Here is a 55,322-nt window from a genome sequence, read left to right as displayed (position 1 = left end):
CTTCGCCGCCGTCGCCGAACCCTGCATTTCGGCGCGCGGCCCTGAAGCTCGGCATGACTCAGCCGCCGCTCAGCCAGTCGATCCAGGCCCTGGAGCACGAACTCGGCGCGCCTCTGTTCCTCCGCAGCAAGCGCAGCGTGGCGCTCACCCCCTTCGGCGAGCAGTGGCTGGTCCCGGTCCGCGCCGTCCTGGCCGACCTCGCCGACCTGCCCGGCGTCGCGCGGCGACTGCGCGACGGGGACGCCGGCCGGCTGGAGCTGTCCTTCGTCTCCACCGCCGACTATTCCGTCCTGCCCGCCCTGGTCCGCCGCTTCGCCGGCCTCTATCCGGCGGTCGAGCTGGCCCTGACCGAGGCCACCAGCGACGTGCAGATCACTGACCTCGTGGAGGGCCGGGGCCATGCGGGCATCATCATCCCGCCGCCGGGCGGCGTCCTGCCCCAGGCCCTCAGCTACCGGCCCCTGGTGACCGAGCCCCTGGTCGCCGCCGTGCCGGAGCTCTGGATCGAGGCCGGACGCCTGCCGTCCGCCGACGCCCTGCCGCCGGCCGCCGTGATCGACGCGCCCCTGATCATCTTCCCCCGCCGCTCGGCCCCGGCCTTCTACGACCTGGTGACCGGCTATTTCACCGCCCATGGCGGCCAGGCCCGGGTCACCCAGGAGGCGGTGCAGATGCAGACCATCATCAGCCTGGTCTCGGCCGGCATGGGCCTGGCCCTTGTGCCCGCCTCCCTGCGCCACCTCGCCCGCACCGGCGTCCGCTATCTCCCGCTCGCCGGCGAAGCGCCGACCCTGGAGACCGGCCTCGCCTGGCGTCGCGACGACGCCACGCCCACCCTGGAGCGGTTCCTCAAGGTCGCCTGGGAAGTCGCTGCGGCGTGAAGCGCCGCCCTCACGCCCCCGGGATCGGCAGCCGCTCCATCACCTCCACCCGGTCGCCGGGGAAGATGGTGAAATGCGGGTGGTCCTTGAACAGGGCGGCGGCCTCGTCATGGCTCTCGGCGGTCAGCACCACATAGCCGCCCACCTGGTTGCGGATGTCCTCGACGCCTCGCTTCGAGACGCTCTTGGTCGAGCCCACCGGCCCGCCCGCCTCGACGAGCCGCCCGGCATTGGCCGCCATCCACGCGCCCCAGGCGGCCATGCCGCGGGCCATGTCGGCCTCGCTCATGTCGGCGGGGGTACGGGCTGAGTCGGCCGAGCCCATGAACAGCGCCAGAAAGGTCTTCATCCCGGTGTCCTCCATTCGCCGGCGCTCTGCCGGTCGCCCATAGGACGCGCATCCGCGGGCCCAACCGACAAGCCCGCGCCGCCCCGACCATGGAAAAATTGACGAAGCCGGTCGCGCCTGATCCAACCCGGCCGCCGCCCTTCGCCCTTTCGGACGCCTTCCCATGACCGACGCCCGCCGCATCGTGCTCTCCAGCGACCACGCCGCCATTCCGCTGAGGCTGGCGATCGCCGCCCATCTGGCGGCCCAGGGCTGGGAGGCGGTGGATATCGGTCCGACGGAGGCGCAGAGCACGCCCTATCCTGAGCGGGGCGCGGAGGCCGCGCGGCGGGTGGCCTCCGGCGACTGTCAGCTGGGGATCATCCTGTGCGGCACGGGCCAGGGGATCATGATGGCCGCCAACAAGATCCCGGGAATCCGCTGCGGCGTCTGCTCTGACACCTTCTCCGCCCGCATGATCCGCCAGCACAACGACGCCAACATGATCGCGATCGGCGCCCGCGTGGTCGGCGAGGGCCTGGCGCTGGACATCGTCGACGCCTTCCTGGCCGCCGCGTTCGAGGGCGGCCGTCATGCGCCACGGGTCGAGATGATCAAGGCGCTGGAGAAGGGTTAGGGCCCGACCGGCGCGGTCTGGGCGAAGGTGATCACCAGGGCGTCGCGATAGGCGGGCCGGGTCGGATCCACCGCCTGGATCGGCGTCACCCCGTGGCGCACGCGGCGGTCGTCGAGGAACACCGCGTCCATCGGTTCAGCCAGGACGAAGCGATCGAGATCGTCGTCGCCGCCGGCGCCGGCGATCCGCGTCACGCCCTCCGCGACGTTCTCGCGGGCGATCAGCATGACGAACACCCAGTCCACGCCGTCGCGGTGCAGGCCCTCAGGGGTCGGGCTGGCGGTTTGGCCAGGCTCGGGCTCGATGCGGAACTGGTGCAGCTCCACATGCCAGTCCCGCGCCCCGGCCTCGCCCGTGACCATCCGGTCGCAGGCGGCGAGCACGGCCTGCATCGCCGGATTGGCCAGGGTCGCGTCCGTCACCGGCTCGAACCATCGCTGCACCCCGCCATTCAGTGGGTTGTAGTCGCGGCTCTGATAGTGCGGCTGGTGCGGCTTGCGCACGAACGCGCCCTTTGACGCCGACAGGGCGGCGTGCCGGCGGCGGCGATAGCGTCCGCCATCGGCCATGAACCGGTCCTCGCCCAGATCATTCCAGCTCTCCGCCAGGACGGGCCACGCGGCGGCCGCCTCCGGCCCCAGGACCGCCGCCATCTGGCGCGCAGGGATGAAGTCGAACCCGTCGCGGCGCACCAGGGTATGGAGGTCAGGCTGTGTCATGGGGGCAGATATGGGCGTGCATGGCTGAAGCACAAACGGAAGCGACCACACGCGCATTCCCTCGCCCCCTTGGGGGAGAGGGTAGGGTGAGGGGCGCGTAGCGAGAGCGAAGCGTCTTTCGGCGAGCAGGTTACCGGCGGCGGGTCAGCAAGAACCCCTCACCCAACCCTCTCCCCGCGAAGCGGGGCGAGGGCTCGAAGCGCGCGTCCGGCGCAACCCCCAAATGGAAACGGCCGCTTCCGGTGGGAAGCGGCCGTTATGGTGGAGCTAAGCGGAGTCGAACCGCTGACCTCTTGAATGCCATTCAAGCGCTCTACCAACTGAGCTATAGCCCCGAAGTTTCGGGTTCTTCGGGTGGTGGGCGAAAGCCCCGTCCCCGAAGAGGCGCGGAACCTAGTCCGACAGTTTGCTGCGATCAACCCCGCCCGAAGGAATTTTTCGGGCGGGATCGTCGCAGGCGTTTTACGGCCGGAATCTAGCGATCGTCGTCGTCGCCTTCGCCGGGGAGGCCGTCGATCTCGGTGTCGTCGAAATCGTCTTCCTCGTCCTCGAGGAACGGCACGTCGGCGTCGTCCTCTTCCAGGTCCTCGTCGTCTTCCTGGAAGCCGGCCAGTTCGTCTTCCGGCGCGGCGATCGGCTCGCCGTCCTCGTCGTCGTCGACGGCCAGGATCGGCTCATCGACGGCTTCGTCGATGGCCGGGGTGACGATCTCGTCTTCTTCCTCGTCCTCCGCGTCGGGCTTGGCGCGGACTTGATCTTCGCGCTCGTCGTCGAGCTCGTGATCGGTCGGGGCGACGCGGGCGCGCACGCGGCGGCTGCGGACGGCCTCGTCAGGGTCGAATTCGTTGGCGCATTTCGGGCAGACCGCGGGGCGACGACCGAGGTCGTAGAATTTCGCCTGGCAGTTCGGGCAGATTTGCTTTGCGCCCAGTTCAGGGTTGGCCAAGTGGAGGGCCTCTAAGCAGGGGTTCAAATTGAAGCCGGCTCACTTGCCACGCGAAGGCGCCGCTGTCAAAAGCAAACCCCCTCGTGAAAACAACAGGCTTGGTATTCCCATGACGTCGGCTGGACTGACCGCGCGACGCGGCGGCCCGCTGCGGGGTCGCGTGCGCGCCCCTGGCGACAAATCCATTTCTCATCGGGCCCTGATCTTCGGCGCCCTGGCGAACGGCGTGACCGAGGTCGAGGGCCTCCTGGAAGGCGAGGACGTGAAGCGTTCGGCGCAGGCCATGGCCGCCTTCGGCGCCGAGGTCGAGCGGCTGGGCGAGGGCCATTGGCGAGTGGTGGGCAAGGGCGGCTTCGCCGAGCCGTCCGACGTCATCGACTGCGGCAACGCCGGCACCGGGGTGCGGCTGATCATGGGCGCCGCGGCGGGGTTCGACCTGGCCGCCACCTTCACCGGCGACGCCTCCCTGCGCGGCCGGCCGATGAACCGGGTGCTGAATCCTCTGCGCGAGATGGGGGCGGTTTTCCTCGGGCGGTCCGGCGGGCGGCTGCCGCTCACCCTGCAGGGCGGCGGTCTGAAGCGCATCGCCTATCGCCTGCCCATGGCCTCGGCCCAGGTGAAGTCGGCCGTGCTGCTGGCCGGGCTGCACGCCGAGGGCGGGGCCCTGGTCATCGAACCGGAGGCCACCCGCGATCACACCGAGCGGATGCTGCGCGGCTTTGGGGCGACGGTGAATGTCGAGATCATCGACGGCGTCGGACACATCGACCTGCCGGGCGGCCAGGTCCTGACCGGGACCCATGTGCGGGTGCCGGGCGATCCGTCCTCGGCCGCCTTCCCCCTGGTCGCGGCCCTGATCACCCCCGGCTCGGAGGTGACGGTGGAGGGCGTGCTGCTGAATCCCCTGCGCACCGGCCTGTTCACGACCCTGAAGGAGATGGGCGCGGACCTCGAGATCACGAACATCCGCGTCGAGAGCGGCGAGGAGGTCGGCGACATCACGGCCCGCTATTCCGACCTGGCCGGGGTCGAGGTCCCGCCGGAGCGGGCGCCTTCGATGATCGACGAATATCCGATCCTGGCGGTGGCCGCGGCCCACGCCCGCGGGGCGACCCACATGCGCGGCATCGGCGAGATGCGGGTCAAGGAGAGCGACCGGATCGCGCTGATGGCCGCCGGCCTGGCCGCCTGCGGCATTGGGGTCGAGGAAGAGCCCGAGGGCCTGATCGTGGTCGGCGCGGCCAAGGCCAATCATCCGGCCCGCGGCGGCGCGCGTGTGGTGACCAAGGGCGATCACCGGATCGCCATGTCGCACTTGGTCATGGGGCTGGCTTCAGACCAGCCGGTCAGCGTTGACGAACCCGGCATGATCGCCACCTCGTTCCCGGGCTTCGTTCAGATGATGGTCGGGCTGGGCGCCGACCTCGGAGAGACCGCGTGAGCGGCTTCGTGATCTGCGTCGACGGGCCGGCCGCTTCCGGCAAGGGCACCATCGCCAACCGCCTGGGCGCGCTTTATGGCCTGCCGGTGCTGGATTCCGGCCTGCTCTATCGCGCCGTGGGCGTGATGCTGCAAAGGGCCGGCGGGAACCTGGACGACGCGGGCGAGGCCGGCGCCATGGCCCGGACGCTGAAGGCGCAGATGCTGGCCGATCCGGAGTTCCGCACTCGGGCCGCCGGCGAGGCCGCCAGCCGCGTCGCGGTTCATACCCCCGTGCGCATGGCGCTTCGGGATCTCCAGCTCGACTTCGCGCGCCAGCCCGGCGGCGCCGTGCTGGACGGCCGCGACATGGGCACGGTCATCTGCCCGGAGGCCCCGGCCAAGCTCTATGTCACGGCCGACCCGGAAGTTCGCGCCGAGCGCCGCTGGAAGCAGCTGACCGGCCAGGGCGAGGCGGTCGAGCTGGCCGATATCGTCGACGACATCAAGAAGCGCGACGCCCGCGATTCCGGCCGCGCCGACTCGCCCATGGTGGCCGCCCCGGACGCCGTCTTGCTGGACACCAGTAAAATGACTATAGAGCACGCCACCGATGCGGCCCGCCGCATTGTCGAGGCGGCGCGCGCCCGCTGGGAGTCCTCCCGGTAAGCAAATCCACCCGCGCCTTTCCCTCGTCGCCGCGGGCAAACACACCGGCGCGGAAACCCGCGCTATCGGTTGCAACCCTTAACCCGACACGGGGACTCCGTCTGGACGCCAAGCGGCTGCCGGGCCCCATGTCATTTGAAGACGAAAGATCAATATGGCTGACGATATGGGCCTCAACCCCTCGCGCGACGATTTCGCCGCGCTGCTCGACCAATCCATGGGCGGGCGCGATTTCATGGAAGGCTCTGTGGTTCAGGGCCAGGTCGTGGGCATCGAGAAGGACTTCGCGATCATCGACGTCGGTCTGAAGACCGAAGGTCGGATCTCGCTGAAGGAATTCGGCCTCGGTGAGGACGGCAAGACCCCGCTCAAGGTCGGCGACACCGTCGAAGTGTTCCTGGAACGCGTCGAAAACGCCATGGGCGAAGCGGTCATCAGCCGCGACAAGGCCCGCCGCGAGGAAGCCTGGACCCGTCTTGAAGGCGTCTATGAGCGCAACGAGCCGGTCATGGGTTCGATCGTCGGCCGCGTGAAGGGCGGCTTCACCGTCGACCTCGGCGGCGCCTCGGCCTTCCTGCCGGGCAGCCAGGTCGACATCCGCCCGGTCCGCGACGTCGGCCCGCTGATGGGCCGCGAGCAGCCGTTCGCGATCCTGAAGATGGACCGCCCGCGCGGCAACATCGTGGTCTCGCGCCGCGCGATCCTGGAAGAAGCCCGCGCCGAACAGCGCACCGAGCTGGTCTCCCAGCTGCAGGAAGGCGAAATCCGCGAAGGCGTCGTCAAGAACATCACCGACTACGGCGCGTTCGTGGACCTGGGCGGCATCGACGGCCTGCTGCACGTCACCGACATGAGCTGGAAGCGCGTCAACCACCCGAGCCAGGTGCTCGCGGTCGGCGACACGGTGAAGGTCCAGATCGTCAAGATCAACCCGGACACGCAACGCATCAGCCTCGGCATGAAGCAGCTGCAGTCCGACCCGTGGGACGGCGTGGAAGCCAAGTATCCGGTGGGCGCGAAGTTCACCGGCCGGATCACCAACATCACCGACTACGGCGCCTTCGTGGAGCTGGAACCCGGTGTCGAAGGCCTGGTCCACGTCTCGGAAATGTCCTGGACCAAGAAGAACGTCCACCCCGGCAAGATCGTCTCGACCTCGCAGGAAGTCGACGTGGTCGTGCTGGACGTCGATCCGTCCAAGCGTCGCGTGTCGCTCGGCCTGAAGCAGGCCATGGACAACCCCTGGGACGCGTTCGTCGCCGCTCACCCGATCGGCTCGACCGTCGAGGGCGAAGTCAAGAACGCCACCGAGTTCGGCCTGTTCATCGGTCTGGAGAACGACATCGACGGCATGGTCCACCTGTCCGATCTGGACTGGGCGGTCGCCGGTGAAGAAGCCATCGCCCGCTACCACAAGGGCGAGATCGTCAAGGCGCGCGTCCTCGACGTCGACATCGAGAAGGAACGCATCAGCCTCGGCATCAAGCAGCTGGCTGGCGATCCCCTGGCTGGCGACGGCTTCCGCAAGGGCCAGACCGTCACCGTCACCGTCACCGAGGTCACCTCGGGCGGCATCGAAGTGAAGTTCGGCGAAGACGACGCCCCGATGACCGCCTTCGTGCGCAAGTCGGACCTGTCGCGCGACCGCGCCGACCAGCGCCCCGAGCGCTTCGCCGTGGGTGACCGCGTCGACGCTCAGGTCACCAATGTCGACAAGGCCGCCCGTCGCGTCTCCGTCTCCATCAAGGCCCTGGAAATGGCCGAGGAGAAGGAAGCCATCGAGCAGTTCGGGTCCTCGGACTCCGGCGCCTCGCTGGGCGACATCCTGGGCGCGGCTCTCCGCGAGAAGGCCCAAAAGGAGTAGGCTTCCGCCTGCACCAATAGGTTGGTGGAGCCCCGTCCGGCATGTCCGGGCGGGGCTTCGTCGTTTTCAGGCGCCGGGTTTGGCGGCGCCGCGACCCGGATCGATAGAGTGAAATGCGGGTCAACCCTTTTCCCGCCTTGAACATCCCAAAGGACTCGACCATGTTCCGACCGCCGCAAGACCGGAACAGGGTATGATCAAGTCGGAACTCATCGCCAAACTCGCCGAAGAGAATCCGCATCTCACGCAGCGCGACATTGAGCGCGTGGTGGGGGTGATCCTGGAGCGCATGATCCTGGCCCTGGAAGAAGGCGGCCGGGTCGAGCTGCGCGGCTTCGGGGCCCTGTCGGTCCGCTCGCGCGACGCGCGCGCCGGTCGCAACCCGCGCACCGGCGAGGCGGTCGACGTCCGCGCCAAGCACGTGCCGTTCTTCAAGAGCGGCAAGGAGCTGCGCGAGCGGCTCAACGCCGACGAATAGGCCCTGCCGCCCGTTCTGGGGCGGTCAGGATTGACCTTTCGCCCCGGATCGCGGGAACCTGAGCCTTGAACCTCAGGAGGCCGCCATGGGCATCTTCAGCGAATTTCGGGAATTCATCGCCCGCGGCAGCGTCATTGACCTGGCCGTCGGTGTGATCGTCGGCGCGGCCTTCAACAACATCACCAAGAGTCTGGTCGAACAGGTGATCATGCCGCCGATTGGCCTGATCACCGGCGGCGTCGACTTCTCGGACATGAAGCTCGTCCTGCGGCCCGACAATCCCGCGACCAAGATCGATGAGCTGGTCGCCATCCAGTACGGCGCCTTCCTCAACACCGTGATCCAGTTCCTGATCGTCGCCTGGGTGGTGTTCCTGCTGGTCAAGGCGGTGAACGCCATGCGCCGCAACGACGCCGCCAAGCCCGAGGCCGAGCAGCCGCCGCCCAGCCACACCGAGGCCCTGCTGATGGAGATCCGCGATCTCCTGAAGGCGCCCGCCGCCAAATAGGCGGGCTCAGCCGGCCTGGAAGGTCCAGATCGGCCCGGACCAGTGCTCGCCGTCGCCGGCCAGCTGCTCCAGCTGCGAGACATTGGCCGCGGCCTCGATGGCGCGCGGCCAGAAGGCCCTGGCCGTCAGGTTGCGCTCGGCCACCGCCACCTCCCAGCGGCCAGGATATTGGGCCAGGATCTGGCGCACCGCCTCGGCCCCACGCCCGCCGCGGCGATATTTCCGGGCGATGAAGAACTCGCCCATGTTGCGCTCCACGCTCCCGCCCCGATGGGAGTGGGTGTTGAGAAGTGCAAAGCCGATCGGCCGGTCGCCGGCCAGGATCAGCAGGGCGTGCCGGTCGGGCGCGGTGAAATGGTCGTCCAGATGGGGCAGTTCGCCCAGGCCGCCCGCCGCGTCGAACTCGAAACGATCGGACTCCGTCGGCTCCAGCTCCGAGAAATCGTAGATATAGAACTGGGCCAGGCCGGCGATCAGAGGCGCTTCCGATGCGGCGGCCTCGCGTACGCTCGTTTTCAGATCCATCCGTCCCGCTCCCTCGCCCTTGCGGCGTCGATACCATGCCCGCGCGCCTTGCGCGCGGCGTGAGGAGTCCCCTAAGCCTCCGACGCGCGGGCCATGCCGGCCGGACGCGAAGCGGGATGACGGGAGCGCGATATGGACGAAGCCTCGACGGCGACGACGGCCGGCTCGTGCCTATGTGGCGGAATCGCCTTTGAGATTTCCGGACCGTTCGAGGCCTTCTTCCTCTGCCACTGCTCCCGCTGTCGCAAGGACACGGGCTCGGCCCACGCGGCCAATCTGTTTTCGAGCACCGCCAAGCTGACCTGGTTGTCCGGCCAGGACTGATCAGGACCTATCAGGCGCCGTCGACGCGCCACCAGCGGAGCTTCTGCGGCGTCTGCGGCTCCGCGGTGCCGGGCCTCCAGTCAGGGGGCGCCCTGCTGGTCGCACCGGCGGGCAGCCTCGACGGCGAGATCGACATCCGCCCCGCCGCCCATATCTGCTTCGCCAGCCGGGCCAGCTGGGATGAGCGGCTTGAGGAGATTCCCCGGATGGACGGACTTCCAGGCTAGGCCGGGATCAGGTTCGCCCTCGGGACCACAAGCCCCGCAAGCCCTTGCGCCAGACCCATCGAACACCCTAATCCCGACCCATGACCGTCACGGCCAAGATCTGCGGAATGAAGACCCCCGAGGCCGTTCAGGCGGCCGTGGACGGGAAGGCGAGCCATATCGGCTTCATCTTCTTCCCCAAGAGCCCGCGCGACATCACGCCGGAGGCCGCCGCGCGCCTGACGCCGCCGGCCCGGGCTAAGAACGTCAAGGTGGTCGCCGTCACGGTCGATCCCGACGACGAGATGCTGGACCGGCTGACCCGCATCCTGAAGCCCGATCTGATCCAGCTGCACGGCCACGAGACCCCGGCCCGCGCCCGCGACGTGGGCCGCCGGACCGGGGCGGGCGTCATCAAGGTGCTGCCGGTCTCCACCGCCCACGACCTGTCGGCCGCCAAGGCCTATGAGGCCGCGGTCGACCACCTGATGTTCGAGGCCAAGGCCCCGGCCGATTCCGAGCTGCCCGGCGGCAACGGCGCGCGCTTCGACTGGAGCCTGATGATGGGCCACCGGTTCCAGCGCCCCTGGCTGCTGGCCGGCGGACTGGACCCCTGGAACGTGGTCGACGCCGTGCGGTTGTCCGGCGCGCCCCTGGTGGACGTTTCCTCTGGCGTGGAGCGCGGACCCGGCTTAAAGGACCCGGCCTTGATCACGGCGTTCCTTGAAGCCGTCCGCCGCGCCTGAACGTATTGCCTGAGCCCCTTCCCAGAGCCGAGTGATAGTGACGTGAACGCGCCGACCCCCGCCCCCAACGATTATTCCGCCTATCCGGACGCCCAGGGCCGGTTCGGGGACTATGGCGGCCGCTACGTGCCCGAGACCCTGATGCCGCTGGTCCACGAGTTGGACGCGGCCTATCGGGCGGCGAAGGCCGATCCCGCCTTCCAGGCCGAGCTCTCCGGCTTCCTGACCCACTATGTCGGACGCCCCAGCCCGCTCTATTTCGCCGAGCGTCTGACCCGGCACTATGGCGGCGCCAAGATCTATCTGAAGCGCGAGGAGCTGAATCACACCGGCTCCCACAAGATCAACAACTGCATGGGCCAGATCCTGCTGGCGCGGCGCATGGGCAAGACCCGGATCATCGCCGAGACCGGCGCGGGTCAGCACGGGGTGGCCTCGGCCACGGTCTGCGCCCGCTTCGGCCTGCCCTGCGTGGTCTATATGGGTGCCGTCGATGTCGAGCGGCAGAAGCCCAATGTGTTCCGCATGAATCTGCTGGGCGCCCGGGTCGAGGCGGTGACCTCCGGCTCGGCCACGCTCAAGGACGCCATGAACGAGGCCCTGCGCGACTGGGTCACCAACGTCCACGACACCTATTACATGATCGGCACGGCGGCCGGCATGCACCCCTATCCGGAGATGGTCCGCGACTTCCAGTCGGTGATCGGCAAGGAAGTGCGCGAGCAGACCCTGGCCGCCGAGGGCCGTCTGCCCGACGCGGTGGTCGCCTGCGTCGGCGGCGGCTCCAATGCCATCGGCATCTTCCATCCGTTCCTGAACGACGAGGGCGTCCGCCTCTATGGCGTCGAGGCCGCCGGCGAGGGCATGGACACCGACCGCCACGCCGCGGCGATCAATGGCGGCCGCCCGGGCGTGCTGCACGGGAACATGACCTATCTGCTGCAGGATCCCGAGGGCCAGATCACCGAGGCCCACTCGATCTCGCGGCCTCGACTATCCCGGCATCGGGCCAGAGCATTCCTGGCTGCACGATGTCGGCCGGGCGACCTATCTGACCGCCACCGACGCTGAGTCTCTGGAGGCGTTCACCCTCCTGGCCCAGCTGGAAGGCATTCTGCCGGCCATCGAGTCCGCCCACGCGCTCGCCCGCCTGGGCGACGTGGTGAAGGACGTCGGCAAGGACGGTATCGTGGTGCTGAATCTTTCCGGCCGCGGCGACAAGGACGTCGCCACCGTGGCCGCCCATCTCGGACGGACGATTTGACCAAGGCTCGTATCGACGCGCGGTTCGCCGCGCTCAAGGCCGAGGGCCGCGCGGCCTTCGTGGCCTATGTCATGGCCGGCGACCCGGACTATGCGACGGGGCTCGAGATCCTCAAGGGCCTGCCGGGCGCGGGCGCCGATGTGATCGAGCTGGGCTTCCCCTTCTCCGACCCCATGGCCGAAGGCCCGCCGATCCAGCGTGCGGCGCTGCGGGCCCTGGACAAGGGCATGACGCTCACCAAGACTCTGCAGATGATTTCCGAGTTCCGGCAGGTCGACCAGACGACGCCGATCATTCTGATGGGCTACGCCAATCCCCTGATCAACCGGGGTTTCGAGACCTTTGCGCGCGACGCTGCGGCGGCCGGCGCCGACGGCCTGATCGTGGTCGACATCCCGCCGGAGGAGGCCGATCCCCTGGCCGACGCGCTCGACGCCGAACAGATGTCGCTGTTGCTGCTGTCGACGCCCACCAGCGACGACGCGCGGCTGAAGATCATCCAGAAGCGCACCTCCGGCTTCGCCTATTATGTCTCGGTGGCCGGCGTCACCGGGGTGAAGGAGGCCGATGCGGCGGTCGTCGCCCCCCATGTCCAGCGGGTCCGCGCGGCGAGCGGCCTGCCGGTCTGCGTGGGCTTCGGCATCCGCACGCCGGAGCGCGCCGCGGCGGTCGCCCGGGTGGCGGACGGGGTCGTGGTCGGCTCGGCCCTGGTCGAAGAAGTCGCCGAAGCTCTGGCGGTCAACGAAACCGTGACCGCCCGGGTGCTTTCCAAAGTCGATTCCTTGGCTAAGGCTGTGCGTTCCGCGCGAGTCGAAAGCCTCACGGTGTAAGACCCCATGGCGATGGCTGAACAGCGAAACGACAAGGCCGGCAAGACTCCGGCGTCCACGACCCCGCGTGAGCGCGGCGGGTGGCTGGCCAAGATCGCGCCCGGCGTGCGCAATCTGGTCGCCAAGCGCGAGACGCCTGAGAATCTGTGGGTCAAATGCCCCGACACTGGGGAGATGATCTACCGCTCGGACCTGGAGGCGGCCCTGTGGGTCACCCCGTCCGGCAGCCACATGCGGATCGGCGCGGCCCAGCGCCTGCGCTACACCTTCGACGACGGAAAGTTCGAGCCGATCGAGGCCCCCAAGGTCGTCGAGGACCCGCTGAAATTCCCCGACGAGCGGCCCTATGGCGATCGCCTCAAGGCGGCCCGCAAGGCGACCGGCGCCCATGAGGCGCTGAGCTCGGGCTACGGGACCATCCAGGGCCAGCCGGCCGTGGTCTCGGTCCAGGACTTCAGCTTCATGGGCGGTTCGCTCGGCATGGGCGTGGGCGAGGCCTTCATCAAGGCCGCGCAGGAAGCCGTCCGCCGTGAGTGCCCCTATGTGATCTTCACCGCCGCCGGCGGCGCGCGCATGCAGGAGGGCACGCTCGCCCTGATGCAGATGGCCCGCACCACCCTGGCGCTGAACGAGGTCAAGGCCGCGGGCCTGCCCTATATCGTCGTGCTCACCGACCCGACGACGGGCGGGGTCTCGGCCTCCTACGCCATGCTGGGCGACATCCACCTGGCCGAGCCCAACGCCATGGTCGCCTTCGCCGGCCGCCGGGTGATCGAGCAGACCATCCGCGAGGTGCTGCCGCCGGGCTTCCAGCGCGCCGAGTTCCTGGTGGAGCGCGGCATGATCGACCGGGTGGTGACCCGCGCCGAGATCCCGTCCGTGCTGGGCTCGCTGCTCAAGACCCTGATGATGGGTCGCGACCACACCAAGGCCGCCTGACCTTCCCCTTCGAACCGGCAGACCGCGATGTATGACCCCATCCGCGCCTCGGACGCGGTGATCCAGCGTCTGCGCGCCAATCACCCGTCGCTGATCGACCTGACCACCGGCCGGGTGGAGCGGCTGCTCGCGGCCCTGGGCCATCCGGAACGGCGGCTGCCGCCGGTGATCCATGTGGCCGGGACCAATGGCAAGGGCTCGACCGTGGCCTATCTGCGCGCCATCGCCGAGGCCGCAGGCCTGAAGGTTCACGCCATCACCTCGCCGCACCTCGTCCGGTTCGCCGAACGCATCCGGGTGGCCGGGACCCTGATCAGCGACGAACGCCTCGACGAACTGACCGACCGCCTGGAGGCGGCCAACGCCGGCCAGCCGATTAGCTTCTTCGAGATCACCACGGTCCTGGCGCTTGAGGCCTTCGCCGACACCCCGGCGGACCTGTGCATCGTCGAGGTGGGGCTGGGCGGCCGGTTCGACGCCACCAATGTGTTCGACGCCCCGGCGGTCAGCGTCATCACCCCGGTCGACTACGACCACCTTGAGATGCTGGGTCCGGAGCTGGACAAGATCGCCTGGGAGAAGGCCGGGATCATCAAGGCCGGCCGGCCGGTGGTCTCCGCCCGCCAGATGATGGAGGCCGAGGACGTGATCCTGGCCGAGGCGGTGGCGCTGGGCGCGCCGGTCACCCTGATGGGCCGCGACGCCGACGCCTGGGCCGAGCGCGGCCGGCTGATGGTGCAGGTGGGCGAGCGCCATCTCGACCTGCCCGCCCCGTCGCTGTTCGGCACGCACCAATTCGACAACGCCGGCCTGGCGGTGGCGGCCATTCTCACCCTGAACGATCCGCGCATCGACGAGGCGGCGATCGCCAAGGGGGTCGCCTCGGCCGTCTGGCCCGCCCGCTTCCAGCGCCTGACCGCGGGCCCGCTCGGCGCGCTTGCGCAGGCCCGGGGCGCGGACCTGTGGCTGGACGGCGGGCACAATCCGCATGCGGGCCGGGCCCTGGCGGAGTCCGTGCGGGGCCTGGTGGCGCGCGATCCGCGGCCGCTGGTGCTGGTGTCGGCGATGTTCGCCCGCAAGGATTCGGTGGGCTTCTTCGCGCCCTTCGCCGAGCTGAACCCCCAGGTCTTCGCGACCAGCTTCGACTCGCCCAACGCCGCGACCGCCGAGGACATCGCCCTGGCCGCGCAGCAGGCGGGGCTGAAGGTCGAGACGGTGGCGGACGTGACCGAGGGTGTGCGCCGCGCGCTCGCCCTGCCCGGCCCGCCGCCCCATGTCCTGGTCTGCGGCGGCCTGCATTTCGCCGGCGAGGTCCTGGCCCTCAGCCCCGAGACCTGGCCGAGCTGAAGGTCAAGCCGTTCGGGCGACCAGGGCCTTCAGGTCCGCCGCCATCCGGGCCATGACCCCGGCCCAGTCGCCGTGCCGATCCTGGCGATAGAGGGTGACGGCGTCGTACCAGGGGCTGTCGGCGCGATCCCACAGCCAGCGCCAGTCGGTGCCGGCCCAGGGATAGGGGATCCAGCAGGGAACCCCGAGCGCGCCGGCCAGATGGGCGGGGGCCGTGTCGACCGAGACCACCAGGTCCAGCTGGGCCATGATCGCCGCCAGATCCCCGAAATCCTCGCGCGGAACCTGGAGATCGATGATCCGGGCGCCGCAATCGCGCAGGGGCGCCAGGGCCTCCGGGCTGGGCAGCGACCGATAGCGGTCGCGCGGCTGGTTCGGGTTGCCATGCCAGACCACGCCGACATTGAACCCCGGCGCCGCGAACCCAGACCATTTCGCCTGGCGTCCGGCGGGTACGGCCAGATAGGGCGCGCCGGACAGGGTCTCCAGGCTCACACCCAGGCGGCCGGGCAGGGAGGCGGGATAGACCCAGTAGTCGTGCGGCGGGACCGACGCCTCCGCATCGACGACGATGATCTCGTCGGCGAGGTCGGCCATCAGCGGGGCCAGCAGCCGTCGGCTGGCCAGGGTGACCTTGGCGGCCCCGCGCCGCCTCAGCGCCGGTGCGAAGCGAGCGAACATGATCTCGTCGCCCAGGCCCTGCTCGATGGTGATGAGGATGGAGCGGCCGGCCAGGTCTTCGCCGCGCCACATGGGGAATTTGGTCAGGGGGGCGGAGACCCCCTCGCCGGGGACCTCGAGCCTTGCCTCATAGAGCGGCCAGCCCTCGGCCCAGCGGCCCAGGCTCAGCAGCAGATGCCCCAGATGCAGGCGGGCGCGCGCGTGGTCCGGCGCCAAGCGCAGGGTCTCGCGATAGGCGGCCTCGGCCTCGGCCCACCGATGGGCGGCGCGGCAGGCGTTGCCGAGATTGAAGCGGATGTCGGGGTGGGCGGGGGCGGCCCGGGCGGCCTCCTCCAGCAGGGCGACCGCCTCGTCGAAACGGTCCAGCCCGCGCAGGACGGAAGCCAGATTGGCCAGGAGCGGCGCGTCCCGGCGACGGGCGAGGACCGCGCGATAGGCGGCCTCGGCCTCGGCCAGCCGACCCTGGCGATGCAGGGCGGCGGCCGCTTCATACTGCCGTCGGGCGACGTCTGGCTCGGACATGGTCCGACGCTAGACGACCGCCCGGCGCAAGACGAGCCGGGTCAGATCCCGGCTTCGTTCAGCCATTCGACGATCTTCTGCTTGGGCATGGCGCCGACCTTCATCGAGGTCATCTGGCCATCCTTGAACAGCATCATGGTCGGGATGCCGCGCACGCCGTAGCGCGAAGGGGTGGTCGGCGATTCTTCAATGTTCAGCTTGGCCACGGTGACCTGGGCGCCCAGCTCGGCGGCGATCTGCTCCAGGGCCGGGGCGATCTGCTTGCAGGGGCCGCACCATTCGGCCCAGAAGTCGACCAGCACAGGCTTGCCGGATTGGAGGACGTCCTTCTCGAAGGACTCGTCGGTGACCGCTACGGTGCTCATCTAAAGCTCCCTTTGACGCCGATCCGCAACGCGCGGCGGGCGTGTTTCGCTCCGCCATATGGGCGGCCCATATCCCCGTATCAACCGTTACGACCAAGCTCCGCAAGGGTTTCGGCGATGAGTATTTCTGGGATGGGCATCAGCTTGGGCCCGTCGGTCCACACCAGGGCCGCCTCGATCGCGCGCCCGGGGAACACATCGGCCAGCACCCCGGCATAGAGCGCCATCTGGCGCAGATAGGCGGGATCAGCGGCCTCGATGCGGTCCGGGGACGGACGGTTGGTCTTGAAGTCGGCCACCAGCACCCGGTCGGGCAGCACCACCAGCCGGTCCAGCCGGCCGGAAATGGCCAGGCCCGGGGGCAGGGCGGCCGCGGTTCCGGCCACCGCCACCTCGGCGCGGGAACCCGGACCGAACACCTCGGCGAATCGGTCGTCGTTCAGCACGCCCATGGCCGCGGCGATCATCTCGTCGGCCTGGTCGGGGGCGAGGTCGGGCTCGCGGGCCAGCATGCGCCGTGCCGCCGCCTCGCGGCCGGCGGGCTCCAGGTCGGGCAGCACCTGCAGCAGGCGGTGAATCAGTTCGCCGCGCCGGAACCGGCCCAGGCCCCGAGATCGGGCCAGGGGCGAGGCGGCGGGAGCGACGGCGTCCTCTCCCAGATCCGAGGGCGAAGCGTAGCGGGCGAAGGCTTCCTGGGCCGCGGGCTCCGAGGTCCAGGCTGGCGCGGGCGCGACAGCCTCGCCGGAGGCGGTCGGGCGATCAAGGGTTCTGGGGTCGGCCGAACCGCTGGAATTCCATCTCGCCCGAGCGGACCGGGCGCACCTGGGGCGCAATGTCGGGATGGGCCATGGCGTCGTTCAGCGCCCGCCACCAGCCCTTCAGCGTCTCCTCCTTGGCGTTGGAGGCGATGCGGCCGCAGAGCACCAGCCGGTCGCGGGCGCGGGTCAGCGCCACATAGAGCAGGCGGAAGGCCTCCTCCTCGTCCTTGCGCGCCCGGCGTTCGCGGGCGGCCGCCGCGGCCGGGCCGTCGGCCTTGGTCGAGGACGACCACAGGAAACCTCCTGCCTCGGTCTCCAGGAGCGGCGAGCCGCGGGCGGTGCGGCTGAGCGTCGTCTCCGGCAGGAAGACGATCGGCGCCTCCAGCCCCTTGGCGCCGTGGGCGGTCATGACCCGCACCTCGTCGCGGCCGGCCTCCAGCTCGCGCTTGACCATGATGTCGAGGCTGACCAGGGCGGCGGCCAGGCTCTCCAGGTCCTCGATCCCCCGCTGCTCGGCGGCCAGCACCTGGGCCAGGAACTCGTCCAGCGCATCCTGGGCCTCGGCCCCCAGCCGGCGCAGGATCCGCGCGCGCTGGGTGCGGCCGGCCCCGTCGCGGGCCCCCAGCAGGTGGGAATAGAACTCGAACGGCCGCCGCCTGGCGGCCTCGCTCCGCGCCAGGGTCAGGAAGGCCAGCGCCTCGCCCCATTCCGGCCGCTCGTCCGCGCGATCGGTGAGCCGGGTCCAGAGCGGCGTCTTCCCGCGCCCGAAGGCGAGCGCATAGAGGCTGTCGTCGTCGATGTCGCAGAAGGGGCTCTTGAGCAGGGCCGCGAGGGTCAGGTCGTCGTCGGGGAACTGGACGAAGCGGGCCAGAGCCAGCAGGTCGTCGAACAGGATGTGCTCGGAGAGCGCCAGCCGGTCGGCGCCGGCCACCGGGATTTCGCGACGCTTAAGCGCCCGCAGGATCTCCTCGAACAGCGCCTTTCGTCGGCGGACCAGGATCAGCACGTCGCCGGGGGTCGCGGGCCGCCAGACCCGGCGGTCCTTGTCGAACACCGCATCGCCCCGGGCGATCAGGGCGGCGATCTCGCCGGCGATGCGCTCGGCCAGGCGGCGGTTGGCGGAGGTCTCGGCGACCTGGTCCAGCGGCGCGTCCCAGGCCTCGCGGTCCTCGCCGGGAACCTCGCGTTCGAGCGGCCAGAGATCGACGCAGCCGGCGTCGGTCTTGCGCATGGCCTCGTGCAGGATCGGCTCCGGATCGCCTCCGGCGCCCTGGCGGGGCAGGATGGCGGCGGCCCGTTCCGGCGCGGCGAAGGCGGCGTCGACGAACTTCAGCACCTCCGGCGTCGAGCGCCAGGAGGCCAGCAGATCGACCCGCTCGAACCTCTGGCCGGCGCCGGCCGCGCGGTCGCGGTGGTGCTCGAACTCCTGGATCAGGATCTCCGGCGCCGCGCCCTGGAAGGAATAGATCGACTGCTTCTCGTCGCCGACCACGAACATGTTGCGGGTCAGGCCGCCTCGGGTCGGCAGGCCCTCGCCCGAGAAGAACTCGCCGGCCAGGGCGCGCACGATCGCCCACTGGTCGGGGGCCGTGTCCTGGGCTTCGTCGACCAGCATGTGGGCGATGCCGCCGTCGAGCTTGTAGAGCACCCAGGCGGCCTGGGGCCGAAGCGCGGTGAGGTCGCGGGTTTTCTCGATCAGGTCGGCGAAGTCGAGCCCGCCCACCGCCGCCTTCTCGAACCGGTAGGCGGTCAGATAGGCGTCGGCCAGTGCGAGCGCATAGGCCGTGTCCCAGGCGACGCTGGCGCTGGCGGCGCGTTCGCGCGCGGCGGCCAGCCGGTCCTGCTCGGCCAGCAGGCCTTCGCGCAAGTCCTCCCGCGACTTCAGGCCCGAGGTCTTGGCGACCCAGGTCGCCGGCGTGCCGGCCTGGGTGAACAGGGCCCCGACGGCCTCGTCAAAGGTCGCATCCGGATTGGCGGCGACCTTGGCCAGCTTGGCGGAATTGGTCTGGTCCTGCTTGCCGCCCTCGCTGAGCAACTGGGCGGCGGCCCGCCACAGGCCGCGGTCCAGATCGGCCATGGCCTCGGTCAGCAGGACCTGCGGATCCTCCGCCTGGTCGAAGCCGCAGACCCGCCAGACATCGGCCACGGCGCCGGCGAACCCGCCCTGGGCCTCGAGATAGGCGGTCAGCCGTCCGCGCTGGGCCTCGAAGGCGGCGAACATCGATTGGAAGCTCTGATAGTCGAGCGCGACGGAGAACCGGGCATAGGCCTCTGCGACCGCGCCCTCGCCCTTCAGGGCGTGGCGGGCGACCGCCTTGCGGGCGGCGGCGGCCACGGCGGCGCTGGCGGCGTCGTCCATCACCCGGAAGCCCGGCGACACCCCCGCCTCCAGGGGGAAGCGCCGCAGCAGCTTTTCGCAGAAGGCGTGGATGGTCTGGATCTTCAGCCCGCCGGGGGTCTCCAGCGCGCGGGCGAACAGGGCGCGGGCGGCGGACAGGCGCTCGCGGTCATAGCTTTCGACCTCGCGACCCTCCAGCTCGGCGAGCCGGGCGCTGAGGCGGGCGTCGTCATAGACCGACCAGTCGCCGAGCAGGCCGAACAGGCGGCGCTGCATCTCGGCCGCGGCGGCCTTGGTGTAGGTCACGCACAGGATGGTCTCGGGCTCGGCGCCGGCCAGCAGCAGCCGGGCGACCCGGTCGATCAGGGTCTTGGTCTTGCCCGATCCGGCGTTGGCGGTGACGAAGACCGATAGGCCGGGATCGGCGGCGATGCGCTGCGGGTCGCTCATTCGCCGTCCCCGTCCTCGCCGCTGGCCGACCATTCGAACACCCGGGCCAGGTGGTCGTAGTCGCTGGCGTAGGTCTTCACGAACTGCGGGGCGGTGCGCGAGGCGTAGGGCTGGGCCGGATCGTCATAGCGGTTGATCAGGAGCGCCAGGCCCTCAAGCGCCTTGATGGCGGCCTCTTCGCTCTCTTCGCCGGCGTGGGCGCGGGTCTCGACCCGGCCGGCGGGCTTGCGGCCGGTGACCTCCAGATAGGTCAGGTCGCCGGGGCTGGGATAGCCGAGGCCCTTGAACCCGCCATGGGTCAGGATCGCCGCGGTCAGGGTCAGCTGGGGCGAGAAGCCGGTGCGGACCTGTTTCTCGGACGGGGCGGCGCCGGTCTTGTAGTCGAGGATGTGGCCGAAGCCCTTGGGGTCGATCTCGATGCGGTCGGCCTTGGCGGTGACGGTGAAGGCCCCGCCGGGCAGATCCAGCACATGGCGGCCTTCCAGTTCGACATGGATCGCGCGGCCGTCGGCGCGGCGCTCGCGCTCCAGGCCCATCACCCATTCGGCGGCTTCCCGGGCCAAGGCCGTCTCACGGGCCAGGGACTCCTCGGGCATGCCCTCCTGGCGGAGGGCCGCGAGATAAAGTCCTTCGAAGATCGCCGCCCCGTCCGCCGGGACCGGGCCGGGATAGGCCTTGGCGAACTGCTCGAAGGCGGAGTGGATGGCCGTGCCGCGGGCGCGGGAATCGATCTGCTCGTCTGGTCGCTGCAGGGGGTAGAACCGCAGGATGTCGCGCGCCCAGACGGCGTAGGGGTCACGGGTCAGGGCCTCGACCCGGGTCACGGCCATCTGGCGCGGCCGATCGCCCAGCGGCGGAGTCGGCGCCGGGCGCTTGGCGGGCCTGTAGCCCTCGGGCGCGTCCAGAGACCGGGCCCATTCCAGCACCTCGGGACGGCCGGCGATCGTGACCGCCGCGCCACGGGCGAGGGTCTCCAGCCGCCAGAGCCAGCGGGATTTGACCGCCGGCCCGCCCTCGCGGCGCTCGGTGTGCAGCAGCACCACCTCGGCGGCGCAGGCGGCCTGGGCGAAGTCGTGGGCGGCCAGGCCGACCCGGCGCTCCGGCGGCGGCAGGCCGAGCCGCGTGCGCATGGGCCGGGACAGGAAGGGATCGATGGGCGCGCCCTGGGGCCAGACGCCTTCCTCCAGCCCCGCCACGATCAGCCGGTCGGCGCGGGTCAGACGGGCCTCGATGGCGCCGAGGATGCGCAGGCGCGGATGGGTGGCCCCGCCGGTGCGCACGGTCTCGCCGGCCATCAGGCGCTGGACCAGTTCGGCGAAGCTGCGGGCGGTCGTCTCTGGCAGACCGGCGGAGTCCTCGATCAGGCCGGCGAGCAGACGGGCCAGGGCCTCGCCCTCATGGCCGGACCACAGGGCGCCTGTTGCGCCCATGGCGTCGGCGGCGAGGCCTTCCAGGGTCATGGCCAGCGCCCGGGCAGCGTCGGCCGGCGGGCCCTCGGCGATCCCGAGCACCGGCCCAAGGGCGGCCTTCAGGCGGTCGAGCAGCTCACGGGCTTCAGCCGGGCAACGGTCCTCCAGCTCGGTCCAGACGGTGCGTCGGGGCCCGCGCAGGACCTTGAGCTCCAACAGGGTGCGGGCCTGCGCCAGGTCCTCGGGCGCGAGCCCCAGCCGCACCAGGGGGTGCTTGAGGATGGCCAACAGGGTGACGGGGTCGAGGGGATCGACCAGGGCGCGGCCGACCAGTCCGGCCAGCACCCCGCAGGGGGCGCCGGCCAGGGCCTGGCCGGCGGAGCTATCGGCGCCGACGCCCCATCGGGCCAGCTTGGCGGCGACCCGGCGGGCGAGGTTCTGGTCGGGGGCCACCAGGGCGGCCGTGCGGCCGGGAACCTCCAGCGCCTCGCGCAGCAGCAGGGCGGCGACCGTGGCGGCCTCGTCCTCGGTGCGGGCGGTGAGGATCGAGAGGCCCTTCAGCCCCTCGGCGATCGGATCGACCCCGTCGACCTGACCCTCCTCGCGCAGGGCGGCGATGGCGGTCAGCCAGTCGGCGGTGGCCTCGGCCGGGCGCAGGGCCTCGTTGATCACCCGGCGACGCCAGCGGCCCTGGCTCTTGAAGCTCTCGGAGGCCGGCCAGGTGCGGACGTCATCGCGGGTCAGGCCGGCGCGGGTCAGCAGCCGCTTCATGGCGCCTTGCGGATGCTGCTCGCCGACCTGGGCCCAGGCGGAATCGGCCAGGGCGTCGTCGAGGCCGGGCAGGACCACGGCCCCTTGGGGCGCCTGGGCGATGACCGCCAGGAGGTCGGCGGTGGCGGGCGCGGTGCCGGTGGAGCCGGCGGCGATCAGCACGCCCTTGGGCGGATCGATCCGCCACTTCTCGGCTAGGGACCTCAGCAGGGCCACGCGGCGGGCGCTGACATCCACCAGACCCAGGGCCGCGAGCCGCCTTGGCCATTCGTCCAGCGCCATCTCCAGGAATTCGCGGGAGATCTTCCAGTGCTCGGCCAAGTCGGCCTCGACCAGGTCGGCCAGGCCCTTGTCGGCCGAGACCTCCTCGATCTGCAGGCTGTCGAGGAAGGCGCCCAGCGCATCGGCCAGCTCCAGGGCGGCGGGGGCGTCGAGGTCGCGGCCGAGCGCGCCCTCGTGGGTCTTGACCAGTGCAATCAGCTCGAACCGGCGACGCAGGGGAGCGATGGCGGCCGGCAGGTCGACGGCCAGGTCACCGGGCTCGAAGGGCGGCTCGCCCTCGTCGAGGTCGCCCAGCGGGCGGATCTGTGGGGGCAGGACGGCGCGCCCGCCGCCGGCGGCCACAAAGGCGTCGGCCAGGGACCGGGCGCCGCGCCGGGTGGGGGTGAGCACCACGGCCTGGGACAGGGTTTCGGGGCCCAGCGGGGCCAGGGCGTCATAGAGCCCCTGGGCGAGGTCCTGCACGAAGGGACGGTGCGCCGGGATGCTGAACCAGCGCGGGGCCGGTCCGGTGAGCAGGGGGCGCGGGCTCACGTCAGCCGCGCTTCCGCGGCCTCCCGCGCCTTGGGGTCGCCGACGTGCAGCCAGAAGGCGTCCATCACCACGCCATAGATGCGGCCCTCGTCCTGCAGCCGCCACCAAAGCGGCAGGATGGAGAAGGGCCCGTCCGGCTGATCGTCCAGCAGCTGGGGCTTCATGATCTGGAAGCCGATATTGGCGAGCGGCGCGGGATTGGCGTCATCGGCCATGTGGGTGATGCGGCCCTCGGCGTCCATGCGGAAGCCGCGGGGGCCTTCCAGCCCGATGCCCTGGTCACGGGGGACCAGCAGCAGCAGCATGTCCATGCGCTCCGGATCCCAGGCCCGTTTCATGGCCTCCAGCGGCGGGGTCTCGCCGCCCACCCAGAGCGAATCGATATTGGCCACCAGGATCGGGTCCTCGCCGATCAGATGGCGGGCGGCCTTGATGCCCCCGCCGGAGTCCAGCAGGCCGGCGCGCTCGTCGGAGATGACGATTTTCGGCGCGGCCGTCCGCTTGGCGAGGTGCGCCTCCATCTGGTCGGCGAAGTGGTGGACATTGACGATGGCGGTCTGGACCCCGGCCTCGGCCAGGCGGTCCAGCACATGGTCGATCAGCGGTTTGCCGGCCACCTCGACCAGGGCCTTGGGGCGGTCGTCGGTGAGCGGGCGCATGCGCGAGCCGATGCCGGCGGCCAGCACCATGGCGATCTTCGGCCCGGGCGTCGTCATTGGCGGGACTCCGCCGGCACATGGGCGTCGAACCAGGCCTTGAGGTCCGCAAGCGACGGATCGGCGAGGCAGAGATCCAGATAGCCCCAGAGCCTCGGCATGAAGGCGGCGTAGCGCGGCTTGCCGTCCCGGAACACCAGCCGGGCGAAGATGCCCAGGATGCGGCTGATATTGAGCGCGCCCAGCGCGTGATAGTCGGCCAGGAACGCCTCGCGGTCGAGGTCCGGGCGCAGGGCGAAATAGCGGTCGAGCGACGCGGCCTCCCGCTCCGGCGTCACGTCGCGCCGGGCGTCGTGCAACAGCATGGACATGTCCCAGGCGGGATGGGCGCGCACTGCGTCCTGGAAGTCCAGCAGACCCACCCGGGCGGGCCCTGTCCGGTCCGGCAGCCAGATCAGGTTCTCGGCGTGATAGTCGCGGTGGCAGAAGACGCTGGCGCCGGCCGCCCCGCGCGCGATGATCGGCGCCCAGATCGCGTCCCACTGGGCGACGGCTTCGGCTGTGAAGGCGAGCTCGGTCTTCAGCTTGGGCAGCCATTCCGGCAACAGGTCGCCGGCGGTCTTCAGCGCCACGGCGTCATAGTCGAGCAGGGGCCAGGCCAGACCGTCATGCTCCAGCACCGGGGGCGCGGTCGCCTCGTGCAGGCGGACCAGGGCCTCGATGGCGGCGTCATAGAGCGGGGCCTCATCCTGGCCCTCCAGGATCAGGCTGGCGAACAGGCCGTCGCCCAGGTCTTCCAGCACCGCCAGGCCGTTGGCGGCGTCCTGGGCGAGGATGGCCGGCGCCGACAGGCCCTGCGCCTTCAACCAGGCGGCGACGGTGACGAAGGCGTCGACCCGACCGGCGGCCAGGCGGGCCAGCGCATTATAGCCTGCGGCCTGGCGCTCGGCCGGGGTCATGGCGGGCGTGCAGGGTTGCGTCTCGGCGCTGGGCGGCTGGTCCATGAAGATCAGGCTGCCGCCCGCCGCGGGATAGAGCCGCTCATAGGCCCGCGTGGAGGCGTCGCCGGCCAGGGGTTGGCGGCGCGCGTCGGCCAGGCCGTGGGCGGCCAGGAACCCGGCCTTCAGGGTCTCACGATCCGAGCTCAAGATCCCTCCAGACGCCATGGGGCACGAGCCGCGCCCGGCGCGCCTCCCCGTCGAGCGCAATGTCTATATCAAGTCGGTCGGCCGGCAGCTGGCCTTCCAGCCTTTGCGGCCATTCGATCAGGGCCGCCCCGTCCTCCAGCGCCTCGTCCAGCCCGATCTCGTAGGCCTCGTCAGGCGAGGTCAGGCGGTAGAGGTCGAAGTGGGCGACAGGGAAGTCTTTGCCCTCGTAGAACTGAACCAGGGTGAAGGTCGGGCTGGGCACGTCCTCGTCGGGCGTGGTCAGGGTGCGGATCAGGGCCCGGGCCAGGGTCGACTTGCCGGCGCCCAGGGGGCCCGAGAGGCAGATGGCCGAACCGGGCCTGAGCGCCCGCGCCAGGGTCGCGCCCAGGGCCTGGTCGCGGCCTCGTCGGCGAGGCGCAACTCAAGTGGGGCGGCGGTCGTCATGCGTCGAACATGCCCTTGGCGCCCGGCCGGGGCAAGGGGGCGCGGGCAAGCGCGCGATTGAGAATTGCGCCCGTCCGGGTTAGGCGGGGCCATGGCCTCCCCGCTCAACGCCGCCTATCAGGCCCGACTGGCCTCCGGCGCCCTGCGCCCCGATCCCGCCCAGGCTCAGGGCCTGAAGGCGCTCGTGCGCCTGGAGGACGACCTCGCCCAGGCCGAGCCGTCGGGATTCTCCGCCTTCTTCCGCAAGCCCGAGGGCCAGAGAGGCGTCTATCTCTGGGGGCCGGTGGGGCGCGGCAAGTCCATGCTGATGGACCTGTTCTTCGAGATGGCCCCGGTGGCCAAGAAGCGCCGGGTCCACTTCCATGTGTTCATGGGCGAGATCCACCGGCTGATCGACGCCTGGCGCAAGGGCGACGCTGCCGCCCGCAAGGCCCGGTTCGGCCAGCACAAGGGCGACGACCCCATCGCGCCCGTCGCCGACGTGGTGATCGCCGAGAGCCGGCTGCTGTGCTTCGACGAATTCCAGGTCACCGACATCGCCGACGCCATGATTCTCGGCCGGCTGTTCGAGGCCCTGTTCGCCCGCGGCCTGACCCTGGTGGCGACCTCCAACCGGGTCCCCGACGAGCTCTACAAGAACGGCATCAACCGCCAGCTCTTCGTCCCCTTCATCGACCTGCTGAAGACGAAGATGGAGGTGGTGAGCGTGGCCGGCGGCCATGACTACCGCCTCGACCGCCTGCGGGCTGCGGGGACCTGGTTCTCGCCCTCCGATCCCGACAATCAACGCAGCTTCCTGGCCCTGTGGCGCGACCTGCTGGACGGGGCCGAGGAGGTCGGCGAGACCGTCGAGGTGCTGGGCCGCAAGATCCACCTGCCGCACGCCGCCGGCGGCATGGTGCGGGCGAGCTTCATGAGCCTCTGCGCCGTGGCGCTCGGCCCCAACGACTATGTGGCGATCGCGCCCGGTTCCACACGATTTTCCTGGAAGATCTGCCGAAGCTGACCGCCAACCGGCGGGAGGAGGCGCGCAGATTGGTGATCCTGATCGACGCCCTCTATGAGGCCAAGACCAAGCTGATCGTCCTGGCCGAGGCCGATCCGGACAAGCTTTATCCGGAGGGCGACGGCGCCTTCGAATTCGAGCGCACGGCCTCGCGCCTGCAGGAGATGCGTTCGGCCGACTGGCTGGCCGAGGCGGACTAAGCGATCGCGGGCTGGCGCGCGTAGTAGCCCCGCAGCATCAGCAGCGTCGCCACCGCGCCGCCCAGCGAGATCAGCAGGGTGTGGTTCAGGGGAACGCCGAGCGCGAGCAGGCCGGCGGCGGTGAAGCAGCCCAGGCCGCAGCCCAGGTCGAACCCGCCTTCCGTCGCCATGTGGAAGCGAAGCGTGCAGGGCGAGGCCTTGGAGAGGTTGTAGACCGCGGTCATCAGGGTCGGCGTGTGCAGGCAGGTGACCAGGGCGCCCATGGCGTTGGCCGCCAGCGCGAGCGCCGGCGTCGTCGCCCCGGCCCGGGCGAACAAGGTCACGGTGAGCGCGATGAACGCCACCCAGACCGCGCGGCGGCCATGGCCGGCGTCAATGTGGCGGCCGAGCGCCAGGCCCAGGACCGCGCCGGCGGTCGCGGCCAGCGCCATGGCCCCGCCATAGGCCGTGAAGCTGCGGCCCAGCCCCTGGAACAGGGTGATCTGCCAGACCCAGTAGAAGCCTGAGGCGATCCAGCCGTCGGAGGCGAACAAGGCGACTCCCAGCCGGGCCGCGGCCAGGACGCCGGGCGCGGCCGGGGGCACCTCGACCTTGGGGGTTCCGAGCAGGGGCAGGGCGGCCAGGCCCTGGGCGACCGCGGCGAGGCCGAAGGCCCAGAACGGGCCGTGGGTGGTCAGCAGCCAGCCGCCAAGCACCGGGCCGGTGATCTCCACGGCGCGGGCCACCGCCTCGCGGGCGCTGACCTGGTGGCCGCGATGCTCGGCGTCGCCCATGACGGCGAAATAGGCGTGGTAACTGGTCCAGTAGAGGGTCTCGCCCACCGAGGAGACGACCAGGGTGGCGACCAGCATGGGCCCGACCCCGTGGACCTGGGCCAGCAGCAGATACTGTACGGCTGAGAACAGGCTGCCGGTGATCAGCACCCCGCGCAGGCCGATGCGCTTGCCGATCGGCAGGACCAGGGGCCGCATCAGGAAACGGCCGAACAGGATCAGGGCCATGGCGCAGAGCACGGCGGCGACCGACAGCCCCGCCTGCAGGAGGTAGACGGCGAAGAACACCCCGCCCAGCGACATGGCGAGCGTGTGCAGGGCGTAGTGCAGATTGACGAGATTGACGGTGCGGTTGCCGAGATAGGCCATGCGTCGTTCCTGGCCGGCGGTCTCGGCTTCGCCGGCCAGGGTAGGGGAGGCGGCCCGCCCTGTCATCCAGCAGGCGGGGCGTCTGCGCACCTCAGTCGCGGTCGGGGGCCCCGAGCGGGAAGTAGTGACGATAGGGCCGGGCCTCGTCCACGACCCGGACGATCGAGGGCCGGGCCAGCAGGCGGGCGCGATAGGCCCGCAGGTTGGCGAACCCCGCCCCGATCTGATGGACCCAGTCGGCGTAGAAGAGGGCCGGGGCGGCGGCGCAGTCGGCCAGACTGAATTGTCCGTCCGCGGCCCAGTCGCGGCCCTCCAGCCAGGCGTCGAGCCAGGCGTAGATCTTGTCGAGCTGGGCGTTCACGTCGGCGGCCAGGGCGGCGTCACGGCGCTCGGGCGGCAGGAGGGCATCGTTCACCCGCCGCTGCATCTGGCCCATGACATGGTTGTCGAAGATCCGGTCGAGCATGCGGACCTCGATCGCGGCGTCCGGATCGGCGGGGATCAGCCGGACCGGGCCGGGGTGATGGATCTGCAGGTGCTCGATGAGGGTCGAGGATTCCAGGATCGTCCGGTCGCCGTCGACCAGGACCGGAAACTTGCCGAGCGGCCAGAGCTTCAGCAGCTGGGGCATCCCATCGGGGTTGGCGGGATCGACGTTCGCGAACTCGAAGGCGGTCCCGTTCTCATAGAGCGGGATCAGGGCCTTCCAGGTGTAGGACGAGAAGGGGTGGCCGTAGAGGGTGAGCGTCATGGGCGGCTCCGGGGTTAGGGATTGACGGCGCGCGCGGCGGCCGGAGGACTGCGAAGACTTTCGACCAGGTCGCGGGCGAACGGGCGCAGGGCGTCGAGGTTGCGGACCACGAGGGTCAGGTCGCGCACCGCCCAGTCGTCGTTCAGCTCGACCACGCTTAGGCCCACCGTGCCGGCGACCCGGGCGGCGGTGGTGTGGGGCACGATCCCGATGCCGACGCCCGCCTCCACCAACCGGCAGACGGCGTCGAAGCTGCGCAGCTGCACCCGCAGGATCAGGCTGCGGCCCAGGCGCGCGGCCTTGCCGGCCAGGAACCGCTGCAGGGCGCTGGAGCGGTCCAGCCCCACGAAGTCGAAGCCCAGCACCTGGGCGAAATCCACCCGCGCCTGACCCGCCAGGGGGTGGGCCCTGGGGGTCACCACCACGAAGCGGTCCGACCGGAACGGATAGGTCTCCAGGGGGCCGACATCCACCGTGCCGGCAACGATGCCGATATCGGCCACGCCCTCGGCGATCAGCCCGACGATCTCGTCGGAGAGCCGCTCCTCCAGGTCGATCCGCACATTGGGGTGCTCGGCCAGGAAGCCGGACAGGGCCTCGGGCAGGAATTCGGTCGAGGCGTTGGTGTTGGCCAGGATCCGCACCTCGCCGGACACCCCCTTGGTGTAGGCGTCGAGGTCCTCGCGCAGGCGCGCGGCCTGCTCCAGCATGGCGCGGGCATGCTTGACCAGGGTGCGGCCGGCCGCCGTGGGCGTGACCCCGCCCCGGCCCCGGACCAGCAGGGCGGCGCCGATCTCGTCCTCCATGCCGCGGATCCGCGCCGACGCGCGGCGAGCGCCAGGCGGCTGCGCTCGGCGCCATGGGTGATGGAGCCCGCCTCGACCACGTCGCTGAACAGCCGCAGATCGGTCAGGTCAAAGCGCATCTTCGCCTCCCGCGAAGGCTCCATATAGCAAATGCGCATTGTCATGGACATTGGCCGCGCGCAGTCTTCGCTTGGGGCGAAGTATGGCCGCGTCGGCTCGACGCTGCGGAAACTTCACCCCTTCGTTGACACCCCTGGGACGCGGCTTAAAAGCGGAGCCGCCTCGTCTCCATCGGAACGCCATCATGACCGACGCCTCAGGCGCGCCCCGCGAACGTCCCAAGTCCCCCCACCTGATGACAGGTGGCTTCGGGTCGCCGCTGCTGTGGCGCTGGCACATCACCATGTTCACCTCCATCGCCCACCGGGCCACGGGGGTGGCGTTGTATATCGGGGCGCTGCTGCTGGCCGGCTGGGCCGTGGCCCTGGCCGCCTCGCTGGGCGAGACCGACCACGCGACCTACGCCGCCTACATGGCCCTGCTGGGCTCGCCGCTCGGCAAGCTGGTGATGTTCGGCCTGACGCTCTCGGTCTTCTATCACCTGGCCAATGGCGTCCGGCACCTGATGTGGGACGCCGGGACCGGCCTCGACATCAAGTCCGCCAATTTCACCGCCGTCGCGGCCATCGCCTTCGCCGTCGCCGCCACCCTGGCGGTCTGGGGCATCGCCGCCATGACCGGAGCGCTCTGACCATGAGCACCGAATTCCGCACCCCCCTGTCCCGCGCGCGCGGCCTTGGCTCGGCCAAGCACGGCGCGGCGCACTGGATCGCCGAACGCGTCAGTGCGCTCGCCCTGATCCCGCTCGTTCTCTGGGCCGTGTTCGGCGTGATCCGCCTGGCGCGGGCCGACTACGACACCGCCGTGGCCTGGCTCGCCAGCCCGCTCAACGCGGTCCTGATGATCCTCCTGATCCTGGTCGCCTTCTGGCACATGCAGACCGGCGTCCGGGTGATCATCGAGGACTACATCCACAAGATGCTCACCAAGTCGGTGCTGCTGGTCGCGAACCTGTTCATCGTGACGCTGGCCGGCGCGCTCGCCATCTTCTCCATCCTCAAGGTCGCGCTGGGAGGCGCTCTGTAATCCCATGGCGACGTATCAATTCATCGATCACAAGTTCGACGTCGTCGTCGTCGGCGCCGGCGGCTCCGGTCTCCGCGCGGCCCTGGGCTGCGCCCAGGCCGGCCTGAAGACCGCCTGCATCTCCAAGGTCTTCCCGACCCGCTCGCACACCGTGGCGGCCCAGGGCGGCATCTCGGCCAGCCTCGGCAATATGGGCCAGGATGACTGGCGCTGGCACATGTACGACACCGTCAAGGGGTCGGACTGGCTGGGCGACCAGGACGCCATCGAATATCTCTGCCGCAACGCGCCGGCCGCCGTGTACGAGCTGGAGCACTGGGGCGTGCCCTTCAGCCGGACCCCGGAAGGCAAGATCTATCAGCGCGCCTTCGGCGGCATGACCAAGAACTACGGCGAGGCCCCGATCCAGCGCACCTGCGCGGCGGCGGACCGGACCGGCCACGCCATGCTGCACACCATGTATGGGCAGTCCCTGGCGCACGACACCGAGTTCTTTATCGAGTACTTCGCCCTCGACCTGATCATGGACGAAGGCGTCTGCCGCGGCGTCACCGCCTGGAAGCTGGACGACGGCACCCTGCACCGGTTCCAGGCCCAGATGGTGATCCTGGCCACCGGCGGTTACGGCCGCGCCTACTTCTCGGCCACCAGCGCCCATACCTGCACCGGCGACGGTGGCGGCATGACCCTGCGCGCCGGCCTGCCCCTGCAGGACATGGAGTTCGTGCAGTTCCACCCCACCGGCATCTACGGCGCCGGCTGCCTGATCACCGAAGGCGCCCGCGGCGAAGGCGGCTATCTGACCAATTCGGAAGGCGAGCGCTTCATGGAGCGCTATGCGCCGACCGTGAAGGACCTGGCCCCGCGCGACATGGTCAGCCGGGCCATGACCATCGAGATCCGTGAAGGCCGCGGCGTGGGTCCGAAGAAGGACCACATCTTCCTGCACCTGGATCACCTGGATCCGAAGATCCTGCACCAGCGCCTGCCGGGCATCTCGGAAAGCGCCAAGATCTTCGCCGGCGTCGATGTGACCAAGCAGCCGATCCCGGTGCTGCCGACCGTGCACTACAACATGGGCGGCATCCCCACGAACTTCTATTCGGAAGTGGTCACCCGCCTGGGCGACGATCCGGACAAGGTGGTGCCCGGCCTGATGGCGGTCGGTGAAGCCGCCTGCGTGTCGGTCCATGGCGCCAACCGCCTGGGCTCCAACTCGCTGATCGACCTGGTGGTGTTCGGCCGCTCGGCCGCCCTGCGCGCCGCCTCGGTGCTGAAGGCCGGGGCGACCCAGCCGGAGCTGAAGCCGGCCATGACCGACGGCCACATCGCCCGCTTCGACAAGCTCCGCAACGCCAACGGCTCCACCACCACCGCCGCGCTGCGGCTGGAGATGCAGCAGGCCATGCAGGAGGACGCCGCGGTGTTCCGCACCTCGGAAAGCCTGGCCTCGGGCGTCAAGCGCCTGGAGGCCGTCCAGGCCAAGCGCGGCGACCTCAAGGTCTCCGACCGCGGCCTGATCTGGAACACTGACCTGATGGAGACCCTGGAGTTCGAGAACCTGGTGGTTCAGGCCCAGGTGACCGTGGTCGGCGCCCATAACCGCACCGAAAGCCGCGGGGCCCACGCCCACGAGGACTTCCCGGACCGCAACGACAAAGAGTGGATGAAGCACACGCTCACCTGGCTCGACGATGCGACCGGGGCGGTCAAGATCGACTATCGCCCGGTGCACGACTTCACCATGACCAACGAGGTCGCGCCCTTCCCGCCCAAGGCGCGGGTCTACTAGGACCCGCAAGCCTGTCGTGATGGGAAAAGATTCCAAGGAAAGCGTCTGATGGTCGAACTCGCCCTGCCGAAGAACTCCCGCGTCCAGAAGGGTCGTCACCACCCGGCCCCGGCCGGCGCCAAGAAGGTGAAGACCTTCAAGGTCTATCGCTACGATCCGGAACAGCCGGGCAATCCGCGCTGGGACACCTATGACATCGACGTCGAGGCCTGCGGCCCGATGGTTCTGGATGTGCTGATCCACATCAAGAACAACGTCGACCCGACGCTCGCCTTCCGCCGCTCCTGCCGCGAAGGGGTCTGCGGCTCCTGCGCCATGAACATCGGCGGCCGCAATACGCTGGCCTGCACCCACGGCCACGAGGAGATCCCCGGCAAGGAGTGCCAGATCGCGCCCCTGCCCTCGATGCCGGTGGTCAAGGACCTGGTCCCCGACCTGACCATGTTCTACGCCCAGTACGCCTCGATCGAGCCCTGGCTGCACACCAAGACGCCCGAGCCGCAACAGGAGTGGCGCCAGTCTCCGGAGGACCGCGAGAAGCTCGACGGCCTCTACGAATGCATCCTCTGCGCCTGCTGCACCACCTCGTGCCCGAGCTACTGGTGGAACGGCGAGAAGTACCTCGGCCCGGCCACCCTGCTGCACGCCTATCGCTGGCTGATCGACAGCCGCGACGAGGCCACCGGCGAGCGTCTGGACGCCCTGGAGGACCCCTTCAAGCTCTATCGCTGCCACACGATCATGAACTGCGCCCAGGTCTGCCCCAAGGGACTGAACCCGGCCAAGGCGATCGCCGAGGTCAAGAAGATGCTGGTGGACCGCGTCATCTGATCGCGGTCCATTAGGGTCGCGGCGATCCGAACGACGTTTGACAAGTTGACGCCGCCGTCACTTTTCTGCATGGGGCTGTCATGAGCTCGTCCGACGCGCACGTTGTGATCATCGGGGCGGGGCACGCCGGCGGAAGCGCCGCGGCCCTGCTGCGGCAGTATGGCTTCACCGGGCCCATCGATCTGGTGGGCGAGGAGCCGATTCCGCCCTATCAGCGCCCGCCGCTCTCCAAGGCCTGGCTGAAGGGCGAGGCCGACGCCGACTCGCTCGCGCTCAAGCCGCTCGAGTTCTACGCCGAGAACAACATCGCCTTCCGCCCGAACCTGACGGCCGTGAAGCTGACCCGCGGCGACAAGACCGTCACCCTGTCGGACGGCTCGACGCTCACCTACGACATCCTGATCCTCGCCACCGGCGCCCGGGCCATCAAGCTGCCGGTGCCCGGCGCGGACCTGAAGGGTCTGCTGGAGCTGCGCACGGCGGCCGACGCCGAGGCGCTCAAGGCTACGCTGGGGCCGGGCAAGCGCCTGGCCATCGTCGGCGGCGGCTATATCGGCCTGGAGGCGGCGGCCTCGGCCCGCGCCCTGGGCGCCGAGGCCGTGGTGCTGGAGCGCGAGCCGCGCCTGCTGGCCCGGGTGGCCTGCGAGACCCTGTCGACCTTCTTCCAGAGCCGCCACGAGGCCCATGGGGTCAAGTTCGAGCTGGGCGCCTCGGTCGTCGGCTTCGAGGGCCAGGACGGCCATGTGACCGGGGTGAAGCTGGCCGACGGCCGGGTCATCGCCTGCGACGCCGCCCTGATCGGCGTCGGCGCCGCGCCCAATGACGAGATCGCCAAGGACGCGGGCCTCGACTGCGCCCGCGGCATCGTCGTCGACCTGGAGGCCCGCACCTCCGATCCCGCGATCTTCGCGATCGGCGACGTTGCCCACCGGCCGATGCCGATCTATGATCGCATGTTCCGCATGGAGAGCGTGCCCAACGCCCTGGAACAGGCCAAGCAGGCCGCCAGCGCCATCACCGGCCGGCCGGCGCCCGCCGGCGAGGTGCCGTGGCAATGGTCCGACCAATATGACCTCAAGCTGCAGATCGCCGGCTACGCCTTCGACGTGGACGAGATCCTGCTGCGCGGGGATCCCGCGACCGGCAAGTTCGCCATCTTCCATTTGAAGGGCGATCTGGTTCAATCGGTGGAGGCGATCAATTCGCCGCCGGAATTCATGATGGGCCGCCAGCTCATCGGGGCCCGCAGGCCCGTCAACAAGGCGAAGCTTGCGGATACGTCAGTTTCTATGAAAGAGGTCGCCGCGTAAAAGCTGGCGGGAAGGGGAGACATGGCCAAGATCACCTATATTGAGCATGACGGCACCGAGCACGTTCTCGACGTGAAGGCGGGCCTGTCGGTCATGGAAGGGGCGGTGAAGAACAACGTCCCCGGCATCGACGCCGACTGCGGCGGGGCCTGCGCCTGCGCCACCTGCCACGTCTATGTGGACGAAGCCTGGCAGGCCAAGACCGGCGAGAAGTCGGCCATGGAGGAGTCCATGCTGGACTTCGCCGAGAACGTCGAGCCGAACAGCCGGCTGTCGTGCCAGATCAAGGTCTCCGACGCCCTGGACGGCCTGGTCGTCCGCCTGCCGGAAAGCCAGCACTAAGACAAAGCGCCCACCCTCCCCTTCATGGGGAGGGTGGATCGCGCGTCAGCGCGAGACGGGTGGGGAATGCGAGTTCCTCGCGCCCCACCCTGGCCGCTTCGCGGCCTGTCCCTCCCCATGAAGGTGAGGGAGATGTTTCAGAACCCCAACTCGGGATGACCCGCCGCGCCCTGCGCCGCTTCCGGCAGGTGGCAGGTGAAGGTCGCGCCTGCGCCGGGTTCGCTCTCCAGCGCCACCCAGCCCCCGTGCAGCTCGACCAGGGCCTTGACCAGGGCGAGGCCCAGGCCGGGGCCGCCGCGCTCGCGGCCGATGAACCGGTCGAAGATATGGGCCTGGACGTGGAAGGGGATGCCGCGGCCGGTGTCGGACACCTGCAGCTGGATTTCGCCGAGCGCGCGACGGGCCGACAGGGTGACCACGCCCTCGGGCGGGGTCTGGCGGATGGCGTTCTCGGTCAGGTGGTCGAGGGTCTGGGCCAGGCGCTTCAGGTCGCCGCGGATCAGGCCGACATCGTCGCCATGCTCGATCTTCAGCGTCACCTTGGCCTGCTCGGCCTCGCGCGCCCAACGCTCCGCCGCCTCGGTCAGCAGGGCGGCGACATGAACGTCCTCAAGGTCCAGCGCCATCTCGTCGGCGTCGATCTGGGCCATGTCGAGGACGTCGTCGATCGAGCGCGCCAGCTGGGTCGCGGCGGTCCGCACCGCCGCCGCGTGGCCGCGGCCGCGCTCCGACAGGCCCTCGCCGGAGCGTTCCAAGAGTTCCGAATAGCCGATGATGGTGGTGAGCGGGGTGCGCAGCTCGTAGGAGACATTGCCCACGAAGTCGCGCTTCAGCCGCTCGGCGTCGGCGAGCGCCGCGGAACGGTCGGCGAGCGCGCTCTCCAGCTTGCGGGCGTCGGTGACGTCGGCGAAGGCGATCAGGGTCGCGCCGTCCGGCAGCGGGCGTGACTGATAGACGATGATCCGGCTGTCAGAGGTCTTCACCTCGCCCTGCATCGGCGCGCGCGCCTGGGGATCGGTGTCGGCCACCCGGCCCTTGAGCTCGCGCCAGAAGCCCATGTCGTGCAGGCGCGGGATGCAGAGCTCGACCACGCCCTCGAAGTCGTGGGCGACCTCGATCTGCTGGGGGGAGATGTTCCAGAACCGCTCGAAGGCCTCGTTGTGCAGGCGCAGGCGGCCGTCGGAGCCGAACACGGCGACGGCGTCATTGAGCTTGTCCAGCGTCGCCTGCTGCACCTGGATCAGAGCGTTGTACTGGGCCTTGAGCTTTAGCTCGCCGGTGATGTCCGAGAACAGCAGCACGACCCCGCCCAGAGGGTGGGGCTGGCGGACAACCCGCAGGGTGCGGCCGTCGGGAATGGACCACAGGTCGTCGGGGGTGGATTCCAGGGTCTCGTAGCGCTCGAGCTCGCTCGCCTTCCACTTGCCGTAATCGGCGGTCTCCGGCAGGCGGCGACGCTGGCGCAGGCGATCGAGCACCTCGCCATGGGTCGGCCGCTCGGCCAGCCAGGCGGGCTCCAGGCCCCACAGCTCCGCGAAGGCGGTGTTGTGGAAGATCATCCGCTTGGTCTGGGAGAAGATCGCCACGGCGTCGGCGATGTGGTTCAGGGTCTCGTCGTGGGCCTCGATATTGCGCTTGAGCGCCTCGCGCAGCTCCTCGGCCTCGGTGACGTCCTCGGTCCAGACGCCGACCCCGCCGCCGTCCAGAGGCTGGGCGGTGATCTGCAGGGAGCGGCGGCGGCCCTCGAAGGTGGTCCAGCGCTTGGTCTCGCGCTTCTGGCCCAGATTGGCGGCCTCGCTGGCCAGCGCATCGGCGGCCTTGTCGAAGCTGGCGCCGCGGCTGGCGGCCTCGTCCAGGCTGGCGGCGCCCACGGCCGAGAGCCAGGCGGCGTTGACCCACACCGGGCTGCCGTCGGCGGCGGCGATCCAGGCGGGATAGGCGCGCGCGTCCAGGAAGGCGGCGAAGCGCGGGGCGGTGGGCAGGCCGGCGTCTTCGCCGACCACGGAGGACAGGCGCAGCCAGGCCAGAGCGCCGGCGGCCCGGCCCTCGACCGCGACCACGCCGGCGGGCCGCGGACCTCGAAGGCGCAGGCCTCGCCGCGTTCGAACAGGGCGCGCAGCCGTCGCGCATGATCGGGGTCGGCCCGCATCAGGGCGGCGACCACGGCCTGGGGCTCGGATTCCGGCAGGCCCAGCACCGAGGCGCAGATGGTCAGGCTCTCCTCGCCGGACGCCACCAGGGCGTGACCGTCCTCGACGGCCAGGAGGGCGGAATCGAAGGCCTCGGCCGAGGCCTGGGCGGTTTCGGCGCCGGCCTTGAGGGCGTTGATCTGGCGGCGCAGGAGCGCCATGCGCGCCTCGGCCTGGCGGCGTTGGGCGAGCGCCCACAGCACGGCGCAGATGGCCAGCAGCACCGCGCCCGCGGCGGCCGCCAGAATGAGCTGCATCTCGCTCATCGCGCCATCCTCGACGCCCGTCCCCGTCGACAGCGAATCATCTTTTGGAACATAGGCCGCTTGAACGAATTCGGCGATGATCGGCGCATGACCGCGATCCTCTATCCTCTGGCGACGACGCCTGATGAAGCGCTGGCCGCGCCTCTGGGCCGCGCGGCGCGCGAACGCGAGGCGCAAGCCCTGGCCGGCGAGCCGGTGCAGTTCGTCAGCGGCCTGGCGGGCCCGGCCTATGCCAGCCGCGAGGCGGCGCTCGACGCCCTGGCCGGCAGGGTCGAGGACGACCGTCCCGGCCGGGCGGTTCAGGTGGCGATCGAGGACCGCTTCTGCCGCCTGACCGAGGTGACCACGGCCCGCCGTGCGCCCGCCCCGGTGGCCACGGTCAATCGCGACGGCCGCCGCTGGCCGACCCCGCCGGTCGCCCCGCCCACAGTCTGGCGGCTGTCAGTCTCCTATTGGCGGCCGGTCTCGGCGGCGCCTGCGACCGACGCGCCCGACATCGAGCATCCCCAGGCCCGCCGCGCCCGGCGCCTCAAGACCACCGAAGCGGAGCCCGAGACCCTGAAGGCCTTGAGCCGCCAGCCCTTGCGGGCCTTCAAGCCGCAGCAGCCCCTGGACATCGGCCTGTTCGAATATCGCCTGCCCGAGAACCCCAACATCGTGATGCCCGATGAATGAGCCCGGCCGCGGCCACATCCATGTCCATGCGCACCGCCCGGCGCCCTCGCTGGACGATTTCGCGGCCCTGGCCGAGGCGGCCTTCGAGGCCCTGCCCGACGACTTCCGCGCCATGACCGGGGCGGTGATCTTCCGGGTCGACGACTTCCCGCCCCAGGAGGTGCTGGACGAAATGGGGATCGAGGACCCCTTTGAGCTGACCGGCCTCTATCACGGCGTCGACCTGGCCCACCGCTCGGTCCTCGATCCCAATCCCGAGCCCTCGATGGTGTTCCTCTATCGCCGCCCCATTCTCGACGAGTGGGCCGAGCGCGGCGATGTGACGCTGAGCGAACTGATCACCCACGTCCTGGTCCACGAGATCGGCCACCATTTCGGCCTGTCCGACGACGACATCGACGCGATCGAGGGCGAGTAGGGGCTTGGCCCACGACTGGAAGATTCCCGATCGAGAATATGCCCGGCAATTGACCCGGCGCGGGCGACTCCACGCCTTTGAGCGCCTCGCCGCGCCCCGCACGGCCCTTGTGGTCGTGGATATGGTCCCCTTCTTCGCCGACGAGAATCCCCACTGCCGGGACGCCATAGGGCCGATCAACGCCCTCGCCGACGCCCTGCGCCCGGCTGGCGGCGTCGTGGCCTGGGTCCTGCCGTCGCGGCTCGACCCGTATCCGGAGCTTTCCGCCGAATTCTACGGCCCGCAGGTCGCCGAGACTTTCCGCCTGTCCGGCGGCGAGGGGCCTCTGCCCGACCGGTTATGCCAAGGCCTGCGGCGGCAGGCCGACGACATTTTCGTGGAGAAGACGGCGAGCAGCGCCTTCTTCCCCGGTCGGTGCGAACTCCCCCAGCTGCTGGAGGCGCGGGGCGTCGACACCGTCATCGTTGTGGGCACGGTGACGAACGTCTGCTGCGAAGCCACGGCGCGTGACGCGCGCACCCTCGGATATCGGGTGATCATGGCCGCCGACGCGAACGCGGCCCCCACCGACGACATGCACAACGCAACCCTGCGCACGGTCTATCGGTCGTTCGGCGACGTTCGCCCCACGGCGGAAATTCTTCAGCTCATCGCACAGGGGGCTCCGCCCCCGGACTAGGCGGCGCCTGGAAAGGTGACGCACCCGTCACCTTTCTTGACTTATCGCCGGTCATATGGATTTTTGATCCAGGTCAAAAACCGGCGCCGCTGATGAGCGCCGATGTCTGGCTTCAGGAGGACGACCGATGGCCGCCGACGGCAATATCACCAAGGACATCATCTACGACGCCGTCGCGCCCGACGACTTCGAGTCAATGCTGGAGCTCGACCGCTACAACGCGCGCTCGACCGCCTTCGACAAGATCATCTCGGCCACCCACGACCACTTCTGGGATCCGCTCGACAAGAAGTACATCGACTTCGACGAGCCCTTCGACATGGAAAACGAGATGCTCCTGCCCGAGAGCATGATCATCTCGCTCGGCACCGACTATGTGTCGAACCACCTGACCGATCCCAAGACCCGCATCCGGTTCGCCAACCAGCAGGCCCTGCGCTCCTTCTCCTCGATCCTGCACGGCGAGCAGGGCGCGCTGAACCTGTCGGCCAGCCTCTGCCACGTGCTGAAGGACCAGGGCGCCCAGGAATACGCGGCCAACCAGACCCGCGAGGAAGCCCGCCACGTCACGGCCTTCGCCAAGTACATCAAGGCCCGCTGGGGCCGCCCGGTGGAAGCCGGCCCGACGCTCAAGGCCCTGCTGATCGACATCATCGGCTCACCCGAAGTCTACAAGAAGATCATCGGCATGCAGATGCTGGTGGAAGGCCTGGCCATGGGCGCCTTCGCCACCTTCTTCAACAATATCAATGATCCGCTCGGCAAGAAGCTGATGCAGCTGGTCATGACCGACGAGGCCTTCCACCACAAGTTCGGGAAGATCTGGGCCGACCGGACCATCCCCAAGCTGACTCCGGAAGAGCATGCGATCATCGAGGACTGGGCGGCCCACTGCTTCCAGACCCTGCTGTTCAACCTGGTCTCCCCCTCCCAGCAGCGCGACCTCTATGAGGAGTTCGGCCTGGATCCGGACAAGGTGATCGCCGAGATGGCCGCCATGGTCACCGACGAGAGCCGCCGGGAGAACATGAAGGAGCAGACCAACATCTTCCGCGTGCTGGTGAAGACCCTGCTCAACGCCGGCATCATCACCGACCGCACCCGCGGCTTCTATGCGATCTATGTCGACATGGAGGAGCTGAAGGGCGAGGGCGACCGCATGGTCGGCGACGACATCGCCGAAGAGGGGATCAAGTATCTCCAGGAGATCAACTTCAAGGACCGGGTCGTCGGCGCCGTGAAGATCGCCGCCGAATAGGCCCGCGACATCAGGATCGGGAGACGCCCGCCGGCGACCTGTCGGCGGGCGTTTTCGTGTCCGCGCCCCGGAAGGGGGCGGAGCGGCCTTGACCATTGGTCTTCGCCTCGCCTCAATCCTCGGCTTTGAAGGTCCCTCGGGCTCGCCCTGGGGGCGTTTCCGGTGTCATAGAGTTCCGTCAGCTTTTAGCGATGTCGTCCATGCGTATCCTGCCGCTCGCGATCGCCGCCGCCCTCACCCTTCCGGTCCTGACCGGCGGGGCGAACGCCGCCGCGCCGGTCGCGCCGCCGCCGGCCCCGACCGACCGCATCGAGCTGACCAAGATGACCGGTCGCTGGTACGAGGTCGCCCGCCTGCCCAACAAGACCCAGAAGGACTGCCAAGCCGGCATCTCCGAGTGGGCCAAGGACGCCGACGGCTATGACGTGCTGCAGGTCTGCCACCGGGGCTCGGTGACCGCGCCGCCGACCGAATGGAAGGCCAAGGCCAAGGTCCTCGACCCCAAGACCAACGCCAAGTTCAAGATGAGCTTCTTCGGCGGCCTGATCAGCCAGGAATACTGGGTGCTGGACCACAAGTCCGACCAGGGCTGGCTGATCCTGGGCACCCCCAACGGCAAGTACCTGTGGCTGATGTCCCAGCACCCGCTGCTGGCCGCCGGCGCCAAGGCCCAGGCCGTGGCCCGCATCAAGCAGCTGGGCTACGACGTCGGCGCCCTGGAATTCCCGCAGCCGGCCCGCAACTGATTTCGCCTCTTGCGTCCGGAACGAAGCCGGAACAAGATTTCGGCATGGGATCGCCCCAGACCGCCCGCCGTCCGGACATCACCGCCGCCGTCACCCGCGGGGCCGCGCGGCTGCTTGTCGATCTGGGCTATACCCCGCTCACCGAGGTCACCTTGCCCAACGGCCGGCGCGCCGACCTGATGGCTCTGTCGGCCCGCGGCGAGTTCATCATCATCGAGGTGAAGTCGGGGATCGAGGACTTCCGGGTCGATCGCAAGTGGCATGAATACGCCCCCTATTGCGACCGCTTCGCCTTCGCCGTGGCGCCGGAATTCCCCCAGCACGTCCTGCCGGAAGATCCGGGCCTGATCGTCGCCGACGGGTTCGGCGGCGCGGTGCTGCGAGAGCCGCCGGCCGCGACCCTGGCCGGGGCCCGGCGCAAGGCGCTGACCATCGCCTTCGGTCGCATGGCGGCGATGCGGGCGGCGGGCTTCGCGGTGATGACGCTGGAGGTCTAGGCGGGTCTAGCGCGGGGCGCGCTTGGCCAGGATCCGCTGCAGGGTCCGGCGGTGCATGTTCAGACGGCGCGCCGTTTCCGAGACATTGTGGCCGCAGAGCTCATAGACCCGCTGGATATGCTCCCACCGCACCCGGTCGGCGCTCATGGGGTTTTCCGGCGGCGGCGGGCTCTCGTCGCCCACGGCCAGCAGGGCGCGGGCCACGTCGTCGGCGTCGGCGGGCTTGGAGAGATAGTCGATGGCCCCGGACTTCACCGCCGCGACGGCGGTGGCGATGTTGCCGTAGCCGGTCAGCATGATCACCCGGGCCTCGGGGCGGGCGTCGCGGACCGCCTCCACCACCTTGAGCCCGGTCCCATCCTCGAGCCGCATGTCGAGCACGGCGTAGGCGGGCGGGGCGGCGCGGACGGCGGCGAGCGCCTCGCTGACGCTGCCGACCAGTGTGGTTCGAAACCGCGCTGTTCCAGCGCCCGGCCAAGCCGCGTGCGCAGCGGCGCGTCGTCGTCCAGCACCAGCAGACTCTTGTCCGGCAGGGCGGCGATTTCGGCGGAGAGATCGGCCATAATCAACTCCTGATGGCGGCGCTCGCGTCGTGCGCTCTTGACGGCATCATGTCGCCTGTTCGGACTGCTTCGCAAGTGGTTGTTCAGTCTCCCACCCGCCGCCGCCTACCTCAATCTGGCTGCGGGCCCACCGCGCGGACACCACGGCGCCCCGCGGACGGCCATTCTGGAAGGCCACCTTGGCGCCGGTGCGCTCCAGCAAGGTCTTGGCGATGAAAAAGCCCAGGCCCATGCCGACATGGCCGGTGCGCGAGCCCTCGGCCCCCGGACGGGTGGTCACATAGGGCTCGCCCAGCTTGGCCAGCACCTCGGGCGAGAAGCCCGGGCCGTCGTCGCGGACCTCCATGGAGATCGAGGCGGCGTCGAAGCGGGCGCTGACCAGGACCTCCGAGGCGGCGAAATCGACGGCGTTCTCGACGAAGGAGGTCAGGGCGTGCAGCACCTCCGGCATGCGCCAGATGTCCGGGGCGGCGACGCCCGGGGCGCCGGAGACGATGGCCTCGACCCGGACCCCTTTCACCCCGGCGTGCGGCTCGATCACCTCATGGACCAGCTGCAGGAGGCTCATGCGCTCGTGCACCTCGTCGGTGGCGTCCGGCGTCTCGGTCAGGCGGCGCAGGATCTCGCGGCAGCGCAGGGCCTGGGCCATCAGGAGGTCGGCGTCCTCCTTGACCGCGGCGGTCGGCGCCTCGCGCGACATTTCCTTGGCGACGATGGAGATGGTGGCGAGCGGCGTGCCCAGTTCGTGCGCCGCCGCGGCGGCCAGCGCCCCCAGGGCCGAGAGCCGCTGTTCGCGCGACAGCACCGCCTGGGTGACGTCGAGCGCGAGCGCCATCCGCGCCGATTCCTCGGCCGACTGGCGCACATAGCCGGCGATCAGCACGATGCCCGCCACATTGGCGGCCGCGGCGCCGATCAGATAGCTGGAGGGCAGGACCACCTCCATGCCCGGCATGGCGGGCAGGGGCATGTGCAGGAAGGCCAGGCCCACCGAGGCCAGGACGCCCAGCACGCCCAGGATCGCCACGGGGGCGAGGGGCAGGGTGGCGGCGGCCAGCGTCACCGGGGCGATCAGCATCAGCGAGAACGGATTGGAGGTGCCGCCGGTCAGATAGAGCAGGCCGGTGGTCTGGGCGATGTCGAAGGCCAGCTGGGCGGCGGCCTCCCATTCCCCGGTCAGCCTCTGGCCCGGGGAGGCGACGGCGGTGAGCAGGTTGATCCAGGCCGAGGCGCCGATCAGGCTGAAGCACCAAGCGTAGGGCGCCTTGAAGCCCAGGAACACGCCCATGACCGCCAGGATCGCCACCTCGCCGGCCAGCACCATCCAGCGCAGGGTGATGAGGTTGCGCATCCGCAACCGCCCGCGCGACGGTCCGCTCTGCGCCCAGGCGAGTTCGCCTTGCGCCGTGGCGGGGCTTTGCCTATCGAGACCGGGCGAGGCCTTGGATCTCGACGGCGCCGTCTGAGTTTCGGACGCCATCAGGCCCGGAGCATCGCCGAGATCGTGACGCCTGACGAGGCCCATCTGCATGTTCCGCCGAAAACTGCCCCTGATCGCCGCCTGCCTCGCGGGCCTGGCCCTGCTGGCGGCCTGCGCGCCCCAGCCCAAGAGCCTGGTGGGCGGGCCGTTCCAGCTGGTCGACCAGACGGGCAAGCCGGTCACCGAGAAGATGCTGAAGGGCAAGTGGACCGCCGTCTTCTTCGGCTTCACCTATTGCCCGGACGTCTGCCCCACGACCCTGCAGGTGCTGGCCCAGGCCCAGGACCAGCTGGGGCCCAAGGCCAAGGACTTCCAGGTGGTCTTCATCTCGGTGGACCCCGAGCGTGACACCCCCGCCCAGCTCGCCAACTATCTGTCGGGCAGCGCTTTTCCGAAGGGGACCATCGGCCTGACGGGGACCCCGGCCCAGGTGGCGGTCGCCGCCAAGGCCTATCGGGTGTTCTATGAGAAGAGCGGGACCGGGTCGGACTATCTGATCAACCACTCGACCCCCACCTATCTCATGGACCCCAAGGGCCGGTTCAACCGGGTCCTGCCCTTCGGCATCGGGCCCGAGGAGGTCGCGCGCCAGATCTCCGACGCCATGCGGGGCTGATCCCCGCGCGTACGGGCCCCCGCGACAACTTGCGGCGGAAGGGACTGGACTCTCTTAACGGTCAGGGTGTTATGCTGCGGCGCACAATAGGACCGTACTCGGATGCTCTACTCCCTTTATGAGGCCGGCTACTACGGCTCGACGCCGCTGCGGATGCTGGCGCGCGTGACCCGCGAGTTCTGGAGCTCGGACATCAATCCGGCCAAGGACACCGACCTGGGGCGGCGGATTTTCGCCAATGCCGACCTGTTCGCCAACCTGACCCGCCGCTACGGGCGGCCCGCCTGGAACATCGACACGGTGGACATCGACGGCTTCCCCGTCCGGGTCCGCGCCACCGAGGTCTGGTCCAGCCCCTGGGTCAAGCTCACCCATTTCACCCGCGACGTCGCCGACATGCGCCGGGCCGGCCGGCGCGAGCTGGAGCCGCCGGTGCTGATCGTGGCGCCCCTGTCGGGCCACTACGCCACCCTGCTGCGCGGCACGGTCGAGGGCTTCCTGCAGGACCACGAGGTGTTCATCACCGAATGGACCAACGCCCGCGAAGTGCCCCTGCTCGAGGGCAAGTTCGACTTCCACGACTATGTCGACCACATCCGCGAGATGCTGCGCCTCCTGGGCCCGCGCCCGCACGTGGTCGCCGTCTGCCAGCCCGGCCCCGCCGTCCTGGCCGCCGCGGCCCTGATGGCCGAGGACAATGAGGAATGCCGCCCCGGCACCATGACCTTCATGGGCTCGCCGATCGACGCGCGCCTGTCGCCGACCGTGACCAATAAGCTGGCCGAGGAACGGCCTTTCGCCTGGTTCAAGTCGAACATGATCTTCAACGTGCCCGCGCCCTATCCGGGCATGGGCCGGCGCGTCTATCCGGGCTTCGTGCAGCTCTACAGCTTCATGTCGATGAACATCGAGCGCCACAAGGACGCCCACCTGAAGTACCTTCAGGACCTGATGAACGGCGACGGCGACTCCGCCGAGAAGCATCTGGAATTCTATGACGAGTACTTGTCGGTGCTCGACCTGACCGAGGAGTTCTATCTCCAGACGGTCGACTATGTGTTCCAGCAGTACCTGCTGCCCAAGGGCGAGCTGTGGCACCGCGGCCGCCATGTGGATCCCGGCAAGATCACCGACATCGGCCTGCTGACGGTCGAGGGCGAGAACGACGACATCTCCGGCATCGGCCAGACCCAGGCGGCGCACACCCTGTGCTCGTCCCTGCCGGCGGTGCTCAAGGAGGACTATGTGCAGCCGCATGTGGGCCACTACGGCGTGTTCAACGGCCGCCGGTTCCGCGAGGAAATCTATCCGCGCGTGCGGGCGTTCATCCGCCGCGTGGAAGCGGGTGTCGAAAAGGCCGCCAACGCAGCCTAGATTGGGACCATGTCCCTGTTCGGAAGACCCCTGGCGGATGGCGACCGGCTCGAAGTGGCCGGGGCGACCGTCCGCCTGAAAGTGCACAGCCGCGCGCGGCGCGTTTCGCTCCGGCTGGATCGGACCCGGCGCGAGGTGGTGGCCACCGCGCCCTCGCCCCGCCGCCTGGCCGAGGCCGTGGCCTTCGCCCGGGACCGGGCCGAGTGGATCGCCCAGCGCCTGGCCGAGCTGCCCCAGAGCCAGGAGATCGCGCCGGGCGTCACCATTCAGCTGTTCGGCCGGCCCTGCCGGCTGGAGCGCGCCAGCCATCCCGCCCGGTTCATCGCCGCCGAGGGCGACCAGTCGGCGCGCATCGCCGCCCGCGGCGAAGGCGAGGTCTTCGCCCGCGCGGTGATCCGCACCATCCGCCGCCAGGCCCTGGAGATCTTCGCCGAGCGCACGGCCTTCCACTGCGCGCGCCTGGGGGCGCGCCTGCCCAGCGTGACGATCATGGACGCCAAGGGGCGCTGGGGCTCCTGCCGGCCGCCGCTGCCCGGCAAACCCGCCGCCATCCGCTACAGCTGGCGGCTGGCGCTCGCCCCCTTCGAGGTGGCCGACTATGTGGTCGCCCACGAATGCGCCCACCTGCTGGAGCTCAATCACGGCCCGAAGTTCTGGGCCCATGTGAAGGCCCTGGTGGGCGACGAGCGCCCGCACCGCGCCTGGCTCAGGGCCGAAGGCGCGCGGCTGCACGCCTTCGGGGGCTGATCAGTACGGAATGTCTTCGGTCTTGGGCTTCTCGGCCGGCGCCTCGGCCGGGGCCGCGGGATTGCCGGACAGGAGGTCGCCGATCGGATCGGCGGGCGCGGCGACCGGCGGGGGCTCCATCGTGCCGCCTGGGATCGCCTGGGTCCGAAGACGGGGCAGGGCGGCGGTCATGAAGTCGTGCCAGATGCCGGCCGGGGCGCCGCCGCCGGTGACCTTCTTCATTGGGGTGTTATCGTCGCGCCCGACCCAGACCGCGGTCACGAAGCCGCCGGTGTAGCCGACGAACCAGGCGTCGCGGTAATCGCTGGTGGTGCCGGTCTTGCCGGCGATGTCGAAGCCCGGAACCTTGGCGCGGCCGCCCGTGCCGGACACGATCACCTGGCGCATCATCTGGTTCATGTACTGCAGGGCGGGCGAGCCGATCACCGCATTGCGGTTGGCCTTCTCCACCCCGTGGTCATAGAGCACCTTGCCGCTGGCGGTGCGGATCCGCTCGATGCCGTAGCCGTGAGCGGAGAAGCCGCCGTTCGAGAAGGGCGCATAGGCCTGGGCCATCTCCAGCGGCGAGACCTCGACGGCGCCGAGCGCCATGGAGGGGTCGAGCTGGATGTGGCTGGTGATCCCCAGCCGGCGGGCGGTGGCGGCGACATTTCCGGTGCCCACCTCGTTGGCGAGCCGTGCGGCCACCGTGTTGATGGACTCCGCCAGGGCCTTCTGCAGGGTGATGGGCCCCAGATACTTGTTGGTGTAATTCTTCGGCTCCCAGGTGCCGATCTTCAGAGGCTCGTCGACCACGGGCGTGTTGGGCGTGCGGCCCTGCTCCATGGCGGTGAGATAGACGAAGGGCTTGAAGGACGAGCCGGCCTGGCGCTGGGCCATGGTGGCGCGGTCGAACTGGCTGTCGGCATAGCGGGCGCCGCCCACATAGGCGCGGATGCGGCCCTCGCCGTCGATGGCGACCAGGGCGCCCTGCTGAACCCCCTGGGACTTGGCGGCCTCGACCCCGCGGGCCAGGGACTGTTCGGCCGCGGCCTGGATCGGCAGATCGAGGGTGGTCTCGACCACCAGGTCCTCGGTGGGTTCGCCGACCAGGGTGCGGACCTGATCATCGACCCAGTCGGTGAAATACTGGGCCCGCTGGTTGGCGAGCACCGGATTGACCCGAACCGGGGTGCGGAAGGCCTCGGCCCGCTGTTCGGCGGTGATGGCGTGGGTGCGGACCATCTCGTCCAGCACCACGGTGGCGCGCCGCGCCGCCCGGTCGGTGGAAGACACCGGCGAATAGCGCGAGGGACCCTTCATCATGCCGGCGAGCAGGGCGCTCTCGCCGATGGTCAGCTGGCTGGCCGGCTTGCCGAAATAGCGCTGGGCGGCGGCCTCGATGCCATAGGCGCCGGCCCCGAAATAGACCCGGTTCAGATAGAGGGCCAAGATCTCCTTCTTAGTGAACTTGGCCTCCAGCCACACGGCCAGGATCAGCTCCTGGGCCTTGCGGCGATAGTTCTGGTTGGGGGTCAGGAAGAGGTTTCGCGCCAGCTGCTGGGTGATGGTCGAGCCGCCGCGCAGGGGTCCGCCATGGTGGGTGACGTTATAGATCGTGCTGCGCAGCATGCCCCAGGGGTTGAAGCCCAGGTGCCAGTAGAACCAGCGGTCCTCGATCGCCACGAAGGCCGCCGGCACATAGGGCGGCAGCTTGTCGAGGTCGACGGGCGGGGCGTACTGGCTGCCGCGCACCGCCACCAGGGCGCCGGACCGGTCCAGATAGTTGATCGAGGGCTGGCGCTTGACGTCGTAGAGCTTGGAGGTGTCGGGCAGGTCGACCGCGAACACCGCGAAGAAGGCGACCAGGAAGATCAGACCCCAGACCCCGACCACGGCGCTCCAATAGAGCGCGGCCTGGGCCGGCGTGCGGCTGCGCTTGCCGCCCCGGCCGCCACCTTGGGGGCCCGACCCGCCGGACTGCGGGCCGCGGGGACCCTGAGCATTGGCCATGCGACCTGCAACCTTGTCTTGGTGAACGCCTTAGGCGCGCAGAAATAGCTGAGCGAGAAGGAACACGCGACAAGATTGACGGGGGATGAATGGGGCGCCGGTGAGGCGGGAACGCGGGTCCCTGGCGGGCGTTGGTTTCGAACACACGCCAGGAGCAAGCTCATGGGCAAAGGCCTCATTCTCTGGATGGTCGGCGTTCCGATCCCGATCATCATCCTGCTGTTCGTCTTCCACGTGATCCACTGAACCGGCGCTGACCCCCGCGATTCCCGGTTCCCCGGTCTCCGCGCCTGGGCCAACATGCGTCCATGGGGCGGTGGGCGATCATTCTGGCGGCGGGGCTGAGCCTCTGGGCGGGCGCGACCTGGGCCCAGCCCGTCGCGCGTGCGCCCCTGAACCCCGCCACCGCCCCCTTCGCCGACCTCGCCCGCCATCGCGACGATCCGGCCTGGGCGCGGCTGTCGGTCGCCACCCTGAGGTTCGCCGACGGGGATTATCGCTGGACCCTGATCGTGATCAGCGACCCGACCCGACCGGCGGGGCCGTTCTGGTTCGTGCCCCATGACGATGAGAACGCCGCCTTCGACGCCGGCCTCCATGCCCTGTCGACCTATGGCGGCCGGCTGGTGGCCGTGGCCAATGGCGGCCGTCGCGACCTGGCGGCGGGCGGACGAGGCATGGCGGGCTGTGCGCATCCCTGCGACCCGAACCGGGATTTCGGCCCCCAGGGGCCGCTCTATGACGCCACCGTCCTTGGCCTGATGGATCCCGGACAGCCGGTGGTGGGCCTGCACACCAACGCCCCAGGCGGGTCTGGCCACGGCGGACGCGGATCGGTCTTCGTCGATCCGGCCGATTCCGACCGGGTCTTCGCCAGCCCCACGGCCTCCGGCGTCTTCGCCAACGGCGACACCGTGGCGATCGTCGCCGGCCGCGCGCCCAAGGCGCAGGCGCGGCCCCCCTGCGTCGAGACGCTCAACGCCGGCGGCGTGCATGTGGCCTATGAGCAGGTGTCGGGTCCGCCCGGCGGCGCCGGCGACGGCTCGCTGTCCAACCGCCTGGCCCTGGAGGCCCGCGATCCGCCGCGGGTCTATGTCGGGCTGGAGGCGCGCCACGGGGACGCCGCCAGCGAGATCGCCATGATCGATGTGCTGATGACCTGCCCGGCTTTCGTCGCGCCCTAGGTTCGACCCGGCGGCCCGCCCGCCGCGCCGCGCCTGAGGGGCATGAATTCCCGGGCTGAACCGGGTTTCGGGGCAGGTCTGCAATTCCGCATAACAAGGTTGCGAAAAAAGCAGTTGCTCGTTCGATCTTAACACCGTTATCTTAGCGTTGCTTAGTTCTCGTCGCGTCACAGGTGGGGATACCTGTGTCGGCTCCACGTCGAGGACCGGGCCGGGCCCTTCCGGGTTCGTTTCCTCCCCAACCCGTGGAAGACCCAAGATGAAGCTTCAAACTCTCGCGGCCGCCTGCGCCGCCGTGGCCGCCCTGTCGGCCGCCGGTTCCGCCTTCGCCAACGACGCCATCGTGGCCAAGCTCTCGGCCCCCATCACCGGCAACGCCAAGTTCATCGCCGGCGGCGCCATCTTCATCTGCACCGGCGACACCTGCGTCGCCGCCGCCCCGACCTCGCAGACCTATGCGGTCTCCGCCTGCAAGGTCGTGAAGAAGAACGCCGGCCCGGTCGCCTCCTATTCCCTGGCGTCCAAGTCCCTCGAAGCCGAGAAGCTCGCCGCCTGCAACGCGAGCTGATCGGTCGAACCCTCTCTCCGCAGGACACTGAGCGCTAGGGCGCGCGCCTCCCAGCCACTCCTTAGTCGAGCCTGCCACTTCGGGCGTCGCGGTCAGCCGCGGCGCCCTTTTTCTTGGCCGATCCCGCAATCGCTTCTAAGAGGCCCGCGTCATGTCGGATGCTTCCCCCTCCCCAACGCCGCTCGTCGAGACCGTGACGGTCCCCGCGGGCCCGGCCGCCGCGGCGGTGCTCCTCCAGCCCCTGCTCGCCCGGGCGGCGGGCGCGGACGCCGAGACCGTCTCCCTGAACCTCGATTACGGCCCCGCCCTGGTGGCCGGTGCGACCGTGCGGGCGGAGGCCTGGATCGAGCGCGCGACCCGCACCATTGTCTTCGCTCAGGGGCGGATCGTGGCGGCGGACGGGGCGCTGGCGGTTCAGGCTGCGGCGGTATTCCGTAGGGGCGCCCCGCCGAACCCTGCTACAGAGGACAGGACTTGAGGCCCTGAAAGGGCGCCGGCTTGGTTGCGGCGCCGAAAATCGCGTGCTAACAGGCGCGCGGCTTTGGGCCGGGGGGCCTCCCAGGTCTCAAACGCCAGTGTTCTTTTCCGAGCGCTTTCAAGCCTTTAGGTCGCGGTGAAGACTTCTTCTCCGGGGCCGTACATTCGCACCGGGCGGACAATATAAGTGGCGGACGATTCCAGGACTTCCAATGTGGGCGGCAGATACGCCCAGGCCCTCTTCGATCTGGCGACCGATGAGAAGATCGTCGCCGTCGTGGAGGCCGACCTCCAGGCGCTGAAGCGCATGAGCGCCGAGTCCAAGGACTTCCGGACCCTGCTCGCGTCCCCGGCCTTCAACGCCGAGGACAAGGCCAAGGCCCTGAAGGCGCTCGCCGCCAAGGCCAAGCTGCACGCGACGACCCAGAAGTTCCTGGGCCTGCTGGCTCAGAACGGCCGGGTCTCGGCCCTGATGTCGGTCGTCGCCGGCTATGAGGAACTGGCCGCCAAGGCCCGCGGCGCCGTCGCCGCCCAGGTGGTCACCGCCATTCCGCTGAGCGCGGCCCAGAGCAAGGGCGTCGCCCAGGCCCTGCGCACCGCGCTGGGCGCCGATCCCGAAATTACGACCCGCGTCGATCCGTCCATCCTGGGCGGCATCAAGGTGCAGGTCGGTTCCCGCCTATTCGATGCTTCGCTTCGTTCGAAGCTCGATTCCCTCAAGTTCGCCCTGAAGAGAGCGTAAGCCATGGATATCCGCGCCGCCGAGATTTCGGCCATCCTGAAATCCCAGATCGCCAACTTCGGCCAGGAAGCTGACGTCTCCGACGTCGGCCAGGTGCTGTCGGTCGGTGACGGTATCGCCCGCGTGTTCGGCCTCGACAATGTCCAGGCCGGCGAAATGGTCGAGTTCCCCAAGGCCGGCGTGAAGGGCATGGCCCTGAACCTGGAACGCGACAACGTCGGCGTCGTGATCTTCGGCGAAGACCGCGCCATCTCGGAAGGCGACGAAGTCCGCCGCCTGTCGGAAATCGTGGACGTGCCGGTCGGCAAGGGTCTGCTGGGCCGGGTCGTGAACCCGCTCGGCGAACCGATCGACGGCAAGGGCCCGATCCAGAACGTGGCCGAGCGCCGCCGCGTGGACGTGAAGGCCCCGGGCATCATCCCGCGGAAGTCGGTGCACGAGCCCGTGCAGACCGGCCTGAAGGCCATCGACACCCTGATCCCCGTCGGCCGCGGCCAGCGCGAGCTGATCATCGGCGACCGCCAGACCGGCAAGACCGCCGTGGCGATCGACACCATCCTGAACCAGAAGTCGGTCAACGCCGGCGACGACGAGAGCGCCAAGCTCTACTGCATCTACGTCGCCATCGGCCAAAAGCGCTCCACCGTCGCCCAGATCGTGAAGACGCTCGAGGAACGCGGCGCGCTGGAATACACCATCATCGTCTCGGCGACCGCCTCCGAGCCGGCCCCGCTGCAGTTCCTGGCCCCGTTCGCGGGTTGCGCCATGGGCGAGTGGTTCCGCGACAACGGCATGCACGCCGTCATCATCTATGACGACCTTTCCAAGCAGGCCGTCGCCTATCGCCAGATGTCCCTGCTGCTGCGCCGTCCGCCGGGCCGCGAAGCCTATCCGGGCGACGTCTTCTATCTGCATAGCCGCCTGCTGGAACGCGCCGCCAAGCTGAACGAAGACAACGGCTCCGGCTCGCTGACCGCTCTGCCGGTCATCGAAACCCAGGCCAACGACGTGTCGGCCTACATCCCGACCAACGTGATCTCGATCACCGACGGCCAGATCTTCCTGGAAACCGACCTGTTCTTCCAGGGCATCCGCCCGGCCGTGAACGTCGGCATCTCGGTGTCGCGCGTGGGCTCCTCGGCCCAGATCAAGGCCATGAAGACCGCCGCCGGTCCGATCAAGGGCGAGCTCGCCCAGTATCGCGAAATGGCCGCCTTCGCGAAGTTCGGCTCCGACCTCGACGTGACCACCCAGCGCCAGCTGGCCCGCGGCGAGCGCCTGACCGAGCTCCTGAAGCAGCCGCAATACGCGCCGCTGACCGTCGAAGAGCAGGTCGCCGTCGTCTATGCCGGCACCCGCGGCTATCTGGACGGCATCGCCACCAACCAGGTCGGCCGCTACGAGGCCGAGCTGCTGGCTCACCTGCACGCCAAGCATCAGGCGCTGCTGGACACCATCCGCACCACCAAGGATCTGAAGGGTGATGTGGAAGTCCAGCTGAAGGCCGCGCTGGAAGCTTTCACCAAGACCTTCGCTTAAGCGACGGTTGGAGAGCTAGGGTATGGCCAGCCTCAAGGAGATGCGCAATCGGATCGGAAGCGTGAAATCCACGCAGAAGATCACGAAGGCGCTGCAGATGGTCGCGGCGGCGAAACTCCGCCGTTCGACCGAAGCGGCTCAGAACGCCCGGCCCTATGCGGAACGCATGGCCGCGGTGATCGCCAATCTGGCGGCGGGCGTGTCCGGTGACGGCGCGCCGAAGCTGCTGGTCGGCACCGGCAAGGACACCAAGCAGCTGGTGGTCGTCGCGACCTCCGACCGCGGCCTGGCCGGCGGCTTCAACACCTCGATCGTGCGCCTGGCGCGCGAGCGGATTTCGAAGCTGATCGCCGAAGGCAAGGACGTCCGCATCATCACGCTGGGCCGCAAGGCCCGCGACCAGCTGAAGCGCGCCTATGGCGACCGCTTCGTGGCCAGCTACGAGGTGGGCGGCAATCCGGGCTTGGCCGTGGCTCAGGACGTCTCGGCCAAGATCGCCGAACTGTTCGAGGCCGGTGAGGCCGACGTGGTCACGCTCGCCTTCTCGCGCTTCAAGTCCGTCGTCCAGCAGACCCCCACCCTGGCCCAGCTGATCCCGGCCCAGGTGACGGGCGCCAAGTCCATCGACCTGAAGGGCGCGGCCTATGAGTACGAGCCGGACGGCGAGACCATTCTCGAGACCCTGCTGCCGCGCAACCTGACGGTCCAGGTGCTGTCGGCGATGCTGGAGAACCAGGCCGGGTTCTTCGCCGCCCAGATGACGGCGATGGACAACGCGACCCGCAACGCTGGCGACATGATCGCCGCCCTCACCCTGACATATAACCGTTCACGCCAGGCGCAGATCACCAAGGAGCTGATCGAGATCATCTCCGGCGCCGAAGCGATCTAACCGAAAGAGTCCGAACCCATGGCTACGACCCCGAAGGCTCCCGCCAAGAAGGCCGCCGCTCCGAAGGCCGCCGCGCCGGCCAAGGCCGCGGCTCCGAAGACCGCCGCCAAGGCGACCGCTGCTGCGGCGCCCGCCGCCGCCAAGAAGGCCCCGGCCGCCAAGGCCGCGACCCCGGCGCTCACGCCCAAGTCGGTGGTCGCCACCGGCAAGATCGTCCAGGTCATCGGCGCCGTCGTCGACGTCGAGTTCGAAGGCCACCTGCCGGCCATCATGAACGCCCTGGAAACGACCAACATCGACCAGCGGACCGGCCAGCCCTTCCGCCTGGTTCTGGAAGTCGCCCAGCACCTGGGTGAAAACACCGTCCGCACCATCGCCATGGACACCACCGAGGGTCTGACCCGCGGCCAGGCCGTGAGCGACAGCGGCGCCGGCATCACCGTTCCGGTCGGCCCGGCGACGCTTGGCCGCATCATGAACGTCATCGGCGACCCGATCGACGAAGCCGGCCCGATCGCCACGACCTTCACCGCCCCCATCCACCGCGAGGCCCCGTCCTTCGCCGACCAGTCGACCTCCGCCGAAGTGCTCGTCACCGGCATCAAGGTCATCGACCTGCTCTGCCCCTACACCAAGGGCGGCAAGACCGGCCTGTTCGGCGGCGCGGGCGTCGGCAAGACCGTGACCATGCAGGAGCTGATCAACAACATCGCCAAGGCCTATGGCGGTTACTCCGTGCTGGCCGGCGTGGGTGAGCGCACCCGCGAAGGCAACGACCTGTACCACGAGATGATCGAGTCCAAGGTCAACATGCCGGGCGGCGGCGAAGGCTCCAAGTGCACGCTCGTCTATGGCCAGATGAACGAACCCCCGGGCGCCCGCGCCCGCGTGGCCCTGACCGGCCTGGCGCAAGCCGAGTACTTCCGCGACCAGGAAGGCAAGGACGTGCTGCTGTTCGTGGACAACATCTTCCGCTTCACCCAGGCCGGCGCCGAAGTGTCCGCGCTTCTGGGCCGGATCCCGTCGGCCGTGGGCTATCAGCCGACGCTGGCCACCGAGATGGGCAACCTGCAGGAGCGCATCACCTCGACCAACAAGGGGTCCATCACCTCGGTCCAGGCCATCTACGTTCCCGCCGACGACCTCACCGACCCGGCGCCCGCCGCCTCCTTCGCCCACTTGGACGCGACCACCGTGCTCTCGCGCGACATCGCCGCCCAGGCCATCTTCCCGGCCGTTGACCCGCTGGACTCCACCAGCCGGATCATGGACCCGCTGGTGATCGGCGAAGAACACTACAACGTCGCCCGTCGCGTCCAGGAAACCCTGCAGGCCTACAAGGCCCTGAAGGACATCATCGCCATCCTGGGCATGGACGAGCTGTCGGAAGAGGACAAGGTCACCGTGGCCCGCGCCCGGAAGATCCAGAAGTTCCTGTCCCAGCCCTTCCACGTCGCCGAGCAGTTCACCAACATGCCCGGCATCTTCGTCAGCCTCGAAGACACCATCCGCTCCTTCAAGGCGCTGGTGGACGGCGAGTATGACCACCTGCCGGAGGCCGCCTTCTACAACGTCGGCGCCATCGAGGACGCGGTCGCCAAGGCCGAAAAACTGGCCGCGGAAGCCTAAGCCCCATGGCCGGCAAGATTCACTTCTCCCTCGTCTCCCCGGAACGCGAGCTGTTCTCGGGCGAGGTCGATCAGGTTGACGCGCCGGGGTCCGAAGGGGACTTCGGCGTGCTCGCCAACCACGCGCCGTTCATGACGGCGCTGAAGGAAGGTCGCGTGCGGGTCTATGCCGGCGGCAAGGTCACCGAGTTCGACGTCAAGGGCGGCTTCGCCGACGTGACGCCGGAAGGGCTCACGATTTTGGCTGAGCACGCACAGGCGGTCGCCAGCTAGGCGATCTGCCTCGCCTTGGCCCCAAAGTCCGGCTAGGGGACTTGCGAGGGACGGCGACTTTCTGTGTGATAACCGCCTAGTCAGGGGAACTCCTATGCGTATCGCCTTCGCCAGCCTGCTCGCTCTCGCGGGCGTCGCCACCACCGCCGTCGCCCAGACGCCGCCCACGGACACCACGGCGGCGCCCGCCGCCGCCCCGGCTCCGGCC

General features: G+C 69.6%; 52 protein-coding genes, 1 tRNA gene and 5 pseudogenes. 38 read left to right on the top strand and 20 right to left on the bottom strand.

The window, feature by feature from the left end; translation table 11 throughout:
* Positions 1–53 precede the first annotated feature (53 nt).
* On the top strand, positions 54–881 hold the full coding sequence (locus MQH10_RS09400; protein ID WP_336605072.1) for a LysR substrate-binding domain-containing protein: 828 nt from the start codon (positions 54–56) through the stop codon (positions 879–881).
* A 10-nt stretch (positions 882–891) separates the two neighbouring features.
* On the opposite strand, the gene MQH10_RS09395 is transcribed toward MQH10_RS09400, so the two are convergent.
* Positions 892–1,230, bottom strand: coding sequence for a YciI family protein (locus MQH10_RS09395; RefSeq protein ID WP_242563795.1), 339 nt, complete (start codon positions 1,228–1,230; stop codon positions 892–894).
* Positions 1,231–1,393: 163 nt separating this feature from the next.
* On the opposite strand from MQH10_RS09395, the gene rpiB reads away from it, so the two are divergent.
* Positions 1,394–1,846, top strand: coding sequence for a ribose 5-phosphate isomerase B (rpiB, locus tag MQH10_RS09390; protein WP_242563794.1), 453 nt, complete (start codon positions 1,394–1,396; stop codon positions 1,844–1,846).
* Here rpiB and MQH10_RS09385 read toward each other — a convergent pair.
* The 3 genes from MQH10_RS09385 to MQH10_RS09375 all read right to left on the bottom strand — a co-directional run bounded on the left by MQH10_RS09385 (position 1,843) and on the right by MQH10_RS09375 (position 3,511).
* Entirely contained in the window at positions 1,843–2,565 is a 723-nt protein-coding gene (locus MQH10_RS09385; protein WP_336605071.1) for a 2OG-Fe dioxygenase family protein, read from the bottom strand. The two genes, rpiB and MQH10_RS09385, sit on opposite strands and share 4 nt — an antisense overlap.
* A gap of 259 nt (positions 2,566–2,824) precedes the next feature.
* Positions 2,825–2,900: transfer RNA gene (locus MQH10_RS09380), tRNA-Ala, on the bottom strand.
* Between the two features lie 140 nt (positions 2,901–3,040).
* Positions 3,041–3,511 carry a TIGR02300 family protein gene (locus tag MQH10_RS09375; protein ID WP_242563793.1) on the bottom strand — a complete coding sequence of 157 codons (471 nt, stop codon included), beginning with the start codon at positions 3,509–3,511 and terminating at the stop codon, positions 3,041–3,043.
* Between the two features lie 109 nt (positions 3,512–3,620).
* Here MQH10_RS09375 and aroA point away from each other — a divergent pair, with 109 nt between their 5' ends.
* From aroA to mscL, 5 genes are all read left to right on the top strand, one after another.
* Entirely contained in the window at positions 3,621–4,952 is a 1,332-nt protein-coding gene (gene aroA, locus MQH10_RS09370; protein WP_242563792.1) for a 3-phosphoshikimate 1-carboxyvinyltransferase, read from the top strand.
* Positions 4,949–5,599 (top strand): (d)CMP kinase, encoded by a 651-nt coding sequence (gene cmk, locus MQH10_RS09365; RefSeq protein WP_242563791.1) that lies wholly within the window; start codon positions 4,949–4,951, stop codon positions 5,597–5,599. The genes aroA and cmk overlap by 4 nt, the downstream gene beginning before the upstream one ends.
* A 154-nt stretch (positions 5,600–5,753) precedes the next feature.
* Positions 5,754–7,463 carry a 30S ribosomal protein S1 gene (gene rpsA / locus MQH10_RS09360; RefSeq protein ID WP_242563790.1) on the top strand — a complete coding sequence of 570 codons (1,710 nt, stop codon included), beginning with the start codon at positions 5,754–5,756 and terminating at the stop codon, positions 7,461–7,463.
* 193 nt (positions 7,464–7,656) lie between these two features.
* Complete coding sequence (locus tag MQH10_RS09355; protein WP_242563789.1) at positions 7,657–7,941, top strand: integration host factor subunit beta; 285 nt, start codon at positions 7,657–7,659, stop codon at positions 7,939–7,941.
* An 85-nt stretch (positions 7,942–8,026) separates the two neighbouring features.
* Positions 8,027–8,449, top strand: a complete 423-nt coding sequence (gene mscL, locus MQH10_RS09350; RefSeq protein WP_242563788.1) for a large-conductance mechanosensitive channel protein MscL — start codon at positions 8,027–8,029, stop codon at positions 8,447–8,449.
* A gap of 6 nt (positions 8,450–8,455) precedes the next feature.
* On the opposite strand, the gene MQH10_RS09345 is transcribed toward mscL, so the two are convergent.
* Positions 8,456–8,974 carry a GNAT family N-acetyltransferase gene (locus MQH10_RS09345; RefSeq protein ID WP_242563787.1) on the bottom strand — a complete coding sequence of 173 codons (519 nt, stop codon included), beginning with the start codon at positions 8,972–8,974 and terminating at the stop codon, positions 8,456–8,458.
* A gap of 132 nt (positions 8,975–9,106) precedes the next feature.
* Here MQH10_RS09345 and MQH10_RS09340 point away from each other — a divergent pair, with 132 nt between their 5' ends.
* The 7 genes and pseudogenes from MQH10_RS09340 to MQH10_RS09310 all read left to right on the top strand — a co-directional run bounded on the left by MQH10_RS09340 (position 9,107) and on the right by MQH10_RS09310 (position 14,630).
* The gene (locus MQH10_RS09340; RefSeq protein ID WP_242563786.1) at positions 9,107–9,298 is read left to right on the top strand and encodes a GFA family protein; all 192 of its coding nucleotides are present in this window, start codon (positions 9,107–9,109) and stop codon (positions 9,296–9,298) included.
* Between the two features lie 65 nt (positions 9,299–9,363).
* Positions 9,364–9,525 (top strand): hypothetical protein, encoded by a 162-nt coding sequence (locus MQH10_RS27250; protein WP_473828309.1) that lies wholly within the window; start codon positions 9,364–9,366, stop codon positions 9,523–9,525.
* An 80-nt stretch (positions 9,526–9,605) separates the two neighbouring features.
* A complete protein-coding gene (locus MQH10_RS09330) occupies positions 9,606–10,250 on the top strand; it encodes a phosphoribosylanthranilate isomerase (protein ID WP_242563785.1) in 645 nt (214 codons plus the stop codon).
* A gap of 42 nt (positions 10,251–10,292) precedes the next feature.
* Positions 10,293–11,514: pseudogene (trpB, locus tag MQH10_RS09325) on the top strand (tryptophan synthase subunit beta).
* A complete protein-coding gene (gene trpA / locus MQH10_RS09320; RefSeq protein WP_242563784.1) occupies positions 11,511–12,344 on the top strand; it encodes a tryptophan synthase subunit alpha in 834 nt (277 codons plus the stop codon). The pseudogene trpB and the gene trpA overlap by 4 nt, the downstream one beginning before the upstream one ends.
* A gap of 6 nt (positions 12,345–12,350) precedes the next feature.
* The gene (accD, locus tag MQH10_RS09315; protein WP_242563783.1) at positions 12,351–13,283 is read left to right on the top strand and encodes an acetyl-CoA carboxylase, carboxyltransferase subunit beta; all 933 of its coding nucleotides are present in this window, start codon (positions 12,351–12,353) and stop codon (positions 13,281–13,283) included.
* Between the two features lie 27 nt (positions 13,284–13,310).
* Entirely contained in the window at positions 13,311–14,630 is a 1,320-nt protein-coding gene (locus MQH10_RS09310) for a bifunctional folylpolyglutamate synthase/dihydrofolate synthase (RefSeq protein ID WP_242563782.1), read from the top strand.
* A 3-nt stretch (positions 14,631–14,633) separates the two neighbouring features.
* Here MQH10_RS09310 and MQH10_RS09305 read toward each other — a convergent pair whose 3' ends face one another.
* From MQH10_RS09305 to tsaE, 8 genes and pseudogenes are all read right to left on the bottom strand, one after another.
* The gene (locus MQH10_RS09305; RefSeq protein WP_242563781.1) at positions 14,634–15,833 is read right to left on the bottom strand and encodes a tetratricopeptide repeat protein; all 1,200 of its coding nucleotides are present in this window, start codon (positions 15,831–15,833) and stop codon (positions 14,634–14,636) included.
* A 41-nt stretch (positions 15,834–15,874) separates the two neighbouring features.
* Positions 15,875–16,198, bottom strand: coding sequence for a thioredoxin (gene trxA, locus MQH10_RS09300; RefSeq protein ID WP_242563780.1), 324 nt, complete (start codon positions 16,196–16,198; stop codon positions 15,875–15,877).
* Between the two features lie 80 nt (positions 16,199–16,278).
* Complete coding sequence (locus MQH10_RS26780) at positions 16,279–17,031, bottom strand: PD-(D/E)XK nuclease family protein (RefSeq protein WP_336605070.1); 753 nt, start codon at positions 17,029–17,031, stop codon at positions 16,279–16,281.
* Positions 16,958–19,744 carry a double-strand break repair helicase AddA gene (gene addA, locus MQH10_RS09295; protein ID WP_336605069.1) on the bottom strand — a complete coding sequence of 929 codons (2,787 nt, stop codon included), beginning with the start codon at positions 19,742–19,744 and terminating at the stop codon, positions 16,958–16,960. The genes MQH10_RS26780 and addA overlap by 74 nt, the downstream gene beginning before the upstream one ends.
* On the bottom strand, positions 19,741–22,737 hold the full coding sequence (addB, locus tag MQH10_RS09290) for a double-strand break repair protein AddB (protein WP_242563779.1): 2,997 nt from the start codon (positions 22,735–22,737) through the stop codon (positions 19,741–19,743). Before addB ends, addA begins: the two co-directional genes overlap by 4 nt.
* Entirely contained in the window at positions 22,734–23,453 is a 720-nt protein-coding gene (locus MQH10_RS09285) for a nucleotidyltransferase family protein (RefSeq protein WP_242563778.1), read from the bottom strand. Before MQH10_RS09285 ends, addB begins: the two co-directional genes overlap by 4 nt.
* Entirely contained in the window at positions 23,450–24,541 is a 1,092-nt protein-coding gene (gene amgK / locus MQH10_RS09280) for an N-acetylmuramate/N-acetylglucosamine kinase AmgK (RefSeq protein ID WP_419720759.1), read from the bottom strand. Before amgK ends, MQH10_RS09285 begins: the two co-directional genes overlap by 4 nt.
* Positions 24,525–24,985 (bottom strand): annotated as a pseudogene (gene tsaE / locus MQH10_RS09275) (tRNA (adenosine(37)-N6)-threonylcarbamoyltransferase complex ATPase subunit type 1 TsaE). Before tsaE ends, amgK begins: the two are co-directional and overlap by 17 nt.
* Positions 24,986–25,076: 91 nt before the next feature.
* Between tsaE and zapE the strand changes: the two are divergent.
* Positions 25,077–26,191 (top strand): annotated as a pseudogene (zapE, locus tag MQH10_RS09270) (cell division protein ZapE).
* Here the strand turns inward: zapE and MQH10_RS09265 are convergent.
* The 3 genes from MQH10_RS09265 to MQH10_RS09255 all read right to left on the bottom strand — a co-directional run bounded on the left by MQH10_RS09265 (position 26,188) and on the right by MQH10_RS09255 (position 28,890).
* The gene (locus MQH10_RS09265) at positions 26,188–27,333 is read right to left on the bottom strand and encodes an MFS transporter (RefSeq protein ID WP_242563776.1); all 1,146 of its coding nucleotides are present in this window, start codon (positions 27,331–27,333) and stop codon (positions 26,188–26,190) included. The pseudogene zapE and the gene MQH10_RS09265 overlap by 4 nt on opposite strands.
* 91 nt (positions 27,334–27,424) lie before the next feature.
* Positions 27,425–28,084, bottom strand: coding sequence for a glutathione S-transferase family protein (locus MQH10_RS09260; protein ID WP_242563775.1), 660 nt, complete (start codon positions 28,082–28,084; stop codon positions 27,425–27,427).
* Between the two features lie 14 nt (positions 28,085–28,098).
* Positions 28,099–28,890: a LysR substrate-binding domain-containing protein gene (locus tag MQH10_RS09255; protein WP_242563774.1), complete on the bottom strand. Its 792-nt coding sequence runs from the start codon at positions 28,888–28,890 to the stop codon at positions 28,099–28,101.
* 304 nt (positions 28,891–29,194) lie between these two features.
* Here MQH10_RS09255 and sdhC point away from each other — a divergent pair, with 304 nt between their 5' ends.
* The 6 genes from sdhC to MQH10_RS09225 all read left to right on the top strand — a co-directional run bounded on the left by sdhC (position 29,195) and on the right by MQH10_RS09225 (position 34,311).
* On the top strand, positions 29,195–29,641 hold the full coding sequence (gene sdhC, locus MQH10_RS09250; RefSeq protein ID WP_242563773.1) for a succinate dehydrogenase, cytochrome b556 subunit: 447 nt from the start codon (positions 29,195–29,197) through the stop codon (positions 29,639–29,641).
* Positions 29,642–29,643: 2 nt separating this feature from the next.
* Entirely contained in the window at positions 29,644–30,036 is a 393-nt protein-coding gene (gene sdhD / locus MQH10_RS09245; RefSeq protein WP_242563772.1) for a succinate dehydrogenase, hydrophobic membrane anchor protein, read from the top strand.
* Positions 30,037–30,040: 4 nt separating this feature from the next.
* Positions 30,041–31,828, top strand: coding sequence for a succinate dehydrogenase flavoprotein subunit (gene sdhA / locus MQH10_RS09240; protein ID WP_242563771.1), 1,788 nt, complete (start codon positions 30,041–30,043; stop codon positions 31,826–31,828).
* A gap of 48 nt (positions 31,829–31,876) precedes the next feature.
* Positions 31,877–32,659 (top strand): succinate dehydrogenase iron-sulfur subunit, encoded by a 783-nt coding sequence (locus tag MQH10_RS09235; protein WP_242563770.1) that lies wholly within the window; start codon positions 31,877–31,879, stop codon positions 32,657–32,659.
* An 80-nt stretch (positions 32,660–32,739) separates the two neighbouring features.
* Positions 32,740–33,969 carry an NAD(P)/FAD-dependent oxidoreductase gene (locus MQH10_RS09230; protein ID WP_242563769.1) on the top strand — a complete coding sequence of 410 codons (1,230 nt, stop codon included), beginning with the start codon at positions 32,740–32,742 and terminating at the stop codon, positions 33,967–33,969.
* A gap of 21 nt (positions 33,970–33,990) precedes the next feature.
* A complete protein-coding gene (locus MQH10_RS09225; protein WP_242563768.1) occupies positions 33,991–34,311 on the top strand; it encodes a 2Fe-2S iron-sulfur cluster-binding protein in 321 nt (106 codons plus the stop codon).
* A gap of 137 nt (positions 34,312–34,448) precedes the next feature.
* Here MQH10_RS09225 and divL read toward each other — a convergent pair.
* Positions 34,449–36,766: pseudogene (divL, locus tag MQH10_RS26360) on the bottom strand (cell cycle protein kinase DivL).
* 87 nt (positions 36,767–36,853) lie between these two features.
* On the opposite strand from divL, the gene MQH10_RS27050 reads away from it, so the two are divergent.
* The 6 genes from MQH10_RS27050 to mmcB all read left to right on the top strand — a co-directional run bounded on the left by MQH10_RS27050 (position 36,854) and on the right by mmcB (position 41,039).
* Positions 36,854–37,441: a hypothetical protein gene (locus MQH10_RS27050; protein ID WP_242563767.1), complete on the top strand. Its 588-nt coding sequence runs from the start codon at positions 36,854–36,856 to the stop codon at positions 37,439–37,441.
* Positions 37,434–37,859: a metallopeptidase family protein gene (locus tag MQH10_RS09210; RefSeq protein WP_242563766.1), complete on the top strand. Its 426-nt coding sequence runs from the start codon at positions 37,434–37,436 to the stop codon at positions 37,857–37,859. Before MQH10_RS27050 ends, MQH10_RS09210 begins: the two co-directional genes overlap by 8 nt.
* A gap of 4 nt (positions 37,860–37,863) precedes the next feature.
* A complete protein-coding gene (locus MQH10_RS09205; protein WP_242563765.1) occupies positions 37,864–38,538 on the top strand; it encodes a cysteine hydrolase family protein in 675 nt (224 codons plus the stop codon).
* Positions 38,539–38,665: 127 nt separating this feature from the next.
* A complete protein-coding gene (locus MQH10_RS09200; protein WP_242563764.1) occupies positions 38,666–39,796 on the top strand; it encodes a ferritin-like domain-containing protein in 1,131 nt (376 codons plus the stop codon).
* A 200-nt stretch (positions 39,797–39,996) separates the two neighbouring features.
* Positions 39,997–40,542: a lipocalin family protein gene (locus MQH10_RS09195; protein WP_242563763.1), complete on the top strand. Its 546-nt coding sequence runs from the start codon at positions 39,997–39,999 to the stop codon at positions 40,540–40,542.
* A 44-nt stretch (positions 40,543–40,586) separates the two neighbouring features.
* A complete protein-coding gene (mmcB, locus tag MQH10_RS09190; RefSeq protein WP_242563762.1) occupies positions 40,587–41,039 on the top strand; it encodes a DNA repair putative endonuclease MmcB in 453 nt (150 codons plus the stop codon).
* A 6-nt stretch (positions 41,040–41,045) separates the two neighbouring features.
* On the opposite strand, the pseudogene MQH10_RS09185 reads toward mmcB, so the two are convergent.
* Positions 41,046–41,602 (bottom strand): annotated as a pseudogene (locus MQH10_RS09185) (ActR/PrrA/RegA family redox response regulator transcription factor).
* Positions 41,603–41,648: 46 nt separating this feature from the next.
* A complete protein-coding gene (locus tag MQH10_RS09180) occupies positions 41,649–43,082 on the bottom strand; it encodes an ActS/PrrB/RegB family redox-sensitive histidine kinase (protein ID WP_272886824.1) in 1,434 nt (477 codons plus the stop codon).
* A gap of 49 nt (positions 43,083–43,131) precedes the next feature.
* On the opposite strand from MQH10_RS09180, the gene MQH10_RS09175 reads away from it, so the two are divergent.
* The 3 genes from MQH10_RS09175 to MQH10_RS09165 all read left to right on the top strand — a co-directional run bounded on the left by MQH10_RS09175 (position 43,132) and on the right by MQH10_RS09165 (position 45,819).
* Positions 43,132–43,698, top strand: a complete 567-nt coding sequence (locus MQH10_RS09175) for an SCO family protein (protein WP_242563760.1) — start codon at positions 43,132–43,134, stop codon at positions 43,696–43,698.
* A 102-nt stretch (positions 43,699–43,800) separates the two neighbouring features.
* Entirely contained in the window at positions 43,801–45,072 is a 1,272-nt protein-coding gene (locus tag MQH10_RS09170) for a polyhydroxyalkanoate depolymerase (RefSeq protein WP_242563759.1), read from the top strand.
* A gap of 9 nt (positions 45,073–45,081) precedes the next feature.
* Positions 45,082–45,819 carry a M48 family metallopeptidase gene (locus MQH10_RS09165; protein ID WP_242563758.1) on the top strand — a complete coding sequence of 246 codons (738 nt, stop codon included), beginning with the start codon at positions 45,082–45,084 and terminating at the stop codon, positions 45,817–45,819.
* On the opposite strand, the gene MQH10_RS09160 is transcribed toward MQH10_RS09165, so the two are convergent.
* Positions 45,820–47,811, bottom strand: a complete 1,992-nt coding sequence (locus MQH10_RS09160) for a transglycosylase domain-containing protein (protein WP_242563757.1) — start codon at positions 47,809–47,811, stop codon at positions 45,820–45,822.
* Between the two features lie 308 nt (positions 47,812–48,119).
* On the opposite strand from MQH10_RS09160, the gene MQH10_RS09155 reads away from it, so the two are divergent.
* The 8 genes from MQH10_RS09155 (at position 48,120) to MQH10_RS09120 (ending at position 55,114) form a co-directional block, all read left to right on the top strand.
* Positions 48,120–48,995: a hypothetical protein gene (locus MQH10_RS09155; protein ID WP_242563756.1), complete on the top strand. Its 876-nt coding sequence runs from the start codon at positions 48,120–48,122 to the stop codon at positions 48,993–48,995.
* A 259-nt stretch (positions 48,996–49,254) separates the two neighbouring features.
* Positions 49,255–49,563, top strand: coding sequence for a DUF8200 family protein (locus tag MQH10_RS09150; RefSeq protein WP_242563755.1), 309 nt, complete (start codon positions 49,255–49,257; stop codon positions 49,561–49,563).
* Between the two features lie 151 nt (positions 49,564–49,714).
* Positions 49,715–50,041: a PaaI family thioesterase gene (locus tag MQH10_RS09145; protein ID WP_242563754.1), complete on the top strand. Its 327-nt coding sequence runs from the start codon at positions 49,715–49,717 to the stop codon at positions 50,039–50,041.
* Positions 50,042–50,227: 186 nt separating this feature from the next.
* On the top strand, positions 50,228–50,782 hold the full coding sequence (locus MQH10_RS09140) for a F0F1 ATP synthase subunit delta (RefSeq protein ID WP_242563753.1): 555 nt from the start codon (positions 50,228–50,230) through the stop codon (positions 50,780–50,782).
* 3 nt (positions 50,783–50,785) lie between these two features.
* Positions 50,786–52,321 carry a F0F1 ATP synthase subunit alpha gene (atpA, locus tag MQH10_RS09135; RefSeq protein ID WP_242563752.1) on the top strand — a complete coding sequence of 512 codons (1,536 nt, stop codon included), beginning with the start codon at positions 50,786–50,788 and terminating at the stop codon, positions 52,319–52,321.
* A gap of 22 nt (positions 52,322–52,343) precedes the next feature.
* Positions 52,344–53,213: a F0F1 ATP synthase subunit gamma gene (locus MQH10_RS09130; protein WP_242563751.1), complete on the top strand. Its 870-nt coding sequence runs from the start codon at positions 52,344–52,346 to the stop codon at positions 53,211–53,213.
* A gap of 18 nt (positions 53,214–53,231) precedes the next feature.
* Positions 53,232–54,842, top strand: coding sequence for a F0F1 ATP synthase subunit beta (gene atpD, locus MQH10_RS09125; protein ID WP_242563750.1), 1,611 nt, complete (start codon positions 53,232–53,234; stop codon positions 54,840–54,842).
* 5 nt (positions 54,843–54,847) lie between these two features.
* On the top strand, positions 54,848–55,114 hold the full coding sequence (locus MQH10_RS09120; protein WP_242563749.1) for an ATP synthase F1 subunit epsilon: 267 nt from the start codon (positions 54,848–54,850) through the stop codon (positions 55,112–55,114).
* Positions 55,115–55,322: the final 208 nt, after the last annotated feature.

Source organism: Phenylobacterium aquaticum (genome assembly GCF_022695515.1).
Taxonomy (GTDB): Bacteria; Pseudomonadota; Alphaproteobacteria; order Caulobacterales; family Caulobacteraceae; genus Phenylobacterium; species Phenylobacterium aquaticum.
This window is presented reverse-complemented; position numbering and strand designations above follow the sequence as displayed.

Bases quoted from the DNA above. Each gene is read 5' to 3' on its own strand.
- mscL (WP_242563788.1), top strand. From the start codon at position 8,027: ATGGGCATCTTCAGCGAATTTCGGGAATTCATCGCCCGCGGCAGCGTC.
- MQH10_RS09160 (WP_242563757.1), bottom strand. From the start codon at position 47,811: ATGGCCAATGCTCAGGGTCCCCGCGGCCCGCAGTCCGGCGGGTCGGGC.
- MQH10_RS09260 (WP_242563775.1), bottom strand. From the start codon at position 28,084: ATGACGCTCACCCTCTACGGCCACCCCTTCTCGTCCTACACCTGGAAG.
- MQH10_RS09175 (WP_242563760.1), top strand. From the start codon at position 43,132: ATGTTCCGCCGAAAACTGCCCCTGATCGCCGCCTGCCTCGCGGGCCTG.
- MQH10_RS09310 (WP_242563782.1), top strand. From the start codon at position 13,311: ATGTATGACCCCATCCGCGCCTCGGACGCGGTGATCCAGCGTCTGCGC.
- MQH10_RS09120 (WP_242563749.1), top strand. From the start codon at position 54,848: ATGGCCGGCAAGATTCACTTCTCCCTCGTCTCCCCGGAACGCGAGCTG.
- MQH10_RS09150 (WP_242563755.1), top strand. From the start codon at position 49,255: ATGAAGCTTCAAACTCTCGCGGCCGCCTGCGCCGCCGTGGCCGCCCTG.
- MQH10_RS09285 (WP_242563778.1), bottom strand. From the start codon at position 23,453: ATGACGACGCCCGGGCCGAAGATCGCCATGGTGCTGGCCGCCGGCATC.
- MQH10_RS09170 (WP_242563759.1), top strand. From the start codon at position 43,801: ATGCTCTACTCCCTTTATGAGGCCGGCTACTACGGCTCGACGCCGCTG.
- MQH10_RS09195 (WP_242563763.1), top strand. From the start codon at position 39,997: ATGCGTATCCTGCCGCTCGCGATCGCCGCCGCCCTCACCCTTCCGGTC.
- MQH10_RS09345 (WP_242563787.1), bottom strand. From the start codon at position 8,974: ATGGATCTGAAAACGAGCGTACGCGAGGCCGCCGCATCGGAAGCGCCT.
- MQH10_RS09265 (WP_242563776.1), bottom strand. From the start codon at position 27,333: ATGGCCTATCTCGGCAACCGCACCGTCAATCTCGTCAATCTGCACTAC.
- atpA (WP_242563752.1), top strand. From the start codon at position 50,786: ATGGATATCCGCGCCGCCGAGATTTCGGCCATCCTGAAATCCCAGATC.
- sdhD (WP_242563772.1), top strand. From the start codon at position 29,644: ATGAGCACCGAATTCCGCACCCCCCTGTCCCGCGCGCGCGGCCTTGGC.
- rpiB (WP_242563794.1), top strand. From the start codon at position 1,394: ATGACCGACGCCCGCCGCATCGTGCTCTCCAGCGACCACGCCGCCATT.
- MQH10_RS09145 (WP_242563754.1), top strand. From the start codon at position 49,715: ATGTCGGATGCTTCCCCCTCCCCAACGCCGCTCGTCGAGACCGTGACG.
- MQH10_RS09305 (WP_242563781.1), bottom strand. From the start codon at position 15,833: ATGTCCGAGCCAGACGTCGCCCGACGGCAGTATGAAGCGGCCGCCGCC.
- MQH10_RS09355 (WP_242563789.1), top strand. From the start codon at position 7,657: ATGATCAAGTCGGAACTCATCGCCAAACTCGCCGAAGAGAATCCGCAT.
- mmcB (WP_242563762.1), top strand. From the start codon at position 40,587: ATGGGATCGCCCCAGACCGCCCGCCGTCCGGACATCACCGCCGCCGTC.
- MQH10_RS09340 (WP_242563786.1), top strand. From the start codon at position 9,107: ATGGACGAAGCCTCGACGGCGACGACGGCCGGCTCGTGCCTATGTGGC.
- MQH10_RS09395 (WP_242563795.1), bottom strand. From the start codon at position 1,230: ATGAAGACCTTTCTGGCGCTGTTCATGGGCTCGGCCGACTCAGCCCGT.
- addA (WP_336605069.1), bottom strand. From the start codon at position 19,744: ATGAGCGACCCGCAGCGCATCGCCGCCGATCCCGGCCTATCGGTCTTC.
- MQH10_RS09180 (WP_272886824.1), bottom strand. From the start codon at position 43,082: ATGGCGTCCGAAACTCAGACGGCGCCGTCGAGATCCAAGGCCTCGCCC.
- aroA (WP_242563792.1), top strand. From the start codon at position 3,621: ATGACGTCGGCTGGACTGACCGCGCGACGCGGCGGCCCGCTGCGGGGT.
- MQH10_RS09225 (WP_242563768.1), top strand. From the start codon at position 33,991: ATGGCCAAGATCACCTATATTGAGCATGACGGCACCGAGCACGTTCTC.
- MQH10_RS09385 (WP_336605071.1), bottom strand. From the start codon at position 2,565: ATGACACAGCCTGACCTCCATACCCTGGTGCGCCGCGACGGGTTCGAC.
- rpsA (WP_242563790.1), top strand. From the start codon at position 5,754: ATGGCTGACGATATGGGCCTCAACCCCTCGCGCGACGATTTCGCCGCG.
- trxA (WP_242563780.1), bottom strand. From the start codon at position 16,198: ATGAGCACCGTAGCGGTCACCGACGAGTCCTTCGAGAAGGACGTCCTC.
- MQH10_RS27050 (WP_242563767.1), top strand. From the start codon at position 36,854: ATGACCGCGATCCTCTATCCTCTGGCGACGACGCCTGATGAAGCGCTG.
- atpD (WP_242563750.1), top strand. From the start codon at position 53,232: ATGGCTACGACCCCGAAGGCTCCCGCCAAGAAGGCCGCCGCTCCGAAG.
- MQH10_RS09155 (WP_242563756.1), top strand. From the start codon at position 48,120: ATGGGGCGGTGGGCGATCATTCTGGCGGCGGGGCTGAGCCTCTGGGCG.
- MQH10_RS09255 (WP_242563774.1), bottom strand. From the start codon at position 28,890: ATGGAGGACGAGATCGGCGCCGCCCTGCTGGTCCGGGGCCGGGGCGGG.
- sdhA (WP_242563771.1), top strand. From the start codon at position 30,041: ATGGCGACGTATCAATTCATCGATCACAAGTTCGACGTCGTCGTCGTC.
- MQH10_RS09210 (WP_242563766.1), top strand. From the start codon at position 37,434: ATGAATGAGCCCGGCCGCGGCCACATCCATGTCCATGCGCACCGCCCG.
- MQH10_RS09200 (WP_242563764.1), top strand. From the start codon at position 38,666: ATGGCCGCCGACGGCAATATCACCAAGGACATCATCTACGACGCCGTC.
- sdhC (WP_242563773.1), top strand. From the start codon at position 29,195: ATGACCGACGCCTCAGGCGCGCCCCGCGAACGTCCCAAGTCCCCCCAC.
- MQH10_RS09165 (WP_242563758.1), top strand. From the start codon at position 45,082: ATGTCCCTGTTCGGAAGACCCCTGGCGGATGGCGACCGGCTCGAAGTG.
- MQH10_RS09400 (WP_336605072.1), top strand. From the start codon at position 54: ATGACTCAGCCGCCGCTCAGCCAGTCGATCCAGGCCCTGGAGCACGAA.
- MQH10_RS09235 (WP_242563770.1), top strand. From the start codon at position 31,877: ATGGTCGAACTCGCCCTGCCGAAGAACTCCCGCGTCCAGAAGGGTCGT.
- accD (WP_242563783.1), top strand. From the start codon at position 12,351: ATGGCGATGGCTGAACAGCGAAACGACAAGGCCGGCAAGACTCCGGCG.
- MQH10_RS09130 (WP_242563751.1), top strand. From the start codon at position 52,344: ATGGCCAGCCTCAAGGAGATGCGCAATCGGATCGGAAGCGTGAAATCC.
- MQH10_RS09230 (WP_242563769.1), top strand. From the start codon at position 32,740: ATGAGCTCGTCCGACGCGCACGTTGTGATCATCGGGGCGGGGCACGCC.
- MQH10_RS09330 (WP_242563785.1), top strand. From the start codon at position 9,606: ATGACCGTCACGGCCAAGATCTGCGGAATGAAGACCCCCGAGGCCGTT.